Source organism: Streptomyces sp. NPDC002845 (assembly GCF_053591955.1).
Map to the genome: position 1 here is coordinate 1 of NZ_JBSFUU010000067.1, position 57,671 is coordinate 57,671.

Genomic DNA, 57,671 nt, shown 5'->3' on the forward strand with positions numbered 1-57,671 from the left:
CCCCGCCCCCGCCCCCCCCCCCCCCGCCCCCCGCCCGCCCCGCCGCCCCCCCCCCCCCCCCCCCGCCTGCGGGATCGGCCTGAACGGCCTCGTCCTCAAACGCCGGACGGGCTGAGGGTGCCCGGCCGGGGCTGCAAAGGCTCAGCTCAGGGGCGGAGGAGCTTGGCGCGGGTCGGAGGAACTCGGAGCGGGGCGGAGGAGCCTGGCGCACAGTCCGAGGAACTCGGAACGGGACGGAGGAACCTGGCGCACAGTCCGAGGAACTCGGAACGGGACGGAGGAACCTGGCGCACAGTCCAAGGAGCCTGAACACGGAGTCCAAGAAACTCGGTGCAGGACGGAGGAGCTTGGTGCGGGGCTGGTGTGGTGGGGTGCGGGCTGGTGGGTGCTGGTCCAGGCTGGAGCCGTGCCCCGTCAGGGGCGCGGGGAACTGCGCGACCAGCCACACACAACCCGCAGCCACCCAACAACCCACACCACCCACCCACCCGAACCGTTCCCACCCCACCCGCACACTGCCCCCAGCAGGGACCCGGGGGCGCAGCCCCCAGGGGCGGGGTCGAAGGGGCGGCAGCCCCTGGGGATGGGACGGGTAGGGGCGGCGGGGGCGAGGAAAAAACCGGGGGTGGACGGCGACGGCCCGGAACCCCGATCGCACGGGGGCCGGACCGCGGTGAACCGCCGCCGGTGGCTACACGCGCCCCGGGAAGAAAATCTTCAGCTCCCGCTCCGCGGACTCCTCGGAGTCGGACGCGTGGATGAGGTTCTCGCGGACGATGACACCGAAGTCCCCCCGGATGGACCCGGGCGCCGCGGCGATCGGGTCGGTCGGGCCAGCCAGCGCGCGGACGCCCTCGATCACCCGCTCACCCTCGACCACCATCACGACAACCGGTCCGGAGGACATGAACTCCACCAGCGGCTCGTAGAACGGCTTGCCCTTGTGCTCCCCGTAGTGCTGCTCCAGCGTCTCCTGATCCAGCCCCCGCAGCTCCAGCGCGGTGATCTGCCACCCGGCCTTGCGCTCGATACGGCTGATGATCTCGCCGGTCAGCCCACGACGTACAGCGTCGGGCTTGAGAAGGACGAGGGTGCGCTGGCTCACAGTCGGGCTCCTTCAATGTCACAGATGTGCGGAGCTCAGAGGCTACAGGGCCGCCCCGACGCAACGTCACGCAGCGTCAGGAAGCCCCACCGGGTCAGGAAGCCCCACCGGGTCACGAAGCTCCACCGAGCCAGGACTCCCCACCGGGTCACGAAGCCCCACCGAGCCAGGACTCCCCACCGGGTCAGGACGCCCCACCCGTCTCCGTCTGTCCGGCGGCGGACATCTCTCCCTGCGCCTCTCCCTGCGCCGCGAACCTCGCCTTCGCCTCGTCGATCTTCCGCCCGTAATGCACCGACGCCCACCACAGCACCGCGAAGACCGCCCCGAGGAAGAACATCGTCGGAACCACGAACCCGGACGCGATGAGGCCGATCTGCAGCACCCAGCCCAGCTGCACACCACCGGGCCGGGTGATCCCCCCGCACAGCAGCACGCACAGGGCCATGGCGACACCGCTGACCGTCCAGACCGTACCCATCGACAGGTCGGGGTCCTTCATGGCGACCAGACCGGCGAAGGCGATGACGAAGACCTCGCCGATCAGGGTCGAAGCACAGAGCGTACGCACGGGAACTCAGCCCCTCCCCAGGAGCAGTCGGGCCTCGCCAACGGTGATGACGGAACCGGTGACGAGGACGCCGCCGCCCGCGTACTCGCCCTCCTCCTCGGCGAGCGTGACCGCCGCCTCCAGGGCATCCGGCAGCCGCGGCTCGACCTGGACCCTGTCCTCGCCGAACACCTCGACGGCGACCGCGGCCAGCTCGTCCGCGTCCATGGCGCGATGGCTGGAGTTCTGGGTGACCACGACCTCCGCGAAGATCGGCTCGAAGGCCTCCAGCAGCCCCCGTACGTTCTTCTCGCTGCTCGCGCCCACGACCCCGATCAGCCGGCTGAAGTCGAAGACCTCGCTGACCGCCTCGGCCGTGGCCCGCGCGCCCGCCGGGTTGTGGGCGGCGTCCAGGACGACGGTCGGCGACCGCCGTACGACCTCCAGCCGGCCCGGCGAGGCCACCGACGCGAACGCCTTGCGGACGGTGTCGATGTCCAGCGGCTCGGGCCGCTGCGAGCCGACGCCGAAGAACGCTTCGACCGCCGCGAGCGCCACCGCCGCGTTGTGCGCCTGGTACGCGCCGTGCAGCGGCAGGAAGATCTCGCCGTACTCCCCGCCGAGCCCGCGCAGCGTCAGCAGCTGCCCGCCGACGGCGACCCGGCGCGCGACGACCCCGAATTCGAGGCCCTCACGGGCCACCGTGGCGTCCACCTCGACGGCCTTCTTCAGCAGCACCTGCGCCGCGTCGACCGGCTGCTGCGCCATGATCACGGTCGCGTCCTGCTTGACGATGCCCGCCTTCTCACCGGCGATCTCACCGGGCGTGGCACCGAGCCGGTCGGTGTGGTCGAGGTCGATGGGCGTCACGACGGCCACATCGGCGTCGATCACGTTGGTGGCGTCCCAGCTGCCGCCCATGCCCACCTCGACGACGGCCACATCGACCGGCGCGTCCGCGAAGGCCGCGTACGCCATGCCGGTGAGCACCTCGAAGAAGGAGAGCCGGAAATCCTGCTGCGCGTCCACCATCTCGACGTACGGCTTGATGTCGTTGTACGTCTCGATGAACCGCTCGGCGGAGACCGGTCCCCCGTCCAGGCTGATGCGCTCGGTGATCGACTGGACGTGCGGGGACGTGTACCGGCCCGTGCGCAGCTCGAAAGCGCCGAGCAGCGCCTCGATCATGCGGGCCGTCGACGTCTTGCCGTTCGTCCCGGTGATGTGGATCGAGGGGTACGACCGCTGCGGCTCGCCCAGTACGTCCATCAGCGCGGCGATCCGCGTGACGGAGGGCTCCAGCTTGGTCTCGCCCCAGCGGGTGGCCAGCTCCGCCTCGACCTCGCGGAGCGCCTTGTCGACCTCCGGGTCGGCCGGACGCGCGGGCACGTCGGCCTGCGGCGGCCCGCCCTGCGTCCGCAGGGTACGGCTGCCGGCCTCGATCACCGCGAGATCGGGGTCCCGGTCCGTCTCCGCCGCGACGATCTCCTCGAAGGAGTCCATCGGGTCACTCGGTTCGGGCTGCTCGCTGCTGTCGTGCGGGGGGAGCTCACTCACGGGGACAGTCTACGGACGACGACCGACAGCGGCTCCAGGCGGCTGCCCGGCATGCCGAAGACCCCCGGTGCCTTGGCGACTCCGGGGGCCACGTACGAGAAATCCGCGTACGAGAAACGGGCTCACGCCTGCGGCAACCGCTCCAGCTGTGCCTGGATCCGCGTGATGTCCTCGTCCGCCTTGGCGAGCCGCGTGCGGATCTTCTCCACGACCTGCTCCGGAGCCTTCGCCAGGAACGCCTCGTTGCCCAGCTTGGCCTCGGCCTGCTGGCGCTCCTTCTGCGCGGCGGCCAGGTCCTTGGCGAGCCGCTTGCGCTCGGCGGCGACGTCGATCGTGCCGGACAGGTCCAGCGCGACCGTGGCACCCGCGACCGGCAGGGTGGCCGTGGCGGTGAAGCCGTCGCCCTCCGGCTGGAGGCGGAGCAGCTGGCGGATGGCGGCCCCGTGGGGCGCCAGCGCCGTACCGTCCAGGGCCAAGCGGGCCGGAACCCGCTGGCCCGGCTGCAGTCCCTGGTCGGCGCGGAAACGGCGGACCTCGGTGATCACCGACTGGAGGGTCTCGATCTCCTTCTCGGCGGCCATGTCACGGAAGCCGCCCGGTGCGTCAGCACCAGGAACGAACACAGCCTTCGGCCAGTCCGCGATCACGACCGACTCGCCGCCCGTCAGCGTGGTCCACAGGGTCTCCGTCACGAACGGGACCACCGGGTGCAGCAGCCGCAGCGTGACGTCCAGGACCTCGCCCAGGACCCGCTTGCTGACCTCGGCCGCCTCGCCGCCCGCGTTGAACGTCGTCTTGGACAGTTCGACGTACCAGTCGAAGACCTCGTCCCAGGCGAAGTGGTAGAGCGCCTCGCTGAGCTTGGCGAACTGGAAGTCCTCGTAGTACGCGTCGACCTGGGCGACCGTCTCGTTCAGCCGGGAGAGGATCCAGCGGTCGGTCGCCGACAGCTTCGAGGCCTCGGGCAGCGGGCCCTCGACCGTGGCGCCGTTCATCAGCGCGAAGCGCGTGGCGTTCCAGATCTTGTTGGCGAAGTTGCGGGACGCCTGGACCCAGTCCTCGCCGATCGGGACGTCCGTGCCGGGGTTGGCGCCGCGGGCGAGGGTGAAGCGCAGCGCGTCGGAGCCGTACTTGTCCATCCAGTCGAGCGGGTCGACGACATTGCCGAAGGACTTCGACATCTTCTTGCCGCGCTCGTCGCGGACCAGACCGGTCAGGGCGATGGTCTTGAAGGGAACCTCGCCGTCCATCGCGTACAGGCCGAACATCATCATCCGGGCGACCCAGAAGAAGATGATGTCGTGGCCGGTGAGCAGGACGTCGGTCGAGTAGAACTTCGCGAGGTCCGGCGTCTCCTCCGGCCAGCCCAGCGTGGAGAACGGCCACAGGCCGGAGGAGAACCAGGTGTCCAGGACGTCGGTCTCCTGGGTCCAGCCCTCGCCGGTCGGCGGTTCCTCGTCGGGGCCGACGCAGACGACCTCGCCGTCCGGGCCGTACCAGACGGGGATGCGGTGGCCCCACCACAGCTGGCGTGAGATGCACCAGTCGTGCATGTTGTCGACCCAGTCGAAGTACCGCTTCGACATGTCCTCGGGGTGGATCTGCACCCGGCCGTCGCGGACGGCGTCACCGGCGGCCTGCGCCAGCGGGCCGACCTTGACCCACCACTGCATGGACAGGCGCGGCTCGACGGTGGTCTTGCAGCGCGAGCAGTGGCCGACGGAGTGGAGGTACGGGCGCTTCTCGGAGACGATCCGGCCCTGCGAGCGCAGCGCGGCGACGATGGAGGAGCGCGCCTCGAAACGGTCCAGGCCCTGGAAGGGGCCGTGCGCGGTGATGACCGCCCGCTCGTCCATGACCGTGATCGACTCCAGGCCGTGGCGCTGGCCGATCGCGAAGTCGTTCGGATCGTGGGCCGGGGTGACCTTGACGGCACCCGTGCCGAACTCGGGGTCGACATGGCTGTCGGCGACGACGGGGATGGCACGGTCGGTGAGCGGCAGCTTGATCCGCTTGCCGATCAGGTGCCGGTAGCGCTCGTCGTCGGGGTGAACGGCGACGGCCGTGTCACCGAGCATGGTCTCGGCCCGGGTGGTCGCGACGACGACCGTCTCGTCGCCCTCGCCGTACTTGATGGAGACGAGCTCGCCGTCGTCCTCCTGGTACTCGACCTCGATGTCCGAGATGGCGGTGAGGCAGCGCGGGCACCAGTTGATGATCCGCTCGGCGCGGTAGATCAGCTCGTCCTCGTACAGCCGCTTGAAGATGGTGAGGACGGCCTTGGACAGACCCTCGTCCATGGTGAACCGCTCGCGGTCCCAGTCGACGCCGTCGCCGAGGCGGCGCATCTGGCCGAGGATCCTGCCGCCGTACTCCTCCTTCCACTGCCAGACGCGCTCGACGAACGCCTCACGCCCCAGGTCCTGGCGGGACTTGGCCTCTTCGGCGAGTTGCTGCTCGACCTTGTTCTGCGTGGCGATACCGGCATGGTCCATACCCGGCAGCCACAGCGACTCGTAACCCTGCATGCGCTTGCGGCGCGTGAGGGCGTCCATCAGCGTGTGCTGGAAGGCGTGGCCCAGGTGCAGGCTGCCGGTGACGTTCGGCGGCGGGATGACGATCGTGTACGGAGGCTTCTCGCTCTTCGCGTCGGCGGCGAAGTAACCCCGTTCTACCCAGCGCTCGTACAGCTTCCCCTCTACCTCGGCCGGCGCGTACTGGGTCGGCAGTTCGGTGGTGGGCGCTGTGGGCTGCTGCTGAGCGTTCTCGGTCACGGGGTCAGTTTAGAGGTGTCACGGGTGCGCCCCGAAACTCGATTCTTTCGTAACGGTGCACCCCCTGATGCGCCCCGCACGCCGGGCCTGGGACAGGATGTCAGGAACACATAAGCATCTGGAGGGGAACCCAGAAATGAGCTACAACCAGCCGGGCCCGTACGGCGGGCAGCCCCAGCAGCCCGGACCGTATGGCCAGCAGGGCCCTTACGGCCAGCAGCCGCAGGCTCCGCAGCCCGGCTACGGCCAGCCGCCGCAGGCCCCCCAGCCCGGCTACGGCTACCCCCAGCAGGCTCCGCCCGCCCAACCGGGTTACGGCTACCCGCAGCAGCCCCCGCAGGGTGCCCCGCCCCAGCAGCCGGGCCCTTACGGCCAGCAGCCGCCGTACGGTCAGCAGCCGCCGCCCTACGGCCAGGACCCGTACGGGATGCCGCAGCCGCCGGCTCCCGGTGGCGGCAAGAAGAAGACGGGGATCATCATCGGCGCCGTCGCCGTCGTGGCCGCGATCGGCGTGGGCGTGTACTTCGTGATCGGCGGGGGCGGCGGCGCGGGCGGCATCGAGGACGACGGCGCGCACAAGCTGTCGACGCCGGCGACGGTACTCACCGAGTACAAGCGGGTCACCGATGACGGCGCGAACGCCGGTGACGACTCGGTGGCGGAGCTGGAGAAGAGCGGTGTCGAGGACGGCGAGACCGCGATCGGCGTCTACTCGACGGCCGACCTCAGCGGCTACGACCCCGCCGACCCGAGCACGGCGCCCGACCCGGCCGAGATCGCGACCGCCAAGAGCGTCACGTTCGCCGGTGTCTACGGGAAGATCTCCGACCCGGAGGCGGCCCTGGACACGTTCTTCGCCAACTTCAAGAAGTCGACCGAGGACGGTTCCTCCAGCAGCACCACCGGCGTCGACACCGAGCTGATCGGCGAGCCCGAGGAGGCCGACCTCGACGGCGCGGTCATGAAGTGCCAGGCGGCCAAGGGCACGAACCCGGTGACCAAGCAGGAGAAGACCGACTGGTTCTGCGCGTGGGCCGACTACAGCACCCTCTCCATGGTGTCGCCGGGCAACGCCCTGACGGGCATCAGCAAGGACGTCGCGATCGACATCACCACGAAGCTCCGTGCGGAAGTCCGCGTCAAGGCCTGACATCGAGGCCTGACACCCGCTCAACCGCGCAGGGGCTCCGGTCGGTCGACCGGAGCCCCTGCTGCGTATGTCTCGGTTGTCTCGGTGCGGTGCCTACGCCGTCTTCTGCTCCCCCGGGCCACGGCCCCGCGCGTCCCGCGGGATGAGCGTCGGGTTCACGTTCGAGTGGACGACGTCCGCCGTGATGACGACGCGGGCCACGTCCTTGCGGGACGGGATCTCGTACATCACACCCTGGAGGACCTCTTCCATGATGGCGCGCAGGCCCCGGGCACCGGTCTGGCGCAGGATCGCCTGGTCGGCGATGGCTTCGAGGGCCTCACGCTCGAAGTCCAGCTCCACGCCGTCGAGTTCGAAGAGGCGCTGGTACTGCTTCACGAGCGCGTTGCGCGGCTCGATCAGGATCTGGAGGAGGGCCTCGCGGTCCAGGTTGTGGACGGACGTGATCACCGGCAGACGGCCGATGAACTCCGGGATCATGCCGAACTTGACCAGGTCCTCGGGCATGACGTCCTCGAACCGGTCCTTGGCCTCCAGCTCGCGCTTGGAGTGGATCGTCGCGCCGAAGCCGATGCCCTTCGCGCCGGCCCGGGACTCGATGATCTTCTCCAGGCCCGCGAAGGCGCCGCCCACGATGAACAGGACGTTCGTCGTGTCGATCTGGATGAACTCCTGGTGCGGGTGCTTGCGTCCGCCCTGGGGCGGTACGGAGGCGGTCGTACCCTCCAGGATCTTCAACAGCGCCTGCTGTACGCCCTCGCCGCTCACGTCACGCGTGATGGACGGGTTCTCGCTCTTGCGGGCCACCTTGTCGATCTCGTCGATGTAGATGATCCCGGTCTCGGCCTTCTTGACGTCGTAGTCGGCGGCCTGGATGAGCTTCAGCAGGATGTTCTCGACGTCCTCGCCGACGTACCCCGCCTCCGTCAGCGCCGTCGCGTCGGCGATGGCGAACGGGACGTTCAGCATGCGCGCGAGGGTCTGGGCGAGGAGCGTCTTGCCCGAGCCCGTGGGGCCGAGCAGGAGGATGTTGGACTTCGCCAACTCGATGGCGTCGTCGCGGCCTTGGGCTCCGCCGTTCTCACCGGCCTGGACCCGCTTGTAGTGGTTGTACACCGCGACCGAGAGGGCCTTCTTCGCCGACTCCTGGCCGACGACGTACCCCTCCAGGAACTCGTAGATCTCGCGGGGCTTGGGGAGCTCCTCCCACCTCACCTCGCTCGTCTCCGCGAGTTCTTCCTCGATGATCTCGTTGCAGAGATCGATGCACTCGTCGCAGATATACACACCGGGGCCTGCGATGAGCTTCTTGACCTGCTTCTGGCTCTTGCCGCAGAACGAGCACTTGAGCAGATCGCCGCCGTCACCGATGCGTGCCACGGTGTGCTTCCCCTTCGCCTGGGAGACGCCTGGATCCAGCGGCTCCTGGTGCTGCCTTATGTCCGACGGTACCTTGCCGAGCCCCCGGTTCGGGCCCCCCTTGGCACGGTTCACTTTGACGTGGACCGTGCCAAACCGTGCCAAGGGGCGGCAGATGATACTCCCCCAAGCTCTCGACTTCGCTCAAGCAGGGGGTACCCCTACCCCGTCTCAGCTGACGGAGGCGTTGTTCATCTTGCGGGTGGAGATGATCTGATCGATCAGGCCGTACGCCAGCGCGTCCTCGGCCGTGAGGATCTTGTCGCGCTCGATGTCCTCGCGGATCTTCTCGATCGGCGTGGTGGAGTGCTTGGCCAGCATCTCCTCCAGCTGCGAGCGCATCCGGAGGATTTCGTTGGCGGCGATCTCCAGGTCGGAGACCTGGCCGCGGCCGGTCTCGCTGTACGGCTGGTGGATCAGCACACGGGCGTTCGGCAGGGCCATGCGCTTGCCGGGCGTGCCGGCGGCCAGCAGGATCGCGGCGGCGGAGGCCGCCTGGCCCATGCAGACCGTCTGGACGTCCGGCTTCACGAACTGCATCGTGTCGTAGATGGCCGTGAGCGCGGTGAAGGAGCCGCCGGGGCTGTTGATGTAGACCGAGATGTCACGATCGGGGTCCATCGACTCCAGGCACAGCAGCTGCGCCATGACGTCGTTGGCGGAGGCGTCGTCGATCTGCACACCGAGGAAGATCACGCGCTCCTCGAAGAGCTTCGCGTACGGGTCGTACTCACGGACGCCCTGCGAGGTGCGCTCGACGAAGCGCGGGATGACGTAACGGGACTCTGCCATGGGGCCGGTGTATTCGGCGTGCGTACGCTCGTAGAGGCCGCTGCCGGGGAAGTCGTTCACGATGTCTCCTGAAAAGGGCTGAGGCGGGGGCTGGGGGCTTGCGGGGCGCGGGCCGGACCCGGAAGGCAGGGCGGGAGCCTGCGTGGCTCCTCACGGCTCCTCGTGGCGTCTCGCGGCTCCTCGCGGCTTCTGGCGCCTTCGGAAGTCGGCAACCGCGTGCGCCCCGTGCGCGGGTCCTGGAGCCTGGTACGCCCTTACGAGCCCGCGCCGGTGCCGCCGCCGCCCGGCATTCCGGCGGCCGTGGGCATCACGTCGTCGAGGAGGCCGTACTCCTTGGCCTCGTAGGCGTCGAACCAGCGGTCACGGTCCGAGTCGCGGGTGATCTGCTCGATCGACTGGCCGGTGTGCAGCGACGTGAGCTCGGCCATGCGCCTCTTGGTGTGCAGCAGCCGCTCGGCGTGGATCTTGATGTCCGAGGCCGAGCCGGCCAGGCCGGCGGAGGGCTGGTGGATCAGGATCTCGGCGTTCGGCAGCGCGAAGCGCTTGCCCGGCGTGCCGGCGCTGAGCAGGAACTGGCCCATCGAGGCCGCGAGGCCCATGGCAATGGTCACCACGTCGTTCTTGATGTACTGCATGGTGTCGTAGATCGCCATGCCGGCCGTGATCGAACCGCCGGGGCTGTTGATGTAGAGGTAGATGTCCTTGTCCGGGTCCGCGGCAAGGAGCAGCAGCTGTGCGGTGATCTTGTTCGCGATGTCGTCGTCGACCGGCTGGCCGAGGAAGATGATCCGCTCGTTGAGCAGCCGGTTGTAGACCTGGTCGCCGAGGCCACCACCGATGGAAGGCTCGCCGGCGGCGGAGGGCATCAGATTCGTCACGTATCCACCTGCTCGTCTTACGACGGCGCCGGGCCGTCTGCACGTGTTCTGCTGGGGCCTGGGCTCCATTGCCCGCCCTTTCCGGGGCGGCTCCGGGGACTCCCCTGCCCTCGTATTCATGGACCCTAACGCGCAGGCAGGCGGGTGCCATCCCGGTTCCCGGACTGTTCGCTGTCAGCGCATGCGCTCCGCTGGGTGCGGGTGGGCTGTGCTGGGCCCCGGATGCCTTGTGGCCCTGGGACGCCCGACCGTCAGGGGGCTCCGCCCGGGGCCTCTGCTGGGGGCTGGGGGTGGGTGGGAGTTCGGGTGAGTGGGGTGGTTCGAGTGAGTGGAGTGGTTCGAGTGAGTGGGTGATGGGAGGGGGTGGGTGGTGTCGGTTGTGGGGTGGGTGCGGGTTGTGTGTGGCTGGTCGCGCAGTTCCCCGCGCCCCTGACGGGGCGCGGCTCCAGCCCGGAGTAGCACGATGGGCCCGCGCCAACCCCACGGGCCCATGCCAACCCCACGGGCCCGCGCCTCCCACCTCACCGGCCAGCGCCAAGTTCCTCCAGCTCCGCGCTGAGCCTTTGCAACCCCGGCCAGGCACCATCAGCCCGTCCGGCGCTTGAGGACGAGGCCGCAAGGCCGATCCACCACCCACCGGCCCGCACCATCCCAACCCACCCGCAGACAACCCACCCACCCCGGGGGGCCAGGGGGCGCAGCCCCCCGGGGCCGGGGTCGAAGGGGCGGAGCCCCTGGGGGATGGGACGGGTAGGGGCGGCGGGGGCGAGGATCCTGGGGTCAGGGCCCGCACACCGGTCAGGCTCAGGGCACGCCTACGCCGACGGGCCCCGGGACGCATGTGCGTCCCGGGGCCCGTCGTACAGCTACAGCTGCTCAACCGCCGGAGGCTTACGCCTCGGGCTTCTCCTCGGTGGACTCCGCGGCCTCGGCAGCGGCCTCAGCCGCAGGCTCGGCTTCGGTCTCCGTGGAGGCCTCAGCCGACTCCGTCTCGTCCTCGTCGTCGAGGTCGATGACCTCACCGTTGGTGTCCGTGACCGTGGCGGCCTCGACGACGACGGCCAGGGCCTTGCCCCGGGCGACCTCGCCGACCAGGAGGGGAACCTGGTTGTTCTGGACGACGCTCTGGGCGAACTGGTCGGGAGACATGCCCGAGGAGGCGGCACGGCGCATCAGGTGCTCCGTCAGCTCCTCCTGGTTGACGTTGAGCTTCTCCTCGGAGACAAGCTCGTCGAGGACGAACTGGGTCTTGATGCCCTTGATCGCGGCCTCACGCGTCTCGGTCTCGAACTCCTCCTCGGTCTTGCCCTGGATCTCCAGGTACTTCGCGAGGTCGAGGCCCATCTGACCGAGCTGGTGGTGCTCCAGGTTGTGCTTGCGGGTGTTGATCTCGTCCTCAAGGAGCTTCTCGGGGACGGGCACCTCGACGAGCTCCAGCAGCTTCTCCAGGACGCGCTCCTGGGCCTGCGTGGCCTGGTCGTACTGCTTCATGTTCTCGAGGCGCTTACGGCTGTCCGCCCTGAGCTCCTCAAGCGTGTCGAACTCGGAGGCGAGCTGCGCGAACTCGTCGTCCAGCTCCGGCAGTTCACGCGCGGCGACCTGGGTGACCTTGACGGCGACCTCGGCCTCCTTGCCGGCCGCCGAGCCGCCCTTGAGCTCGGAGGTGAAGGTGGCCTCGCCACCGGCCTCCAGGCCCTTCACGGCGTCGTCGATGCCGTCGAGGAGCTCACCCGAGCCGATGGTGTAGGAGACGCCGCTCGCGACGCCGTCCTCCAGCACCTCGCCGTCGACCTTGGCCTCCAGGTCGATGGTGACGACGTCGCCGTCCTCGGCGGCGCGCTCCACGGGGGACGTCGAGGCGAAGCGCTCACGGAGCTCGTCGACGGCCTTGTCGATGTCCTCGTCGGTGACCTCGACGGCGTCGACCTCGACCTCGATGCCGGAGTAGTCCGGGATCTCGATGGTCGGGCGGACGTCGACCTCGGCGGTGAAGTTCAGCGTCTCGCCGTCCTTCAGCTCCGTGATGTCGACGTCGGGCTGGCCGAGGACGCTGATCTCGGCCTCGTTCACCGCATCGGTGTAGAACTTCGGAAGCGCGTCGTTGACGGCCTCCTCCAGCACGGCGCCACGACCGAAGCGCTGGTCGATGATCCGGGCCGGGATCTTGCCCTTGCGGAAGCCCTTCACCGTGACCTGCTGGTTGATCTTCTTGTACGCCGCGTCGAGGCTGTCCTTGAGCTCCTCGAAGGGCACCTCGACAGTGAGCCGAACCCGAGTCGGGTTCAGGGTCTCCACGGCGCTCTTCACGGTTCGGTCTCCTTGTGGCTGACTTCTTGGGGGTTCTGCTGTGCACCACCGCCGGTTCGAAAAGCGACCCGTCGGAGCTTCAGCGGATTCGCGGCCCTTGAGAGACGTAACAGTGCAGACACACGGGCGCGCAACTTGCATAGTAACCGCAGGCGGTACACGCCCCAAAAAGCGATCTTGGGACGCCGGGCCTTCCCCGGCGGGTTCCGGCTGGTGGTCGGGGTGGCGGGATTTGAACCCACGGCCTTCCGCTCCCAAAGCGGACGCGCTACCAAGCTGCGCCACACCCCGTCTGGTGCGACACGTAGGGTACATGCCCGCAGGCAGTGCGGCTGCCGCATTTCCCGAGCGCCGTCCCGGCCTCCCGCCACGACCGGCAATGGGGTGTGCGGCGAGGGCGTACGACCCGCTACGATGCCTTCTGTGCCGCGGTCGGCTGACCTGCGGCGCGCGCTGTGCGGGCGTAGCTCAATGGTAGAGCCCTAGTCTTCCAAACTAGCTACGCGGGTTCGATTCCCGTCGCCCGCTCCATACGGCCTCCGGCCCGGTTCCTCGGAATCGGGCCGGAGGTTTTTGTGTGGTCAAGGGGCGTCGTGGTCAAGGGGCATCGCTCAACAGGGTGGTCACGTCGACCGCGTACACCGAGTGGACGCCGTACGGGACGTACAGGGCGTCACCGACGAGGGTGAAGGGGGCGCCGCCGATGTCATAGTCGGCCTCGCCGGCGTCGTCGCGGCCCGGCAAGGCTCCCGTGACCTTGCCGGTGCGGCGGTCGAGTGCGGCGAGGCGGCCGCTGTAGGACGCCAGGTAGACGTGGGTGGCGGAGACCAGGGGCGGGCCGGGCTCCTCGACGGTGGAGTTGCCCTCCCAGAGTTCCTCACCGGTCTCGTGCGGATCCGGCGCGACCGCTGTGTCGCCGCTGCCTGTGCCGGTCGCCCAATGGACTCGCCCCGTGTCCGGGTCGATGGCCTGGACCGTGTACCGGTACACGGTGGCACCCGCGTTCTCGGGGCCCTGCTCCGTGATGTCGTCGGCATAGACGAACGCCCTGCCGTCGCGGGTGCCGATGATCGTGCCCTCGCCGAGCCCGAAGGAGCCCGGCGTGGGGTCGACGTGCCGGGACCAGGCCCCCGAGCCGTCGGCGAGGGCGAAGCGTGCGGCCATGAGGTCGTTGCCGGCGCACAGCAGGGACGTACCGGCGGCGGCGCAGCGGCTGAACGAGCCGCCGCCGGCTCCGGGACGCTTCGCCTTCTCGCGCCAAGCCTCGAAGCCCTCCGGGAGGTCACGCGCGGCTGAAGAGTCCTCGTCGGAGATGGCGGCGGCGGTGGCCGTGACTGCGGCGAGCAGAGCGGTGACGGCCGCTCCTGCGATCAGGAGCCGTCGTCGACGGCGGCGGGGGCGCACTCCGTCATCGCCGTCGACGGCGATGTCCGGCTCAGCGGGGGGACCGGCGGGGCGCGGGGCAGGGGGCGTGCCGTTCCGCAGCAGGGTCAGGAGTTCGTCCGGGGTCGGGCGGGACTTGCGGGGCTTGGCCAGGCAGAGCGTGACGAACGGCAGCAACTCGTCGGGTACGCCGTCGAGTCCGGGGTCGCCGTCGACGACGCGGAGTGCCGTCTGGTACGGGCTGGGGGCGTCAAAGGGGCCGCGTCCGGTGGCGGCGTACGCGACGACCGCGCCGAGGGAGAAGATGTCCGAGGCCGGGCCCACGTCCTGCGGGGCCGAGAACTGCTCGGGTGACATGAAGGGCGGGGTGCCCTCCCCCCACTCTCGACTTCGCAGCGGGCGGTACCGCCATCCCGTCCGGTCTGGGTGAGCGCGTCGGCGCTCGCGAACTCGGTGGCCCGGGAGACGCCGAAGTCGATGACGCGGGGCCCGTCCTCGGCAAGCATCACATTGGCCGATTTCAGGTCCCGGTGGACGACTCAGCGCGGTGGATGTCACGGAGAGCTCGACTGGCCCTTGCGCGGGCCCTCACAGCCGGAGAGCCCGCGGCAGGGTCGGCGTTAGGTCCTCGCCGGGTATTTGCAGCTCTCTCCTGCATGAACGCGGGAGACTCTCATCCTGGATCGCTCCGGCGAGTCGGACGGCACTCAGGTCCGCCTGACGACTGCTCTGCCAGCAACCGGGACGGGTCGGAGATCCGTCCAGGACCGCCCGGCAACGTGACTGTCGTCACCAGGCACTGAAAATGCCAGCAATCGGCTGCGCAGCCACACGCCCGTCGAGCGCACGTTCCCTCAAAGGGGTGATGCTCCAAACGAACCCTGGCGGCTCCTCCGGCGAGTCCAGGTCGTGCAGCGCCATGCCGGTACGTTCCTCTGTCCTCTGTCCTCTTGTGCGGGGCGAGCCGGACGGGTACGCCCGGATGTCACACCAACCGGTTCCCGCCGAAACCGACTGGACCGGCCAGACCTGCCAGACCGGCTAGAACTGGATGGAGTTGATGGTCTCCGCTATCGAGTTGAGGAATCTCTGGATGTCGTCGGCCATTCCCGTCGAAGCGAGGAAGAAGCCGAAGAGGACAGCGACGACCGCGGGGCCCGCCTTGAGGTTCCCCCCTCGTAGCAACACCACGAGGATGATCGCCAACAGCAGCACCACTGACAGCGAAATGGCCACAACTGATCACACCCTACGGTCGGTCCACTCTCCCGGCCCGGAGGTGCCGACCCCGCACACCCCCGCCAGAACCATCGTGCCACCAACCCGGCCCCTGTATGCGGCGGGTGACGCAACGTTGGCCGAACCACACGCGGGACCTGCGCGTCCGCAACCACCGCGATCATCTCCCGTACAGCAATTCGAAGGGTCACTCTCGCCGGAATTTCGCCGCACTCATTTCGATGCGCACACATCCCGTTCGCAAGTAATTCGAATTGTCGGCACAAGCACATCGGGGCAGCGGAAGGGGGCATTCCACGGACATTCCAACGGGAGTCACCCGCAGGCGTTATGCACCATTTAGTCGGGATGAAGGGGGACAGAAGTGGGCGTATGAGTTGTGCCTGTGACGGGCCGGGGCAGCGTACGGGCACCCTATGCATGCCGTTGCGAGCCGACGCGGGCCATGCCGTTCCGTGGTCGTCAAGTGCTCAAATCCCGTGCACTCGTGGGCATCAATAGAACATTCACGAGGAGCGTTTTACGGAATCCTGCGGGCGACGCTAGGGTGCCTCAGATGTTCACCGCTGCCACGTCCCCCGCACACGCGGCGCGTGCTCGGATCGTTCCGCCGAGTCACTGGTGGGAGGGTCTGTGACGAACTCGCTGCGACCGCGCGTCCCCGGTCAGGGTGGGCCACGGGCCGCCTCTCGACCGCCAAGTCCGGCTTCCGGCGCGGTCACTGCCTCTGGTGAGGCCACTGCTTCCGGTGCGGCCACTGATTCCGGTTCGGCCACTGATTCCGGTTCGGCCACTGATTCTTGTACGGCCGCCGCTTCTGGTGCGGCCGCTGCTTCTGGTGCGGCCGTCAGACAGCGTGACGCGTTCTTCGACAACGCCAAGTACCTGGCCGTCGTACTCGTCGGGATGGGCCACGTCTGGGAGCCGCTGACCGATCACAGCCGGGCCGCCGAGGCGCTCTACATGTTCGTCTACGCGTTCCACATGCCGGCGTTCATCCTCATCTCCGGCTATTTCTCCCGCAGTTTCGACATGCGCCCCGACCGGCTCAAGCGGCTGATCACCGGCGTCGCCGTCCCGTACGTGCTCTTCGAGACCGCGTACTCCCTCTTCAAGCGCTACGGCGACCACGACCCCAGCCATGAGATCAGCCTGCTCGACCCCTGGTACCTCACCTGGTTCCTGATCGCGCTGTTCGTGTGGCGGATGACGACCCCGTTGTGGAAGATCGTGCGCCGGCCGGTGCCGGTCGCGCTCTGCATCGCCGTACTCGCCTCCGTCTCGCCCGACATCGGTGACGACCTGGACCTGCAACGAGTGCTGCAGTTCCTGCCGTTCTTCGTTGTGGGGCTGTTCATGAAGCCCGAGCACTTCCAGTTGATGCGGCGTCGTGAGGTGCGGATTCTGTCCGTGCCGGTTGTGGTGGGGGCGCTGGCGGTGGCGTACTGGGCGGCGCCGTGGATGAACTCGGCGTGGTTCTACCACCGGGACAGTGCCACGGAGTTGGGGGCGCCGTGGTGGGCCGGGGTCGTGATGACGCTCGCGTTGTTCGGCTGCTCGATGGTCCTCACCGTGTGCTTCTTCTCCTGGGTGCCGCGTCGGACGATGTGGTTCACCGTGTTGGGGGCCGGGACGCTGTACGGGTATCTGCTGCACGGGTTTCTGATTCAGGGGGCGCGGTTCTGGGGGTGGTACGACGAGAACGCGTGGGTGTACCGGCCGGCTGGTGAGATCTTTGTCACCCTGCTTGCGGTCGTCGGTATGACGGTGTTGTGCGCGGTGCCGGTGCGGTGGGTGTTCCGGTTTGCGGTGGAGCCTCGGGTGGAGTGGGCGTTTCGAGTTCGGCAGGATGCGGTGGGGGTGGCTCGGGGGCGGGGCGGGTCGTCGGGCTGAGGGGGCGCGTCTGGGGGGGGCGGGGCGTCTGTGCGTGTCATACGCGTGTTTGTTCTCGCCCCCGCCGCCCCTACCCGTCCCATCCCCAGGGGCTCCGCCCCTTCGACCCCGTTGGGGCTTCGCCCCCGGAATCCCGGTAGGGGGTGGGTTGTGCGGATTGTTGGGGGGCTGCGGGTTGTTTGTGGCTTGTCGCGCCCACGCGGCGGAGCCGCATATCGATACAGCCCCGCGCCCCTCCCCGTGGGCGTCAGCGGAGTGTTGTGAGGCCCTCTCGGCAGATCAGGAGGAGGGCTCGGTCGTCGTTGACGTCTTTGGCTACTGCCTCGATGAGGTGCCAGGCGGCGCCGTGGAAGCCGCCGGGGACGTAGCGGTCGGCTTCGCCGGTCAAGCGGTCTATGCCTTCCACGATGTCGCGGTCGGACGTCTCGACGAGGCCGTCCGTGAAGAGCATCAGGACGTCTCCCGGGCGCAAGGAACCCTTGACGGGGTCGAACTGGGCGCCGTCGTAGACACCGAGGAGTGGGCCCTCGGCGGCCTTCTCCTCCCAGCGGCCGCTGCCGGCGCTGAGTTGGAGGCCCGGAGGGTGACCGGCGGAGAAGAGTTCGTAGTCGCCGGAGTCGAGATCCAGGACGAGGTGGATCGAGGTGGCGAAGCCCTCGTCCCAGTCCTGACGGAGCAAGTAGCCGTTCGCGGCGGGCAGGAACGCGTGCGGCGGGAGGGAGCCGAGGAGGCCGCCGAAGGCGCCGGAGAGCAGCAGCGCCCGCGAGCCCGCGTCCATGCCCTTGCCCGAGACGTCCGTGAGGACGACCTCCAGCGTGCGCCCGCCGTTCGTACGGGCCGCCACGACGAAGTCGCCCGAAAAGGACTGCCCGCCGGCCGGCCGCAGCGCCATCTCCCGGTGCCAACCCATCGGCAATTGCGGCAACTTGCTCTGCACCCGGATGCGTTCACGCAGGTCGAAGAGCATCGTGCCGCCCTTTCGCCAGGGAACGCCCACACGGTTGCGGAACTGGGCGAGCAGCAGACCGAAGAAACCGCAGGCCGCCACGACGAGGACTGTGCCCGGCGTCACCCGGGACGAGCCCTCCGTGTACGGGCCCAGCTGCACGGACTCGATGATCAGCGCGGTCGCCGCGGCCGCGTACAGCCCGAGCAGGCTGGCCGGGCGCAGGAGCAGCCCGCCCGCGACGATCGGCAGGACCAGCGCGGCGGGCGCCACCCACACCGAGTTGATCAACGTGAACGAGGCGATCAGCGGGATCGTCAGCAGCAGACCGACCAGCGCGATCCAGTCGGAGCCGTCGCCCCGGAAGTAGTCGACCGCGGATTTACGCAGGCCGGTGCGGACCCGGTGAACCAACTTCTTCAACCGGGCCGTGAACGTCTCGGCCGCCGCGCGCCGCTCTCGTCCTGCTGCCATTGTTCGGGACCTTATCCATCGGACCAGCTCCTGTGCACGGGAGGTCCCACTTGTCCCCCTTCCGAGGGCCGGTTCACGACGAATCTCACACAGATCTCACACCGAGGGGCAGGATTCGGCCCTTCTGATGTCGACCCAGCGGAAACAGTCGATTCGGTTGATATGAGGGTGAATCGCGATCAACTCGGCGGAAAATCGTTCGCCCGTGCAGAATCGCCCTGCTAGGCATGGCGTATGGCGATTGACTTGCGGGTGCTGCGGCAGGCCGACTGGGACGTCTGGTACGACAACCTCATCCGCGCCTTCGGCGGGGTGCCGGAGTCGGCTGAGGAGCGTGAGCTGTGGGACTCGCTCACGGAGTGCGACCGGTCGATCGGCGCGTGGGACGGCGGCCAATGCGTGGGTACGGCCGGGGCGTTCACCTTCCGGCTCACGGTGCCCGGCGGCGCCTCGGTCCCGGCCGCGGGCGTCACGATGGTGAGCGTCGCGGCCACGCACCGGCGGCGCGGGGTGCTGCGGTCCATGATGCGGCGGCAGTTGGACGATGTCCGTTCCTGGGGCGAGCCCCTCGCCGTACTGACCGCGTCGGAACCCGAGATCTACGGCCGGTTCGGCTACGGCGCCGCCACCCACCAGATCAGCGTCGACGTCGACACCGCCCGCGTACGCCTGTCCGTACCGCCCGGCACCGACGACGTACGCCTGCGGTACGCGGCGCCGGCCGACGTGCTCGACGCGTGCGAGGCGGTGTACGCGCGGCTGGTCCCCCAGCGGCCGGGCATGCTGGCCCGGCGGCCCGGCTGGGAGCGGGTGGCGCTGCTCGACCCGGAGAGCGAGCGGGACGGGGCCTCGCCGTTGCAGTGCGTCGTCGCCGAGCGCGGCGACGAGGTGGTGGGGTATGCCCGGTTCCGCATCAAGCCCGACTGGGACCACACCGGGGCCAGGAGCACGGTCCAGTTGTCGCGGCTCGACGCCCTCGATCCGGCGGCGCACGCGGCGCTGTGGCGGTTCCTCTTCGACCTCGATCTGACCTCCGGGATCCACGCGAGCGCGCGGCCCGTGGACGAGCCGTGGCTGCACATGGTGTCCGACATCCGGCGGTGCGGGGTGCGGGTGCGGGACGGGCTGTACGTACGGCTCGTCGACGTGGGCGCGGCGCTGGAGGCGCGGACGTATCAGGCGCCGGTGGACGTCGTGTTGGAGGTCGAGGACGCGTTCTGTCCCTGGAACGAGGCGCGTCTGCGGCTCAGTGGTGACGCGAAGGGGGCGACCTGTGAGCGGACGGGTGACGCCGCCGATCTCGTCCTGTCCGTACGGGAGTTGGGGGCGGCGTATCTGGGTGGGGTGAGTCTGGCTTCGCTCGCGGCGGCGGGGCTGGTGCGGGAGGTGCGGCAGGGGGCGCTGGCCGAGGCGTCTGTCGCGTTTTCGTCGGCGGTGGCACCGTGGCTGCCGCATGGGTTCTGAGGCGTTCGGGCTGGGTCGGGCTGGGTCGGGCTGCGGGTGGTTTCGGGCTGCTCGGGTAGGCGTTCGGGCTGCGGGAGGTTTCGGGCTGCTCGGGTAGGCGTTCGGGCTGCGGGGGGTGTTCGGGCGCTTGGGCCGGTGGTCGGGCTTCGGGTGTTTCAGAGCTGTTGGCAGATCGGGCACCAGAAGAGGTTGCGGGCGGCGAGGTCGGCGGTGCGGATCTCGTCGCCGCAGATGTGGCAGGGGAGGGTGGCCCTGCGGTAGACGTACACCTCGCCGCCGTGGTCGTCGACGCGAGGTGGGCGGCCCATGGCCTCGGGGGTGTGTTCCGGGCGGACGGTGTCGATGCGGTTGTTGCGTACGCCCTCACGCATCAGCTCGACGAGGTCGGCCCACATCGCCTCCCACTCGCGGGAGTTGATGTCCTTGCCCGGGCGGTAGGGGTCGATGTGGTGGCGGAAGAGGACTTCCGCGCGGTAGACGTTGCCGACGCCCGCGATGACCTTCTGATCCATGAGGAGGGCGGCGATCGTCGTACGGCTGCGGGAGATGCGGCGGTACGCCTGGGCCGGGTCGGCGTCGGGGCGGAGGGGGTCCGGGCCCAGGCGGTCGTGTATGGCCTGCTTCTCGGGGGTGGTGATCAGGGCGCAGGTTGTGGGGCCGCGGAGGTCCACGTACGAGGTGTCGTTGGCGAGGCGGAGGCGGACCGTGTCTGTGGGTGGGGGTGCGGGGGTCTGGCCGAAGTTCACCTTGCCGAAGAGGCCGAGGTGGATGTGGATCCACTCCTCTGTGGCGAAGCGGAGGAACAGGTGCTTGCCGTGGGCTTCCGCCGTGGTGAGTTCCGTGCCGTCCAGGAGGGCGGCGGCGTCCGTGAACTTGCCCTGCGGGCTGGTGACGCGCGCCTTCCGGCCGCCGAAGTGACCGAGGTAGTCCTCGGCCAGGCGGTGGATGGTGTGCCCTTCTGGCATGGGGGTCTCCGGTGTGGGGTGGGGTGGGGTGGGTGCGGCTGGGGGGGTGGGTGCGGCTGGGGGGTGGGTGCGGCTGGGGGGTGGGTGCGGGTGCGTGGATTCTCTCGCCCCCGCCGCCCCTACCCGTCCCATCCCCCAGGGGCTCCGCCCCTTCGACCCCGGCCCCTGGGGGCTGCGCCCCCTGGCCCCCCGGGGTGGGTGGGTTGTCTGCGGGTGGGTGGAGGTTGCTGTGGGTCGGCCTGAACGGCCTCGTCCTCAAACGCCGGACGGGCTGGAGGGGGCCGGGGTGGCTTGGGAGTGTGCTCCTGGGTGGGTGGTGAATCGGCCTTGCGGCCTCGTCCTCAAACGCCGGACAGGCTGAGGGGTGCCGGCCGTGGCTGGATAGGCTCGGCGCGGAGTCGGGGCTTGGCCCGGGATTGGAGAGGCTTGGGGCGAGGTTGGAGAGGCTGGCGCGGGACTGGAGAAGCTGGCGCGGGACTGGAGAAGCTGGCGGGGCTGGAGAGCCTGGCTCGGGCTGATGAGTGCTGGCCCGAGCTGATGAGTGCTGGCCCGGGCTGGAGCCGCGCCCCGTCAGGGGCGCGGGGCTGTATCGATATGCGGCTCCGCCGCGTGGGCGCGACCAGCCACACACAACCCGCAGACACCCCACAACCCACACCACCCACCCCAGGCCAACACCCACGCACCCGCACACCGCCCACCCACTCCAGCCACAGCGGGGGCCGGGGGCGCAGCCCCGGAGGCGAGGGCGAAGGGGCGGCAGCCACGTACGTCATCGACCGGACCCTCGCGCGCACCAGGCGCAGCCCCGGAGGCGGGGGCGAAGGGGCGGCAGCCCCTGGAGGATGGGACGGGTAGGGGCGGCGGGGGCGGAAAAATCCGTTACTGCTACGGGTGGTGTGCCGGAATCGGCGGCAGGTCGCCCGTCGTCTCGTACGCCGACAGCATGTCGATGCGGCGGATGTGACGGGCATCGCCGGAGAACGGCGTGTTGAGGAAGGTCTCGACGAACTTGGTCGCTTCCTCGGTGGTGTGCATACGAGCCCCCACCGCGATCACGTTCGCGTCATTGTGCTCCCGCCCGAGCGACGCAGTCTCCACGCTCCAGGCAAGCGCGGCCCGAACCCCCTCGACCTTGTTCGCGGCGATCTGCTCCCCGTTCCCGGACCCGCCGATGACGACGCCGAGGGCACCGGGCTCGGCGGCCGTACGCTCCGCGGCGCGCAGGCAGAACGGCGGGTAGTCGTCCTGGGCGTCGTAGATGTGGGGTCCGCAGTCGACCGGCTCGTGGCCGGCGGCCTTGAGCCACTCGACGAGGTGATTCTTCAGTTCGTAACCGGCGTGATCGGAGCCGAGGTAGACGCGCATGGCACGAGTGTGACACGCCTGTTTCGCCACGGCCTCTCCGGGTGTCATCCACGAAAACCGCGAGCAATGCCATGCGGACGAAGGAAAAGCTCCGCCGGCGACACAGGTTCCAAGGTTCAAGGACCTCTGCGCCTCACAGTGGCGTAAAGCCCTCCCTGACCTTCTCGTACGCCGGAAGCGAGCGTTCCTCCGTGTCCGGGGGGTACCAGGTACTGATCTCGTACGACATGCCGCCCGCACGGAAGCCGAGCAGCCGGACGTGCCAGAGGCTGCCCTTGGCGGTGACCGTGTACTCCCAGACGACCGCGGGCCAGTCACGGAACCTGGTTTCCTCCAGACGGATCCTGGAGTAGTTCAGGCCCTTGCTTGTGTCCTGCTCCTCCTCGCCCTGCCACTGCGCCAGCAGGTCGCCGCGGGCCGGGGACGCATTGGCCAGGATCTCCTGGCCCGTGTCCGGCGAGGTGTAGTGCACCTCGGCACCACTGTGCGCCACCCGCTTCCAGCCCTTGGGCGGCACCCACGCATACAGCCCGGCCTCCTCCACGGCTCCCGGCGGGAGGCTGGGCGGGCGTGCGGTGCCGGCGACGGTGGGGGACGGACTGGCCTTCGTGCCGGCCGAGCCCGATGGGGAGGACAGCGGAGAAGACGACGGGGACGACGACGGGGACTTGGGCGCGGCCCGGTCCTTGTCGTCGTCCGGTGATCCGCCGGTCGCCGACATGACGAGCGCCGCTACCGCTCCGGCCGCGGCCACTCCGGCGACCGCGGCGAAGCCCATACGGCGCCGGCTGCGCCGCGTACCGGCCGGGGAGGACGGTACGGCGGGACCGAGCAGTTCCCCCGGCGGCATGGGCGCGGGCCGGTGCCGCGTGGGCAGCCCGCTCTCCCCGGCCGCCGGCTGCGGCTGCGGCTGCGGCTGCGGCTGCGGCTGCGGCTGCGGCTGCGGTGGCTGACCGCCGTACGCGGGTTCCGGGTGCTCCACCTGGGGGCCGGGGGCGGGAAAGCCCCTGCCGAGTCCCAACGTCGCGCCTGAGGAGGGGAGTTCGGGGGTGCCCTCGGGGGTGGATTCGGAGGAGGCGTTCTCGGCGTGGGCGGTTGCCGGGCGCTGGGTGGCGGGGAGTTCCTGACCTTGGGGGGCTTCGGCGGCTTCGGCGGCTTCGGCGGCTTCAACGGCTTCGGCGGCGGGCACGGCCGCACGGTTGAGAATCCGGGTGGGTGACCAGTCGGGTTGCGATGCCTCGGGGGCGGCGGACGGCGGCTGCTCGGGTTCGCCCCCTTCAACACCTTCGCCCCCTTCGCCCCCTTCGGATCCATCGGGCTCGTCGGCGTCCGGTATCTCGACCTCCCCGGCCCCCGCAGGCTCGGCAGAATCCCCACCCCCCTCCGCGACCGACCCCAGCGCCTCCGCCAGCTCCTCCAGTCCGGGCCGTACCGAAGGCTCCTTCTCCAGCAGTGCTGCCAGTACGGCCTCCAACTCCCCTGCCCTGGAGGGCAGTTCCGGCTCCTCGTACAGCACGGCGTGCAGCGTGGCCAGGGTCGTGGTGCGGGAGAAGGGGGAGTGGCCGCCGAGGGCCGCGCAGAGGGTGGCGCCGAGGGACCAGAGGTCGGAGGGCGGGCCCTGGGGGCGGCCGGAGACGCGTTCGGGGGCCATGTAGTCGGGGGAGCCGACGAGTATGCCGGCCATGGTCAGGGCCTCGGCGTCCTGGATGGCGGCGATGCCGAAGTCGGTGAGGACGACCCGGTGGTGGCCGGCGCGCTCGACGAGGACGTTGGCCGGCTTGATGTCGCGGTGCAGGACTCCCCCGGCGTGCACCTGGCCGAGCGCGGCCACCAGCTCCAGGCCGATGCGGGCGGCCTCGCGGACGTCGAGCGGGCCGTCCTCGGCGACGAGGTGTTCCAGGGAGCGGCCGTCGACCAGCTCCATGACGATCCACAGCCGTTCGCCCTCGTCCACGACGTCGTAGATGCGCACGACGCCCGGATGGTCGATCCGGGCGGTGGCCCGGGCCTCTCGCAGGGTCCGCTCCCGGCGGGTGCGGGTGTCCTCGGGGTCGAGGCCGTCGATCCGCATTTCCTTGACGGCAACGAGCCGGTCGAGCATTTCGTCGGCGGCCCGCCAGACCCGGCCCATTCCCCCTTGGCCAATGCTTTCGACCAACCGATAACGGCCCGTCACCAGTAATCCCGGAACGCCGCCCCTCGTGATTCCCGGCACCTCCGAGCCCCCTTTCCGCCCTTCAACCCTTCAGCCCTTCCGCACCACCCGTCACAACCCGCTACAGGTGAACCGCGAAGTAGCGTATTCGTCACAACTTCGTGTCGCACCAGCATAGTGCGGAGAAATCTTGTGGTACCTCTTCAAGGACTGCGAATTCAGGGCGCAGCCGTGGGGGCACAAGGGGGATGGAACATGAGTTTGAACAAGAGTTCTCGTCGCGCCGTGAGCGTCGCGGGATTGCTGCTCACCGCATCCTTCTCGGCGGTGATGATCTTCTCCGTCACCGCCGGAGCGGACGACGAGGGGCCGATGAGCGAGAAGGGGGGAAAGGGCATTGACGAAGCACCGGCAGGCATCGAACTGACGACCCTGCTGCCCGAGAAGATCTCGGTCGACAACAGCACCCAGGAAACGGCGATTACTGCCACGGTGAAGAATGGAGGACCCAACGACAGCGGTGAATTCCGACTGCTTGTGATCGGTTTTGAGGGACTCACGGTCAAGGGCGTCGAAGGTTGTTCAGAAATCGCCGAGGGCGATCTGCCCGAAGGTTCGAACAGTGGTTTCTCCTGCCCCATCGACAATCTCGCGGCCGGCGAGTCCAAATCGTACGACGTCGACGCGACCTTCGACGTGAAGCAGAAGGGGCTGATCTGCCTCCCCGTCCAGAACACGGACGGCTCGAAGACGTACTGGCAGCAGGGTCCGGTCCCGTTCGGCTCGAACAACCCCTCGCCGAACGCCCCGACGACCCCGCTGCTCCTCGGCACCGACAACTCCCCAGTCACCCCGGGCGGCGACAGTCCGGAAGGTCCGGAAGGTCCGGAAGAACTGCCCAAGACCGGTCCCGCCGACCGGGTCCTGCCCCTCGGCGCGGCCGGTGCGGCGCTCATCTCGGCGGGCGCGGCGGGCATGTGGTGGTCGTCCCACCGCCGGATCCGGCAGTCCTGACGGCGATCGATTTGACGGATTGACCGAGCGCTTGACCGAGTGCTTGATCGATCGATTGACCGATCGATTGACCGTACGGCGTCTCCGCGGGCCCGAACTCACCGCGGAGGCACCGTCACGTTCCCCCCTCGGACGACTGCGGGCGTGCCGTGCCCGCGACCGTCGGCGGCGGCTGGCCCGTCGTCGGCCGGCGCTCCTCCGGCAGCCGGGTCTCGCCGCCCGGATCGATCGCGGTGACGATCATGACGGCGGCCACTGCGGCCGTCACGATCAGTACGAGGGCAACGAGGAGCCTCGGTCGCCAGTCGGGCGGCGGCTGTTCCGCCGGGTCGGGGGCCAGTGCCACCGGGGTCAGGTACGCCACGATCTCGTCGAGGCCCGGCCGCGCCGCCGGGTCCTTGGCCAGCATCCGCCGCAGCAGCGGGGTCAACGGGCAGGTATCGCCGGGCAGTTCGGGCTCGTCGTACACAATCGCGAGGAGTGTCTCGGCGGTGGAGCCACGGGCGAACGGGGAGCGGCCGGTCAGGGCCGTGCAGAGGGTGGCGCCGAGGGCCCACAGGTCGGCGGCGGGTCCGGTGGGGTGGCTGGTGGCGCGCTCGGGCGGGATGTACTCCGGGGAGCCGATGAGGACGCCGGCGGCGGTCAGGGGGCGGGCGTCCTGGAGGGCGGCGATCCCGAAGTCGGTGAGCACGACCCGGCCGCCCGGGCCGAGGAGTACGTTGCCGGGCTTGATGTCGCGGTGCAGGACCCCGGCCGCGTGCACCCGACGCAGCGCCTCGGCGAGCGCGACCCCGACGCGCGCCGTCTCGCGTACGCCGAGCGGACCGTCCTCGTGGACGACCTTCTCCAGGGAGGGGGCGTCGACGAGTTCCATGACGATCCAGAGCCGGCCGGCCTCCTCGGCGACGTCGTAGACCCGTACGACATTGGGGTGGTCGATGCGCGCGCTGGCCCGCGCCTCGCGCAGCGCGCGTTCACGCCGGGTCTGCGGGTCCTCTTCCTCGGCGGGGCCGTCGAGCCACAGTTCCTTGACCGCGACGGGCCGGTCCAGGATCTCGTCGGTCGCGCGCCAGACCCGTCCCATGCCGCCCTGCCCGACAGGTTCCGCAAGGCGGTAGCGGCTCGCGATCCGCATCCGCGAACACCTCCAACCTCCTTCCATGACAACACAGTTCGCCCCGGTTTGAGAGAGGGGTGTCCGCGTGGCAAAACCGCTGGAGGGAGGCCGGAGAGAGAGCGGAGGGAGAGCGGAGGGAGATCGAAGGGAGAACGGAGGGAGATCGAATGAAGGCTCGGGAACCGCAGCCTCAGCGCTTGAGCAGCTTCCACGCGGTCGGCAGCGCGCCCATCGCCAGCGCGGCCTTGAGGGCGTCGCCGATCAGGAACGGAGTGAGGCCGGCCGCGATGGCGGCGGTCAGGGACAGGTCGGCGGCAAGGGCCAGGTAGGGCACGCCGATCGCGTAGATGATCACCTCGCCGACGAGCATCGTGCCCGCCATGCGCGGCACCGAGCGGTCGCCGCCGCGCCGGGCGAGGGCGCCGACGACGGTCGCGGCGAGGAGGAGGCCGATGATGTAGCCGAAGGACGGGGCGGCGTAGCCCGAGCTGCCGCCGGCGAACCACGGCACCCCGGCCATACCGGCGAGCGCGTACAGGGCGAGGGAGAGGAAGCCGCGTCCGGCGCCGAGGGCGGTGCCGACGAGCAGGGCCGCGAAGGTCTGCCCGGTCACCGGCACCGGGGAGCCCGGTACGGGCACGGCGAGCTGGGCGGCCAGGCCGGTGAGCGCGGCGCCGCCGGCCACGAGGGCGATGTCCCGCACGCGGGAGGCGGGAAGCAGGTCGGCGAGGACCTGGCCGGTGCGGGCGGGGACGGCAACGGTGCTCATGGGGACTCCGCGGGAGGGCAGCTGGGCGGTTCGGGACACGGTGACGCTATACCGGCGCCCATGAGCCGATCACCATCAGCGCTCGACAAAGGGTGGAGCGCGCGCTTGGTGTGCTCCATACAAAGGTCCCCGGATACACCTGGGGCGGCGTGACCCTTGTCACTTGGGGTGGGTCCGTTTTGCACACAAGGGTGAGGTGGACAGAGACTGTGGGATCTCGCCAAACCGCGAGCCTGCCCAATCTCAAGTACAGCCTGCCCAATCTCAAGTACAAGCAATGGACACCCCGCGCTCATGTCTCGGACCTCGCTCGACACCACCCCCGTCGAGGAACCCCCCGCCACCCCTGCCCTGTCCCACGGCCTCAAGCAGCGCCACCTGTCGATGATCGCCCTCGGCGGCGTGATCGGCGCGGGCCTGTTCGTCGGTTCCGGGGCGGGCATCGCCGCGGCCGGGCCGTCGATCGTCCTCGCGTACGCCGCCTCCGGTCTCCTCGTCATGCTGGTGATGCGGATGCTCGGCGAGATGTCGGCCGCGTATCCCTCGTCGGGCTCGTTCTCGGCGCACGCCGAGCGGGCGCTCGGGCCGTGGGCGGGCTTCACGGCGGGCTGGTCCTTCTGGGTGCTGCTCTGCACGGCCGTGGGCCTGGAGGGCATCGGCGCCGCGAAGATCGTGACCGGCTGGCTGCCGGGGACGCCGGAGTGGGCCTGGGTGGCCCTCTTCATGGTGGCGTTCCTCGCCACGAACCTGGCCGCGGTGAAGAACTTCGGTGAGTTCGAGTTCTGGTTCGCGGCACTGAAGGTGGGCGCGATCACCCTCTTCCTGGCGCTGGGCGTGCTGGCCATCGCCGGGGTACTGCCCAGCACCGACGCACCCGGCCTGACGAACCTCACCGGCGAGGGCGGCTTCCTCCCGAACGGCACCGAGGGCCTGGTCATCGGCCTGCTCGCGTCGATTTTCGCGTACGGCGGCCTGGAGACCGTGACCATCGCGGCGGCCGAGTCGGAGAACCCGGTACGGGGCGTGGCGAGCGCGGTACGTACGGCGATGTGGCGCATCGCGCTCTTCTACATCGGCTCCATGGCGGTCATCGTCACCCTCGTCCCGTGGGACTCGAAGGCCGTCGTCGAGAAGGGCCCGTACGTCGCCGCCCTGGAGCACCTGGGCATCCCCGGCGCCGGACAGCTGATGAACGTGGTCGTCCTGGTCGCCCTGCTCTCCGCGATGAACGCCAACATCTACGGCTCCTCGCGCATCGCGTACTCGCTGGTGGAGCGGGGCCAGGGCCCGAAGGCCGTCGGGCGCGTGTCGGGCGGGGTGCCGAGGATCGCGGTCCTGGCGTCCTGCGTCTTCGGTTTCGTGTGCGTGGCGCTCAGCTACTGGCGCCCCGATGACGTCTTCCCCTGGCTGCTCAACGTGATCGGCGCGGTGATCCTCGTCGTCTGGATCTTCATCGCCGTCTCGCAGCTGCTCCTCCGTCGTCGGCTGGAGCGCGAGGCCCCCGAGAAGCTCGTCGTGCGCATGTGGGCGTTCCCCGTGCTGACGTGGGTGGCGCTGGCGGGGATGGTCGCGGTGTTCGTGCTGATGGCCCGGGAGCCGGACACGCGGGTGCAGTTGTACTCGACGGGCGGGATGACAGTGGTCCTGGCAGCGGTCGGGTACGCGTGGCAGCGGGCGCGCGCACGCCACTGACGTCGCCGGTCACAGGGCCCTCGCACGGAGGACGGACGGTTTCGTGCGAGGGCCCTTTTGCGTGTCCGAGCACGCGTACCTCATCCTCTTGCTGCTAGCCTGCACTTGCAAGCTCTTTGCAATAAGAGGTCGGAGGGGACCCTTCATGCCCGTCTACACACTCCCTGAACTGCCGTACGACTACTCCGCGCCAACTCACCCTTCAGAGTGACCACACCCCGTTCCGACCCACGCCATGCACCAGGCCCGTAGCGTTCGACACGGAGGGTCAATGACCCGCCCGGCGGCCGGGAGGGTCGTCGCCGGACGGACCTGAGCGCCGTCAGACTCCCCGGAGCGATCCAGGGGAGAGCCTCCGGCCGATGGCGGGAGAGAACTCCAACTCCAGTACCGGAACCAACTACTGGATGACCGGAAACGGTGGCGACGAGCCGGAGCGCCGAGCGACTTCGGCTCCTTCGTCCTGCGACCGCGCACTCCACGATCAGTCGGGACTCGGGTGAGGCCTCCTCGGCGGGCGAACCACTTGGCTTGCGCCCCGCCGTCCAGGATGTCCGCTCCTCCAACACATGTCGGTCGACGGCAGCCCTGAATCACGCGTTCGACGTCCTGAGCACGCCCCACTCGGCGAAAACCAGAAGGTCGACTTCATCGAGGCCATGTGGCAGGTCGTCAACTGGCAGGACGTGGCCCGGCGTTACGCGGCCGCCAGGTCCCGCACGGATGTGTTGCTGCTGGCCCCCTGAGGGACGAACAAGGCGTCCTGCTCGTGATCGTCTTCTCACCGTTCACCGGGCAGGCGGTTGAAAGGAAGACCCCCGCGAGGACGTGACTCGCGGGGGTCTTCCGGCATGAGGGACAGCAGTCGCGCGGGGGTGGTGTTGGAGCGTTCCGGCATGCGCGTGGCGCGTGGTGCCTTCCGGTGCGGCGGACTCCGGGTGAAAGTGACGGGATGCCGACGCCCAAGCTGCTGTCCTGCCAGACCTGCCGGACCACCGAGGTCCACACCCCGCTGACCCCGACGCAGAAGGTCTGGCTGCGCGGAGAGACCGGGGAGAAGTACGTCGAGCAGTACTTCATGTGCGCCAAGGACCGCCCCGACGGCACCCCTTGCCGCAACCTCCGCACCTACCTGACCGAGAAGCGGTTCAGGAGGCCGTTGCGGATGCCGGACGAGGTCGACTGAGGCGGCGGCGAGCGGGCCGGTGCGGCATCCCGGCCGCCCCACCCGCACACGCCCTACAGGTTGCTGAAGTCCGGCCCCAGCGTCCTCGTCCTCTTGATCTCGTAGAAGCCCGGAACAGAAGCCACCAGCAAGGTCCCGTCCCAGAGCTTCGCCGCCTCCTCGCCCTTGGGGGCGGGGGTGACGACGGGGCCGAAGAAGGCGATCTGGTTGCCGTCGGCGCCGGGGACGGCGATGACGGGGGTGCCGACGTCCTGGCCGACCTTGTCGATGCCCTCCTTGTGGGAGGCGCGCAGCTGGGGCTCGTAGGGGGTGCCGTCCCAGTGGTCCATGAGGGAGTCGGGGAGGCCGACCTCCTTGACGGCGGCGGCGACGACCTCCTTCTCGATGCCCTCGCCCTGGTTGTGGACGCGCGTGCCGATCGCGGTGTAGAGGTCGCCGAGCACCTCGGCCCCGTGCTCCTCCTGGGCGGCGATGACGACCCGGACCGGCCCCCACGCCTTGGTCTCAAGCAGCTCTCGGTACTCCTCGGGGAGCTCGTCGATCTTGTCCTCGTTGAGGACCGCGAGGCTCATCAGGTGCCAGCGCACCTCGATGTCGCGGACCTTCTCCACCTCCAGGACCCACCGGGAGGTCATCCAGGCCCAGGGGCACAGCGGGTCGAACCAGAAGTCGACGGGGGTCTTGGCGGAGGTCTGCTCGGACATGCTTCTCCTTGGATCTTGAATATTGAACCTTGAAATACAGCCTTTCCGGCGGCAACAACAGCACCGACCCACTCCATTCCCGACTCCCGTGCGTCAGGGGTGCATGGCAGGATCGGCCCTGTTCACGCCCGTACAGGACACCCCGTACAGGGCGTCCACACGCAAAACCCCCATACGACACCAGAGGGAGCGCCGCCCGTGCCCGGTGAGAATCTGTCCCGAGACGAGGCCCAGGAGCGGGCCGCACTGCTGTCCGTCGACGGGTACGAGGTCTCCCTCGACCTGCGCTCCGCCGTCGGCGACTCCGGCGGCGAGCCGCGCACCTTCCGCTCGGTGACCACGATCCGCTTCCGCTGCGCCGACCCGGGCGCCACGAGCTTCGCCGACCTGGTCGCGCCGGGCGTCACCGCGGTCAGCCTCAACGGCAAGGACCTCGACCCCAGCGAGGTCTTCGACGGGTCGCGCGTCCTGCTGGAGGACCTCGCCGCCGACAACGAACTGATCGTCGACGCCCGGTGCGCCTACTCCCGCACCGGCGAGGGCATGCACCGCTTCGTCGACCCCGAGGACGGCGAGGTCTACCTCTACACGCAGTACGAGCCGGCCGACTCCCGCCGCGTCTTCGCGGGCTTCGAGCAGCCGGACCTCAAGGCCCCCTTCCGCTTCGAGGTCCGGGCTCCGGAGGGGTGGGTCGTGTGGAGCAACGGGGCCGGTGAACTCACCGACGGGGTCTGGCGGTTCGCGGAAACGAAGCCGATCTCGACGTACATCACAGCGGTGGCGGCGGGCCCGTACCACTACGTCACGGACACGTACGAGCGGGTCTTCGAGGACGGTACGAAGCTGGAGATCCCCCTCGGCGCCATGTGCCGCAAGGGTCTCGCGCCGTACTTCGACGCCGACGACGTCTTCCTCGTCACCAAGCAGGGCCTGGACTTCTTCCACGACCACTTCGACTACCCGTACCCGTTCGGGAAGTACGACCAGGCGTTCGTGCCCGAGTACAACCTCGGCGCGATGGAGAACCCGGGGCTCGTCACGTTCCGCGAGGAGTTCATCTTCCGGGGCAAGGTGACGCAGGCGTCGTACGAACGGCGGGCGAACGTCATCCTGCACGAGATGGCGCACATGTGGTTCGGCGACCTGGTGACCATGGTGTGGTGGGACGACCTGTGGCTCAAGGAGTCCTTCGCCGACTTCATGGGCTCCTTCTCCCTCGTCGGGGCGACCCGTTTCACCAACGGCTGGATCACCTTCGCCAACAACCGCAAGGCATGGGCGTACCGCGCCGACCAGCTGCCCTCCACGCACCCCGTCACGGCCGACATCCGCGACCTGGAGGACGCCAAGCTCAACTTCGACGGGATCACGTACGCCAAGGGGGCGTCCGTGCTCAAGCAGTTGGTGGCGTACGTCGGTCAGGACGCCTTCCTGGAGGGCGCGCGCCGCTACTTCAAGCGCAACGCGTACGGCAATACGCGCCTCGGCGACCTGCTGTCGGCGCTGGAGGAGACCTCGGGGCGCGACCTTGCGGCCTGGTCGCGGGCCTGGCTGCAGACCGCCGGGGTCAACTCCCTCACCCCGCAGGTGCTGTTGAGCCCGGAGGGCCGCGTCGACGAGCTGGCCGTCCTCCAGGTGGCTCCCGAGTCCCACCCCGAACTGCGGCCGCACCGCGTGGCGATCGGGCTGTACCGGCGTGCGGACGGGGGCGCGCTGGAGCGTTACGCGGGCGCCGAGGTGGACATCGACGGCCCGCGGACGATCGTCGCCGAGCTGGCCGGTGCCGAGGCCCCCGAGCTGGTGCTCGTCAACGACGAGGACCTGACGTACTGCAAGATCCGTTTCGACGAGGGCTCGCTGGCGACGCTGCGCGAACACCTGGGGGACATCTCGGACCCCCTCGCGCGGGCGCTGTGCTGGTCGGCCCTGTGGAACCTGACCCGGGACGCACTGCTGCCGGCCCGCGACTTCGTCGACCTGGTGCTGCGCTTCGCCGGGCGCGAGTCCGACATCGGGGTCCTGCAGATGCTGCACGCGTGGGTGAACTCGGCGCTCACGTACTACGCGGCGCCCAAGTGGCGGCCGACGGGCGAACGGCTCCTCGCGGAGGGCGCGTTGAAGGAGTTCCGCCTCGCCGAGCCCGGCAGCCAGCACCAGCTGACCTGGGCGCGCTTCTTCGCGGCGGTGGCGACCAGCGAGTCCGATCTCCTGCTGCTGCAGGGCCTGTTGGAGGGTACGGCGCGGATCGAGGGACTGGAGGTGGACCAGGAACTGCGCTGGGCGCTCCTGGAGCCGCTGACCGCGCACGGGGTGGCCGACGAGTCCGTCCTGGCCGCCGAGCTGGACCGCGACGACACGGCATCCGGCAAGCGCCACCAGGTCCGCTGCCTGGCCGCCCGCCCCTCCGCCGCGGTCAAGGCCCAGGCCTGGGCCCGGGTCGTGGAGTCCGACACCCTCTCCAACGCCCTCGTCGAGGCCACCATCTCGGGCTTCACCCAGTCGTCCCAGCGGGAGCTGACGGCGCCGTACGCCACCAAGTACTTCGAGGCGATCGAGCGGGTGTGGGCCGAGCGGTCCATCCAGATCGCGATGGATGTGGTGCGGGGACTGTTCCCCTCCCTCCAGGACTCACCGGAGACCCTGGCCGCGACGGACACCTGGCTCTCGGCCCACGAGTCGGCTCCGCCGGCGCTGCGGAGGCTGGTACTGGAGGCGCGGGACGACCTGGCGCGGGCGCTCAGGGGGCAGGAGTGTGACGCGGCGGCGGGGTGAGCCGGAGGAGAAGGGCGCCGGCGCCCTTCTCCTCTTCGCTCCTCTTCGACGGCTCCACCGGTACCGTCATCGGCCGTTACGAAATACCGGTATTCAGAGCCGTAACCCTCCCCCACCCCCATCCGGACCAGCCACTATCGGCACTCGAACACCCGTACTTTAGGGCGGGATTGTCCGGATTTGCCGACGGGCGTGTAACAGCGGTTAAAGAGCGGATCGGACGCGGGAATTGGCGGGTCATGAACCACAACTCCCCGCTCTCCCCCCACCCCCTCCGCCGCGTCTCCGACGCCCACCGCCGCGTGCTGACGGCGGCGCAGCTGCGCGCACACGGCGTGGCCCCCGCCGAGACGAACGAGCAGTGCCGCCCCGGTGGCCCCTGGCAGCAGATCCTGCCCGGCGTGTACCTGCTCCACCCGGGCCCGCCCACCTCCGAGGAACGCCTCCACGCGGTGCTGTCGTACGCGGCCCGGCTCCGCGAGCCGAGCGGCGGGGTGCCGGTGCAGCCGGACGCCGACGCGCCGGACGCCCCGTGCCGCTACTCGGACGCGGTGATCACGGGCCTGGCCGCCCTGACCCTGCACGGCTTCTCGTCGACTCCCCCGATCCCCTCCCTGGACACGATCGACGTCCTGGTCCCGCGCCTGCGCCGCCTGCGCTCGACGGGCTGCGCCCGCATCGTCCGTACGACGTCCCTCCCGGCACCGACGCACATCACCGGCCTGCCCGTCGCCCCGGTCCCGAGGGCCCTGGCGGACGCCGTGGCCGAGCTGACCGACGCCGGCTCTGTACGCCGTCTGCTGACGGAGGCGGTACGCGGCGGCCACACCGAACCGGCGGCGGTCGTACGGGAGTTGACGCAGGCCCGCCTCCTGAGCCGCCCGCATGTCGTGGACGCCGTGGACTCCCTGATCGCGGAGGGCCGGGCGATCGCCGAGGACCACCTGTACCGCATGGTCAGCGAGTACGGCCTCCCCGACCCGGTGTGGAACGTGGACCTCCGCATCCCCGGCGGCCCGCACCTCGGAGGCCTCGACGCCTACTGGCCCGAGCAGGCGGTGGCCCTGGAGCTGGACACCCGCGCCCCGCGCCAGGACGACGACGCCCTCTGGTCCGAGTACGCCCGCAAGCGCGAGCACCTGGAGCGGCTCGGCATCACGGTCGTCCACATCACCCCGAAGAAGCTCCGCGAGTCCCTGGAACAGCAGGCAACGGTCGTCCGTACGGCGCTGATGGCTGCGGCCGACCGCGAGCCGGCCGCGTATGTCGTGGTGCTGCCCCGGTAGTGACGGACCGGGAATAGGCATCAGGAGGGGAGAGGAGGGGCCGCCGGGCCTTGCACCGGGCGGCCCCTCCTCGTGCGGTCGGCCAGCCTGAGCACCCGATCCTGCACGGACCTGTACGGACGGACAGGCCGGCTGCCCGACCGTCAACGGTGACGTGACCGTCGGGTCCGCCCGCTTCAGTGAGACGACCGAGCGGGGCAAGGCCAGGCAATTGGCACCTTTGGCTCACTGCCAGGCCTCCTGACCAGGGCCCCTCCCCGCCACAGGTGATCCAAACCTTCCAATTGATGACCCTGACCGCCCCGACCGCCCCGACCGCCCCGACAGGCCTCGGGTCACACCCCTCACCCCGCCACCCACTCACCGCAAGCCGCCGAACCGGCCCGGCACACTCGCCGAACCGGCTACGCCCCACCCCACCGGCCGCACGCCGCCAAACCCACCCGGCGTGCAGGCGAAGTGCGATCGCGTCCCCGCCCCCCACTCCCCCGCAGGCGCTGAGCCGACCCGACGCACGCCGAACGCCTGCCGCGCCCTCACCGACGACTCCCCCGCAGCCGCTGAGCCCACCCGGCGTGCAGGCGAGACGCAACCGCGTCCGTCAACCCCGGCCCGCGACGCAGCCCACCCGCCCCGCAAGCCAACCTGGGCCCCCGCTCCTCCCCCGGCCGCCCGCTCGCTTCCAACCCGTGCTGGAGCGGTCCGGGTCAAGGGTGGCCCGGAGGGCCATCGGCGCAGCCGACGCGGAACGCAGCGCAGCGGAGTGCAGCGGAGTGCAGCGGAGTGCAGCGGAGTGCAGCGGAGTGCAGCGGAGTGCAGCGGAGTGCAGCGCCCTTGAGGCGGACCGCGGAAGCACGACACTGGCCAAGAAGCGGGCGGACCCGACGGTCACGTCATGGCTGACGGTTGGGCAGGAGACTCAGGTCGCGTGAGGCGGGCGCGGACCGTCTTGCCGACGTCCGCGCGCAGGAACCAGTCGAGCTCGGCGGCGATCCCGGAGACGACGAGGAGACCCCGGCCGTCCTCAGCACCAGGCTCGGCGGCGACCTCCGGGAACACCCGCAACGGGTCGGACACGTCGATGAGCAGCCCGCCGTCCTCCAACTCGGCCAGCCGCAGCCAGAGTTCGTGTCCGGTCACCTTGGCGTGCCGTACGGCGTTGGCGACCAGCTCGGAGGTGACCAGTACGGCGTCGTCGATGTCTCCGGTCCACATCCACATGGTGAGCCGGCGGCGGACGTGGAGGCGGGCGAGGCGGACGCTGCGGAGGGTCATGGGGTAGCCCATGGACCAGTCGTGGGTGAGGAGGGCGGGGGGCATTGGGGGGTCCCTTCAGTTGGGTGATGTCCAACTAGGGTGTTCAGCCTGCTGGAGGCCCACAATCGAACATGCCCTGAATATTCAGTCTCGGCAAAAGTGGACTATGCCCGAATCTGCACAATTGGCTGCACGCAGAGAACACGGGGTGCCACACTCGGCGCAGAACGACCAGCAACACGTACTGCGGCACAAAGGTGGTGCACATGGCAGCGAAGCGCGGGCGCACGGCACAGCGACTCGAACTCGGCTTGCAACTACGTCAGTTGCGCGAGAACTGCGACGCGGGTGACCGGGGAGTCGGGCTCACCCGCAAGCAGGCGGTCCAGGGACTGCGTATCTCGGAGGCATCTCTGCAGCGGATCGAGACGGGGTCCCTGAACTTCCGTTACGTGGGTGACCTCCGGAGACTGCTGGCCAAGTACGGCATCACCGACGAGGACGTCATCGAGTCGCTGATCAACCTCAACCGGGAGTCCAACCAGCAGGATTGGCTGACCCAGTACCGAGGGCTCATGCCTGCGGGGATGCCCGGCTTCGTCGGGCTGGAGCCGGAAGCCCAGTCCATGAAGGCGTACCACCCGACGCTGGTGTACGGCCTGCTTCAGACCAAGCGCTACGCGCGAGCCGTGCACGAGGTGCAGAAGCCGATCGAGGAGTACACGACGGAGTTCATCCGAAGTAACGTGGAGCTGCGGATGAAGCGCCAGGAGATTCTCACCCGGGACAGCCCCGTCAAGCTGCACGTCATCCTGGGGGAGGCAGCCCTGCGGTATCCGATCGGGGGCACCGATGTCATGCGCGAGCAGTTCGCGCGGATCGAGGAGTTGTCGGGGTGGGACCACGTCACCGTCCAGGTGCTGCCGTTCCGCCCGAGCTACCGCTCCATCAACGACTTCGCGATCCTCGACTTCGGCAACGAGCTGCCGCCCCGTGTCCAGGCAGACAGCGGCTGGGGATCGGTCTCCACCTCGGACAAGCCCCGTGAGGTCGACCGGTTCACCCGCCGGTTCGACGCCATGACAGCATCGGCACTGCCTCCCGAGGACACCCCCGACTTCCTGCACCGACTAGAACGAGAGCTGTAGACCATGCACCCGCGCCTCACCGCTCCTGAACTCGCCCCTGAGCACGCCTGGTTCAAGTCGTCCTACAGCGACGCGGGCCAGAACTGCGTAGAGGTCACCCGCGCGGCCCCGGGAGGGATCGGCATCCGCGACTCCAAGACCCCCACCGGCCCCGCCCTCCTCGTACCCCCCACGGCGTGGTCGGCCTTCCTCACCCACGTACGAGACTGAGCCCGCCCAGCGTCGTGAACGACGCCGTTGGCGAGGGAATGTGACACTCTCCGCCCAAGTGTCACATTCCCTCAGCAGACGAGCTCCGCTCGGTCAGGACGCGGAAACGGCTTCCTCCCGGAGCTTGGCCAGTACGGACAGCCTGTCCTCGGCGTGGATCCTCTGTGTCGTGGTCCGGTCCGGGTAACAGCGGGTGAACATCGAGGTGAAGTGGCTGCCGTAGTGGAGGGATTCACTGTCGTCCGTGCTGCCGAGCGGACGGGCCACGGCCTGGAAGCTTGGCTCGTGGAAGTACGCGAAGGCGTACCGTTCCCTGTCGGCGAGCTTCACCTTGTGCGGTGTGGAGAGCAGTTCCCCGTCGGTGATGAGCTGGAAGATGTCGCCGGGGAACACGGTGAAGGTGTGCGGTACCGGCTCGACGTAGATCCACCTGTCGTCGTCCTCGTACACGCCCCCGGCGCTCTCTTCGGGCAGCCAGTTGCGGTTGCGGCGCTCGCCTTCGACGGGGGGCCGGATGTGCAGGGCCTGTCCGACCTCGTCCTGGGTGGCGATGACCAGCAGGCCGTAGTCGGTGTGGGCGCCGATGCCGCGGTCGCTGTCGGCCGACGCGGCAGGAAAGCGCAGTACCCGCATGTGGTGCCATCCGTCGTCGGTCAGACGGGTTAACGCGTCGATGTCCTGGCCGAGTCCGAGCGCGGTGAGCTGGAGGATCCGGTGTCCGACGTGGCCGGACTGCTCCATGTAGGCGTTGATGGCGTGCCGGTACTGCTGGTCGGGCCAGGGTACGGGGCCGTGGCAGGGCCAGTTTTCGCTGACCCGGGCGTCCTCAAGGGGGACATCCTTGGTGACGGTGAAGATCTCTGATCCGTCCTGGATGCCGTCGGTCACCTCTTCACCGGAGGCGACGTAGCCGCTGTAGGTGAGGTCGCTGATGTGCTTGGCCTTGTCAGCGAGAGGCTTGGAGAAGAATCTCTTGCTCGCCGCGTAGGCATTGGCGACCACGGTTTCCTGTGCGGGCTCGATGGCGACCTGATAAATGCCGTCCCGCTGCCAGGCTTCGATCATCTGCCGTCCGAGCTGGATGTCTTGAGGCGTTCCGGTGACGGCCTGTGGGATACGGAATGTTTCGAGGGTGGTCAACTGAACTCCGTTGCGGTCGTGCGAGGTCGCCCGACGATCTGGGGCGATGCCGGTCGCGTGGTCAGGTCGGTGAGGACGTAGACGTTCCGCTTCGTCCCGCGCCCCAGGTAAGCAACATCGCGAAGCAACCACCAGGGTCAAATGTCCCGGCAACAGAGGGCACAAGAAGGGAGAGGGGCCACCCGGCCTGCGGGCCACCCGACCCGCAGGCGCCTCCCCCTCCCCTCCTCTACCTCCTGGCTCTGCTATGTGCAGAACTCCGCTTCCACCACTGCCTCCGTGTCCCCCGACCAGTCCCCGTTGAAGTTGAACGACAGCGAGTGGCGGCCGTCGGGTGTCGTGACGGACTCCGAGATGGAGCCGTGGATGCCGCCGCCGTGGCCCCAGACCGTGGTCCCGCAGCTCAGCTTGCGCTCGATGAGGCCGAGGCCGTAACCCGCGCCCGGGAATGCGTCGACCTTGATGGTGGTCTTCATCTCGGAGAGCTGCTTCTCCGGCAAGAGCTTGCCCTTCAGCAGGGCCGTGTAGAAGCGGTTCAGGTCGGCCGGGTTGGAGATCATGTCGCCGGCCGCGTAGGCGAGGGACGGGTTCAGCTCCGTCACGTCGTACGTCGGGCCCGTGGTCGATTCCGCCAGCTTGCCGTAGGCGCGGCTGCTGGGCCGGGGGAGCTTCGGGTGGGTGCCGGGGACCGACGTGGCGTGGAGGCGCAGGGGGTCGATGATGCGGTGGCGGACCTCGTCGCCGTAGGCGTTGCCCGTCGCCTTCTCGATCACCATGCCCGCCAGGACGTAGTTCGTGTTCGAGTAGTTCCAGTCGGTGCCCGGGGTGAAGTCCGGCTCGTGGGCCATGGCGATCTTCACCAACTGCTCGGGCGTCAGCGTGTCGTAGCGGTGTTTGAAGAAGCCGTCCTTCAGGAAGTACGTGCGGCCGAACGTCTCGTCGCTCGTGTAGTCGAAGATTCCGCTGGTGTGGTTGAGGAGTTGACGGAGGGTGACCTTGCGGCCGTCGTGGCCGTTGCCGCGGACGACGCCCGGGAGCCACTTCTCCACCTTGTCGTCGAGCGAGAGCCGCCCCTCGGCCTCCAGCTGGAGCAGGACCGTCGCCACGAACGTCTTCGTGATGCTGCCGACGCGGTAGCGGTCGTGGGCGCTGCGCGGCTTGCCCGTCTTGAGGTTGCCCACGCCGGACGTGGCCTTCCAGATGCCGTGGGTGTCCTTCGCCTGGGCGGCGACGCCGGGGACGCCGTCCTTCACGGCGGCGTCCATGGCCTCCCGGGTCGCGCTGTGGTCGGACCCGGCTGCTCCTGGCTGTGCTGCCACCGCCGGAGCGGCCATGGCCGTTGCCGCCGCCAGAGCGATCGCCGCCACCAGGCCCGTACGCATGCGAACTGACATGTTTCCCCCTTCATGCGAAATCATGCGACTTCATGAACCTTCATGCACCTTCGTCCAGGGTGCGATCGGTTCGAAGGGAGGGACCTTGTGGGACTACGCCAGGGTTGCTCTTCTCTACGGCAGTTGAGCCCTTTTCAGCCCTTTCGGAGTACCAGCTCCGTGTTGCGGTCCCCCGCTTCGCCCGCCAGGGTGTCGCGGCGGCCGGGGGCGTTGAAGGAGACCTCGCGGTACAGGGCCGCCAGGCCCGTCTGGGACAGATCAGCGAAGTCCGTCGTGTGTGGGGCCGCCGACTCGATCAGGGTCGTGAAGAGGGAGATCGTGCCGTCCTTGTTGTCCACCAGCTCGATGACACGGGCGAGTTGGGGGAAGTCGATGTGCGAGGCCGTCGAGATCTCCCAGAAGGAGCCGCCGCTCGCGGAGGAGTGCGGGGTGATGCGGTTGCGGTGGCTGTGGCCGTTGACCCAGGCGAGAACGTTGCGGTGGCGGGCGAGGAGGGCGAGGACCTCGTCACCGCCGTGGCGGGACTCCTCCGGGCGGGACGGGTCGGGGTTCAGGTTGCGCATGGTGCGGCTGGTGTGGTGGCTGAAGACGATGGCGTACGAGGCCTTGTTCGCACTCAGCGTCCGGTCCAGCCACTTCAACTGCGCCGTGCCCAGCGAACCCTCGTAGTGCCCGCCCGGGTCCGTGGAGTCGAGGCTGATGCCGATCACGTCGTCGGCGATGCGGAAGGTGTAGTACTGGGTGCCCTCCTCCACGTTCGCCGCCGAGTAGCCGTGGCCCACCGGGCCGGGTCCCGTGTGCGCCGGGTCGAGGTGGGCCTTGAGGTACTCCAGAGGGGTGAAGGGGGCGCGGGCCTCGTCCGGGGTCACCGAACGCATCGCGCGGGCCTGGGACTTGAGCAGCGCCTTCCAGTCGGCGCCCTTGGGGTCGCCGCCCTCCCTGACGTTGTCCCAGATCGCCTTGCCGAGCTGTTGGTCCAGGGTCATCAGCTTGCGGCCGCCCACGGCGAACTCGGCGAAGTAGGAGTCGCCGGGGGCGTAGCAGCCGCCGGGGAGGGAGTCGTGGTTGCCGACCGTGCAGTACCAGGGGACGTTGAGGCCGGGGCTGTTCACCTCACGGATCGCGGCGGTCAGGTAGCCGTCGATGTGCGGGAAGCCAAGCTGCTTGTCGGCGTCGCGCAGGGTCTCCTCCGGCTGCCAGTACAACGGCAGGCCGCTGTTCTGGACGCCCTCGTAGGCGTGCGGGTCACCGGAGTTGGGGGTGATCCGGCCGCCGCTCATCACCTTCAGGAACCAGTCCAGCTCCGTCTTGGAGTTGTTGTCGGTGTTGTCGCCGGTCGTCATCACGAAGTGGAGCGGGGAGCCGGTGACGGGGGCTCCCCGCAGCGCGTTGACCCGTTCGACGAGCGAGACCGCGCCGGCCACCGACAGCGCCTCCTGCGGGCGCCAGGAGCTGGCGGTCTGGGCGCGCAAGTACTCGTACCGCAAGGGATGCTGGACGTCCACCACGTGCAGGTCGGTGAACTGCACGAAGGAGGCCAGCGCCGTACGGCGGTTCTCGCGGCCGGACTTGGGGTCCGCCAGGTCGCCGCGGACGACCCGGTTCCAGACGGGGCCGTCGCCGAGGCGCCGGTAGCCGCCGGTGCCACGGGGCGCCGCGACCGAGGCGAGCGTCGTGCCTCGGGTGTACGGGGTGAGCGGCGCGGCCGGGGCCTCGCGGGAGGTCAGGGAGACGGCGGACTCGTCCGAGGGCGCGGCGTGGGCGTCCGCGTCCGGGCGCAGGGCGAAGCCGACGCCCACCGAGAGGCCCACGGCGCCGGTGGCGGCGAGGAAGGCCCGGCGGTCCGGAGCGGTGACGGCGGCGGCAGCGGTTGCGGCGGTGGCGGCGGCGGCGGCGACAGAGCGTGTGCGCGACATGGCGCGATCTCCCCGAGTGCGAACGCATCAGCAGTGGTCGCGGGGGTCTGGCATACGGACACCCCGCTCGTACTGGATCGTTGGCAGCGGGGGTGACCTGGACGTTAACGCGGCGGCAACGGGCAGCGCCGATCACCGTACGTGGATCTTGGACCACCCTGCGCGTTCGCGAAGCCTTTCCGGATGGAAGGAGGGCGGTCACTCCCCGTTCATCCGACGGGGTATGGCACCCAACTCCTCCTGCTCCGTATCCACACCTACTCCGCGATATGCCCGGAGGACGGCCGCTCCCGCCACAGCGCCAGCCCCACGTCCACGAGCGGCACCCGGTCGAGCGACGGCACGGTGTCCAGCGGGTGCCAGGCCGCCATGTCCGTCGAGCCGTCCGTCTCGTGGCGCAGTTCGCCGCCGTTGATCCGGATCTCGTAGACGATCCGTACGCCGTGGAAGTCGGCGGTGCCGAGGCGGCGCGCGTAGTGGCGCTTGATGGAGTCGATGCCGAGGAGGGTCAGCGGCTCGACCTCGTATCCGGTCTCCTCGTCCACCTCGCGGACGACCGTGTCGTACGGATCCTCCCCGTGGTCCATGCCGCCGCCGGGCAGGGTCCACCGCTTGCTGCCGTCCCTGGCGACCCAGCGGGCCAGCAACAGGTGCTCGTCCCGTACGCAGACGCCGTACGCCGCCACCCTCAACTCCTCGCGCATGCGGAGACGTTACACAGACCTCCGACCTGCACACGGGGTGAATCGGTGATCAATGGGGCCGAAGCGGGAATCAGTTGGCCGACGTTGGGCAATATGCTCTGATATGGCACGCATTCAGGATCTGCCGTCGCCGCGTCGTCGTCGCCATGCCATCGCCACGCCATCGTCATGCCATCGCCACGTCGTCTTCACGATCCGTCGCCGCCATGTCGTCCCCCTGCCGCCGCCATCTCGTATGGCGGGATTTCCCTATGGTTGCCCTCTCGTCCCGGTCAACCCTCCCCAAACATCAGTCCCTTTGATAGAGCTAGCGATCAGCCGCGTTCTCACAGCGGACTCTTACTAACTACATACAAGGGATGTCGATGACCTCCACCCCCCAGCACACCCCGATCTCGGGTGCGAGACGCGTGGCCCGAGTTGCCGTGGCCGCGGGCCTTGTGGCCGCGCTCTGCGCGGCAGGGCCGATACCGGTGGCCTTCGCCGCGGACGGCTCGGCCCCCGCGACCCCGGCCGACGGCGGCGTCAAGTCCGCCCACGACAAGCTCGGTTCGGACGACGCCGGCCTGCTCGCCGAGGCCAAGGCCGACGGTGACAAGACCGTCACGATGATGATCGCCACCGCGCCGGGGCAGACCGAGAAGGTCGCCGAGCAGTTGGACACGGTCAACGGCGGACTGGTCGGCATGACCGACGACAAGCTCGGCTACGTCCGGGCCACCGTCCCGACCTCCCGGGCGGACAAGGCCCTCACGGCGGCGCAGAAGCTGTCCTCCGTCCATGCGATCGACCTCAAGCAGGAGATCAAGCTCGACGACCCGGTGCCGGACGGCACGGACGCCAAGGGCTCGGCGGGCACGGGAGCGGGCGGGGGCGCGGGATACGCGGCGCCCAACAGGAAGACGCCCGCCGCGAACCCGTACAACCCGTCCTTCGAGACCGGCGCGGTCTCCTTCGTGGAGGACCACCCGAAGTACGACGGCCGCGGCGTGACCATCGGCATCCTGGATTCCGGGATCGACCTCGCGCACCCCGCGCTGCAGAAGACCACCACCGGTGAGCGCAAGATCGTCGACTGGGTGACGGCCACCGACCCGGTGTCCGACCGGGACGGCACCTGGCTGCGGATGAGCGACGCGGCGACCGGCCCGGTGTTCACCGCCGCCGGCGAGACCTGGACGGCGCCCGCGGGCGAGTTCAAGTTCCGTACGTTCGCGGAGTCGGCGACCACCGGCGGCGACATGGCCGGTGACCTGAACCGGGACGGCGACACGACCGACGTGTGGGGCGTGCTGTACGACGCGGCCACCGGCACGGCCCGGGTCGACCTGAACGACAACAACGACTTCACCGACGACGAGGCGATGAAGCCGTACAAGGACGGCTTCCAGGTCGGCTACTTCGGCACCGACGACCCGGACACGGCGATCGCCGAGCGCATCCCCTTCGTGATCGAGGTCCGCGAGGACGTCACCTACAACGGGGCCGGTGACAAGGCGGACTACGTCAGCATCGGTGTCATCGAGGGCAGCCACGGCACGCACGTCGCCGGTATCACCGCCGCCAACAGCCTCTTCGGCGGCCGTATGAACGGCGCGGCGCCCGGCGCCAAGCTGGTCTCCTCGCGTGCCTGCACCTGGAGCGGCGGCTGCACCAACATCGCGCTCACCGAGGGCATGATCGACCTCGTCACCAAGCGCGGCGTCGACATCGTCAACATGTCGATCGGCGGTCTGCCCCCGCTGAACGACGGCAACAACGCCCGTGCCCAGCTCTACACGCGGCTCATCGACGAGTACGGCGTCCAGCTGGTGATCTCCGCGGGCAACGACGGCCCCGGCACCAACACCATCGGCGACCCCGGTCTCGCCGACAAGGTCCTCTCCGTCGGCGCCTCCGTCTCCAGGGAGACCTGGGCCGCCAACTACGGCTCGGTCGTGAAGAAGAAGTACGACCTGTTCCCCTTCTCCTCGCGCGGCCCGCGTGAGGACGGCGGCTTCGCCCCGACCATCACCGCTCCGGGCGCGGCCATCAACACCACCCAGACCTGGGCCCCCGGCGGCCCTGTCGCCGAAGCGGGTTACGACCTGCCGCCCGGCTACAGCATGCTCAACGGCACCTCGATGTCCTCCCCGCAGGCCGCGGGCGCGAGCGCGCTGCTGCTGTCCGCCGCCAAGCAGCGGAACATCGAGCTCTCCCCGCTCACCCTGCGCACCGCGCTGACCAGCACCGCGCGCAAGATCAAGGGCGTTCAGGCGCATGAGCAGGGCGCCGGTCTGATGCGTATCGTGCAGGCCTGGGACGCCATCAAGGACGGCGCCACCGCCCACGACTACACGGTGAAGGCCCCGGTCGACACCGCGATCGACCAGTTCCTGGCGACTCCGGGCTTCGGCACCGGCCTCTACGACCGCGAGGGCGGTCTCAAGGTCAAGCAGAAGAAGACGTACGAGGTGACCATCACCCGTACCTCCGGCCCCGACCGCCCGATCGAGCACGAGCTCGACTGGAAGTACAACGACCGCACCTTCCGCCTCCTCGGCGACGACGAGATCGACCTGCCGCTGAACAAGCCGGTCACCGTCAAGGTCCAGGCCAGGGCGAAGACCGCGGGCGTGCACAGCGCGATCCTGGAGCTCGACGACGAGGACACCGAGGGCGTGGACCGGCAGATCCTCGCCACGGTCGTCGTCTCGCACGAGCTGGCGAAGCCGTCGTACGCCTTCTCCGCCGACTCCTCCGTGCAGCGCAACAGCAGCAAGTCGTACTTCGTGACGGTGCCGGAGGGTGCGAAGACCCTGGAGGTCGCGCTCGGCGGGCTGAAGGAGCTGAGCCAGACGCGGTTCATCTCCGTCCACCCGTACGGCATCAATGTCGAGGACAACTCGACGATCTACTGCTACCCGCACTACTCGCGGCCCGACCTCCCCAACACCTGCCGTCCCGACCTGCGGACCTACACCGATCCGCTGCCGGGCGTCTGGGAGATCGAGGTCGAGTCGCGGCGCACCTCGCCCGACCTCCACAACCCCTACACCCTGGACGTGTCGGTCCTCGGCACCTCCTTCGACCCGGCGGTGACCACCGTCCCCGAGGCGACGATCGGCACCCCGGTCGCCGCCGAGTGGACCGTGACCAACGACTTCGCCGCGCTTGAGGGCAAGCTGGAGGGCGGCTCGCTGGGTTCGACCGTGCTGGACACGCCGGCCATCGGCCACCACGAGATCCAGACCAGGACCGTCGAGGTTCCGGCGGGCGTGGAGCGGCTGGACGTCTCCATCGGCGGGGTCTCCGACCCGGGTGCCGACCTCGACCTGTTCGTGGTCAAGGACGGCGTGACGGTCGGTCAGTCCGCGGACGGCGACTCGGAGGAGTCGGTCAGCCTGACCAAGCCCGCCGCCGGTACGTACACCGTCCGCATCGAGGGCTACGACGTCCCGGCCGGCTCGACGACGTACGACTACCAGGACGTCTACTTCGCCCCCGGCCTTGGCTCGGTGAACGTCGGCTCCGACACGACGGTCAGCCTCGCGAGCGGTGCCTCCGCGAAGGTCTCCGCCGAGGTCCTGGTCCAGGCGGCCGCTCCGGAGGGGCGGCAGTTCTTCGGCGAGGTCCGGCTGATCAACGCGCGCGGGACCGCGGCTGGGCTGGGGACGGTCGTGATCGAGAAGGTCACTGACTGACGGTGGTCGCCGGTTGACGGTCGTCGTTGCCCGACGGTCTTCGTTGCCTGACGGCCGTCACCGGCTGACCGTGATCCAGTGAAATGCCGTGCCGGTCCGGGTCCGTTGAGGCCCGGGCCGGCACGGCGGCGGACAAGGAGCGGGGACACCCCCGTGGCACCCGCCCCTTGTCCCGGCTGTCGGGCAAGGGACAGGTCCACCCCCGTGGGACCCGTCCCTTGCCGCGTTTCTCCCCCGCCAGGCGTTCCCTTCGGCTGCGCCAACCCACGTTCAGAGGTGGGCGGTTGAAGAGAACCGGAGGAAGCGGAACCCCCTGTTCGCTTCCCGGCGTCTTAGACATTAGGCCGCTGCGCGGCCCCCGAGCAGCCCTGTCGCCTGGCACCCGGTGGCCATGACCGGGTGTTGCCAGCGGGGCGCCCTGCGAGGGCCGCGTATTTCATCACGGGGCTCGAACGGATGATCGGGTACCGTCGGCCCACGTGACCTGACCTGATCCGACCTGACCGGTCACCGACCTCGCAGGGGGACCCATGCTGGAGACCATCGGTATCGACAAACCGACCCACGAGGTCTACCGGGCCCTGCTGCTGAACCCTTCCTGGACCCTGGAGGACATCGCCCGGGAGACCGGTCTCGTCACCGCCGAGGTCCGCGCGGCGCTCGACCGGCTCACCCAGCTGTCCCTGCTGCATGAGGCCGCCGACCACCAGTTCGTTCCCGTCAGCCCCGAAGTCGTCCTCTCTCCGCTGCTGTCGCGGAGGGAGGCCGAACTCGACGAGCAGCGGGCCCGCCTGTCCCGGGAACGCGCCGCGCTGGCCGCCCTCGCCTCCGAGTACGCCTCCCACTCCGCGCACCGCGCCGACAGCGGGGTGGAGCGGCTGGAAGGCGTCGACGCGGTCCGGGTCCGGCTGATGGAACTCGCTCACCGGGCCGGCGTCGAGGTGCGCACCTTCGTGCCCGGCGGGGCGCTCAGCGCGGCGGCGCTCGAAGCGGGGCGGCCGCTCGACGAGCAGAACCTCGCGCGCGGGGTCCGGATGCGGACCGTATACCTGGACAGCGTCCGCAACGACACCGCGACCGTCGAGTACGCCACGTGGCTCGCCTCCGTCGGCGGCGAGACGCGCACGGTCCCCACGCTGCCCATGCGCATGATCCTGTGCGACCACACGGCGGCCGTGATCCCCATCGACGCCGAGGACAGCCGGCAGGGGGCCCTGCTGATCCGCTACCCCAGCATGGTGCGGGCGCTGGAGGAGCTCTTCGACGTGGTGTGGGAGAGGGCGGTACCCCTCGGTACGGCACCGCAGGACGTCCCCGAGGACGCGCCCAGCGACCGTGAGGCGGCCCTGCTCAAGATGCTGGCGGCGGGCCTGACCGACGAGGGCATCGCCCGCAAGATGGGCGTCTCCCTGCGTACGGTCCGCCGCAACACGGCGGATCTGCAGAAACGTCTCGGTGTGCAGAGCCGGTTCCAGGCGGGAGCGGAGGCGGTGCGGCGGGGGTGGTTGTGACGGGGTGGCTGTGACGGGAGTGACTGGGGGGAGGTGAGGCGGGTGGCCGCTCCCTGCCATGACCGGGGGATGACACACGTCGGGCGGAGGGCCGGACCGGTCCCTTGCCTAGGGTCGGGCGGGTGTACGCAGTCAAGGTCGTCCTCCAGCCTTCGCCCGACGCCGTCTTCACCGACGGCCCCGGACCTCCACCGCTGCTCAACGCGCGGGAGGTGCCCCCAGCGGCCATGCCCAGTGACCGGCGGCTCGACGAGATCGCCCGGTACACCCGGATCGCCCCGCAGCCGGGCATCGCCCACGTCACTCTGGCCCGGTGGGGCGCACATCTGGTAGGCATGACCTTCGTCGAGGCCCCGAACCTGGACGAGGCCCTGCTGCGGGCCCAGTACGGCTGGGACCGGTGGCTGAGCCTGCCTGGCCTGCTGCCGGACTGGGTGCTCGGCGACTGCCGGGCCGACCCCTATCTGAGCGCCGGCGGGTATCTGAGCCTCCACGGGAGCGTCCGGCCGCCGTGCTAGAGCCACTCGGGCCGCTCCCGGGTCACCGGAGCCCAGGGCTGGCATGAGAGTGCCATGTCCGCCAGAGGCCACCGGGGATGTGCTGACAGGGGCCTGAACGACCCGCATGATCGTCATCGGCGCACGCTCCACGATCGGTAGACCAGTAGACCAGTTGCGCCAGGAACGAAGGATTGCAGAGGCACAGGATGAGACACATCACCGGGCGAGCCGTCAGGACCGCCATCGGCACCGTGGCAGCCCTCGCGACACTGGCACTGCCGCTGGTCCTCGGCACCGCCCACACCGCGCCCTCGGACGGCACGTCCTCCGTACGGGCCATTGAGCTGGATTCTCTCGACCCCACGTATCCCAACCCGGAGAAGCCCGGCGACGACACCGGCAGCTGGGTCTGGGACACGTGGGACTAGGAGGGTGCTGAAGATCTTGGCCGGATCAGCGAGCGGCGGCTGGTGCGTGCAGCTGCAAGGCGCCGGGATGCCCTCGTAGCGGAGCTACCAGGGCATTTCGGCAACGCGGCTGGGGGTCCCCCCACGCCCTTAAGGCAGTGGGGGAGCGCGTGCCAGGCGTCGGGAGCCCGGCCAAGATCTTCAGCGCCCTCCTAGGCCACCCGTAGGCGCGCCCGTACAGTTCGGACGGCGTACAGAGGCGCAGAGAGCACGGGGGGACAAGGAGATACGGGGGACACAGGGGACACGGGGAAGATGGGCGGGCGTCCGCGCGGGGCGCCCGCCCCTTTCGTGTGCCCGGGTGAGCTCTCGCCCCGCGCGGAGTGCCTTACTCACTCACGTGTCTGAACTCACTCGCATGTCCGGACTCACTCACATGTCTGATCGCTCGCCATCGGGAGCGCATCGAGGATCCCGGCTCGGTCATACTCGATCTGCTGCTCGTCGTTGGCCCACATGTCGGGCGTGGCCATGTCGGGAGGGAAGCCGAGCAGGGCGTGGTCGCCCTCGTGGAGGCGTGGGTCGGTGCTCCGGTCCATGACGAAGACGATCTCGTCCTCGCCCTTGTCCGGCTTGTAGTAGCGCTCCACATCGAGGGTGATCCGGTTCTGCTCCGTGTTGGGCACCGGTTCGACCTCCGCGACGGTGCCCTCGACGATGAGCCGGGCACAGGCGACGTACCCCGTCATGGAGCTCTTCGACGCGTCCTCGCGGTCTCCCTGCCGGCCGGAGGCTTCGTCCTGGGCGGCGCCGCTGTCGGCGGACATCGAGCCGCCTCCGCTCTGCGCCACGAGCCAGCCCATGCCGATGATCAACGTGGCCACGACGGCGGCGGCGAGCGTGCCGAAGCCGACGGCCGCGATTCCGGGGCCACGGCGTCGCTTGCGCTTGGGGGCACGGAGACGGATGGGCTCGGTGGACTCGGTGGACTCGGTGGACTCGGTGAGCTTCGGGGCGGGGGTTGGATCCGGGGCCTCGGCTTGAACAGGGTCCTCTGCCGCGGCGACGGTCTCCGCCGGGGTCGGCCCGTTCGCCAGTGTGTCCCCGAGCAGGGTCAACTGCTCGCGCAGCAGCGCCACGTCGGCGACCGCCGCGCGGTGCTCCGCCGCGAATCCGGCGTCGTCCAGGGCGCCCTCGGGCAGCGGTTCGTCCGTGATCGCGGCCATGAGCGCGTCGATGCCACCGCCGTGCCCGGCGCTGTCGTACCGGTCGGGCACGGCACCGTCGTACTGGGCGCCGTCGTACTCGCCGCCGCGCCGGCTGTTGTCCTGGGCGGCCACGTCACACCACCTCGTCCTCGTGCAGGCGGGCGCGCAGGGCGCGGACCGCCGAGTGGAGCCTGCTCTTGACCGTGCCCTCGGGTATGCCGAGTTCCTCGGCGATCCCGCGCACCGGCAGGTCGGCGTAGAAACGCAGCACGAGGACCTGGCGCTGGGCGTCGGGCAGTTCGTCCAGGCCACGGGTGACGGCCAGCGAGAGCACGCTGGAGTCCTCGCCGGAGGGGTGCTCCAACTGGCGCAGCGAGGCGAGCCGTTCGCCGAGCCGCTCCTGCCGGCGCTTGGCCCGGTGCCAGTCCATCGCCAGGTTGGAGGCGACGACCGCCGCCCACGCGGACACGTCCCGCGGCGCCTCGCGTCCGCTCGCCGCCCGCTCCAGGAGCCGCAGCCGGACCTGCTGCACCCCGTCCGGCAGGTCCGACTGCGGTACCCCGCCGAGCGCGAGCACCGCCCGCACCCGTCTCTCCTGGGCCGCGTCCAGCGGGTCGTCCACCCCCTCGTCCCGCCGGGCCTTTCTGCGCAGCACAGACACCCCTCCCCTCGCCGCGTTTCCTCTATGACGCCGGGGGCGGCCAAAACGTTCGGCTCGCGTCCGGCCTGTTCGGTTCGGCCCGTCTCCGCGCACCCGGCAGAAGACATACGTCAGAGGCGTACGTCACACCGCCGCGTGCGACCCGGGGCAGCGGGCAGGCACGGAACAGCACAGCTTGCGGCACGGGGCACCCGTGGGATGAATTCCTGCAGCTCAGCAGGGGTGGGCGCCGGACAACCGCGAGCGGTGCCGATGCCGAGGCGTCCCATTCCCCGGGCGGCCGTGGCAAACAATTGGACAGGCGGACCAGTGCGGACCGCATGATGGAAACACCTCGGCCATGCACAACACACGCACAACGCACAGTACGTACGCACACCACGTAGAGGGAGTCACCGTGAGGGTCGGAATCGTCGGAGCCACCGGTCAGGTCGGCACGGTCATGCGCAGGATCCTCGCGGAGCGCGACTTCCCGATGGACGAGCTGCGCCTGTTCGCCTCGGCCCGCTCGGCGGGGACGGTCCTCGACGGTGTGACGGTGGAGGACGCGGCCACGGCCGACTACTCGGGCCTCGACATCGTCCTCTTCTCCGCGGGCGGCGCGACGTCCACGGCGCTGGCCGAGAAGGCCGCCTCCCAGGGCGCGGTCGTCATCGACAACTCCTCCGCGTGGCGCCGTGACCCGGAGGTGCCCCTCGTGGTCTCCGAGGTGAACCCGCACGCCGTCGCCGACCGGCCCAAGGGCATCATCGCCAACCCGAACTGCACGACGATGGCCGCGATGCCGGTGCTGAAGCCGTTGCACGAGGAGGCGGGGCTGGAGGCGGTCGTCGTCGCGACGTACCAGGCGGTTTCCGGGTCCGGTCTCGCGGGCGTCGCCGAGCTGCACGGCCAGACGCAGAAGGTGGTGGCCGACGCGGACCGGCTGACCCATGACGGGGAGGCGCTCGACTTCCCCGAGCCGCAGGTCTACAAGCGGCCGATCGCCTTCAACGTGGTTCCGCTGGCGGGCTCGATCGTGGACGACGGTCTGAACGAGACCGACGAGGAGCAGAAGCTCCGCAACGAGTCCCGCAAGATCCTGGAGATCCCGGAGCTCCGGGTGTCCGGCACATGCGTCCGCGTCCCGGTTTTCTCCGGGCACTCCCTCCAGGTCAACGCCCGCTTTGCGCGTCCGCTGTCCGTGGAGCGCGCGACGGAGCTCCTCGCCGGGGCGCCCGGGGTCGCTCTCTCCGACATCCCGACCCCCCTCCAGGCCGCGGGCAAGGACCTCTCCTACGTCGGCCGCATCCGCCACGACGAGACCGTCGACCACGGCCTCGCCCTCTTCATCTCCAACGACAACCTCCGCAAGGGCGCGGCCCTCAACGCCGTCCAGATCGCGGAACTGGTAGCCGCGGAACTGAAGGGCTGAGCTTTCGGGGGCGTGTGCGGCGGGAGGTGGGGACGTGTTTCCTCGCCCCCGCCGCCCCTGCGCCCGCACCCCCGTTCACCGGCGAGAAAACGGACATCGCGTTCGGCATGGGTCCCGTGGAAGGATGGCGCAACCCACACATAACGAGGAGATGACCGCGTGCCTGGCACAAACCTGACTCGCGAAGAGGCGCAGCAGCGGGCGAAGCTGCTCACCGTTGACTCGTACGAGATCGATCTCGACCTCTCCGGCGCGCAGGAGGGCGGTACCTACCGGTCCGTGACCACGGTGCGCTTCGATGTCGCCGAAAACGGCGCGGAGTCCTTCATCGACCTGGTCGCCCCGACCGTCCACGAGGCCACCCTCAACGGCGACCCGCTCGACCCGGACACGGTCTTCCAGGACTCGCGGATCGCCTTGCCGGGACTTCTGGAGGGGCGGAACGTCCTGCGGGTCGTCGCGGACTGCGCGTACACGAACACCGGTGAGGGCCTCCACCGGTTCGTCGACCCCGTCGACCAGCAGGCGTATCTGTACACGCAGTTCGAGGTCCCGGACGCCCGCCGCGTGTTCGCGAGTTTCGAGCAGCCCGACCTGAAGGCCACGTTCCAGTTCACCGTGCGCGCGCCGGAGGGCTGGACCGTCATCTCCAACTCGCCCACGCCCGAGCCCAAGGACAACGTCTGGGAGTTCGAGCCGACGCCGAGGATCTCGACGTACATCACGGCGCTGATCGTCGGGCCGTACCACTCCGTCCACAGTGTGTACGAGAAGGACGGGCAGACCGTTCCGCTGGGCATCTACTGCCGGCCCTCCCTCGCCGAGTTCCTGGACTCGGACGCGATCTTCGAGGTCACGCGGCAGGGCTTCGACTGGTTCCAGGAGAAGTTCGACTACGCGTACCCGTTCAAGAAGTACGACCAGCTGTTCGTGCCGGAGTTCAACGCGGGCGCGATGGAGAACGCCGGTGCGGTGACGATCCGGGACCAGTACGTGTTCCGGTCGAAGGTGACGGACGCCGCGTACGAGACGCGGGCCTCCACGATCCTGCACGAGCTGGCCCACATGTGGTTCGGCGACCTGGTCACCATGGAGTGGTGGAACGACCTGTGGCTGAACGAGTCGTTCGCCACCTACGCCGAGGCCGCCTGCCAGGCCTACGCCCCGCAGTCGCGCTGGCCGCACTCCTGGACGACGTTCGCCAACCAGATGAAGACCTGGGCCTACCGCCAGGACCAGCTCCCCTCCACGCACCCGATCATGGCCGAGATCCGCGACCTGGACGACGTGCTCGTCAACTTCGACGGGATCACGTACGCCAAGGGCGCCTCCGTTCTCAAGCAGCTCGTCGCGTACGTCGGTATGGACGAGTTCTTCCGGGGCGTGCAGGCGTACTTCAAGCGCCACGCCTACGGCAACACCCGTCTCTCCGACCTCCTCGGCGCCCTGGAGGAGACCTCCGGGCGTGACCTGAAGACCTGGTCGAAGAAGTGGCTGGAGACGGCGGGCATCAACGTCCTGCGGCCCGAGATCGAGACCGACGCGAACGGTGTCATCACCTCCTTCGCCGTCCGGCAGGAGGCCCCCGCGCTGCCCATCGGCGCCAAGGGCGCTGTATCCGATGATGCGGCTCCGCCGCGTGGCACCCTCCGGCCGCACCGCATCGCCATCGGCCTGTACGACCTCGACGACGAGAGCGGCAAGCTGTTGCGCGACGGCGACAGCGGGCGGATCGAGCTCGATGTCGATGGTGAACTGACCGCCGTACCGCAGCTGGTGGGGCGTCGGCGCCCGGCCGTGGTCCTGCTCAACGACGACGACCTGTCGTACTCCAAGATCCGCCTCGACGAGCAGTCGCTCGCCTTCGTGACCGAGCACCTCGGCGACTTCGAGGCCTCCCTGCCGCGCGCCCTGTGCTGGGCCTCGGCCTGGGACATGACCCGGGACGCCGAACTCGCCACCCGCGACTATCTGTCCCTGGTGCTGTCGGGCATCGGCAAGGAGTCGGACATCGGTGTCGTGCAGTCGCTGCACCGTCAGGTGAAGCTGGCGATCGACCTGTACGCGGACCCGTCGGCGCGCGAGGCGCTGCTGACCCGCTGGACGGACGCCACGCTGGCGCATCTGCGGGCGGCGGAGCCTGCGTCGGACCACCAGCTCGCCTGGGCCCGCGCCTTCGCGGCGACCGCGCGTACGCCGGAGCAACTGGACCTGCTGGAGGCCCTGTTGGACGGTTCGCACACGGTGGAGGGGCTGGCCGTGGACACGGAGCTGCGCTGGGCGTTCGTCGAGCGGCTCGCGGCGGTGGGCCGGTTCGACGAGGCGGAGATCGCGGGCGAGTACGAGCGGGACAAGACGGCGGCCGGTGAGCGCCACGCGGCCACCGCCCGGGCGGCCCGCCCCCTCCCGGAGGCCAAGGAGGAGGCCTGGGCCTCGGTCATCGAGTCCGACAAGCTCCCCAACGCCATTCAGGAGGCCGTCATCAGCGGCTTCGTCCAGACCGACCAGCGCGAGCTGCTGGCGTCGTACACGGAGAAGTACTTCGCGGTGGTCAAGGACATCTGGGAGTCCCGCTCCCACGAGATGGCCCAGCAGATCGCCGTCGGCCTGTACCCGTCGCTCCAGGTCTCCCAGCAGACCCTGGACCGCACGGACGCCTGGCTCCTGTCCGCCGAGCCCAACGCGGCCCTGCGCCGCCTCGTCTCGGAGTCACGGTCGGGCGTGGAGCGCGCGCTGAAGGCCCAGGCGGCGGACGCGGCGGCCGCGTAGCCCATGGGTGCGGGGGCGGTCACCCGCCCCCGCACACCCTGCGGGCCAGGTCGACCATGGTGCGCACATGCAGTCCGGTCTGCGCGGCCACGGGCACCCATCTCAGGTCGTACGACTTGTCGAGCTCCTGGCACCACTCGCGCACCAGGTCTCCGAGGACGTCGGCGGTCCCGGGGTCCGTGCACGCGAGGGACCGGCGCATCATGGCCGCCACGCGCAGCGGGATGCGGCGGGCGGCGAGGCCGAGGGTGACGAAGTGGCCCCGGGAGCCGGCGAGTTCCTCCGTGGCCCAGGTTTCGACGAGTGACGGTGCCACGTCGACGAGTTCGCGGGCGGCGTCGCGCAGGGGCAGCATGCCGTCGGGGACGGCGTCGTACGCGTCCCGCCGCCCGTCGAGTACGGCCGTGAGCTCCTGGGTGCGGCCCAGCAGCAGTTCGCCCAGCCGGGCGATCTCGCGCTCCGGTTCGGGGGCGGGCCTCGGGTCGCTCACCGCGGGGGTGCTCCAGGCGGGCGCCTCGACGAGGGCTGTGAGGGTGCCGTACCGCCCCGGGTTGGAAACAGTTCCCGGATGTGCAGGCCAGTGTCGGCCATTTCGGGCGGGGCGGCTGAGTGGCGTGGTCGGTAGCGGATGATCCAGTCGGCGATCATCTTCGGCCCTTTCCTGTGCAGGGGGATCGGTTGTTCGCCAGTCGCTGTCGTGTGCTTACCCGGGGTGTGGGGGCGGGGGTTAGCTTCGGCCTGTCGGGATCACCACGGGCGAGCGGGGGCGCACGGCGATGGGCAGGCGGGGGCGGGGTGCCAAGGGGCGGGAGCCGCGCCCTCATCGTGCGCTGTCCGATCCGTTCGTGGTCGCCCCGCCGGGCGGATGCCGCATCCGCACCCGGCTGCGCCTCTCGCCCGCCGACGCGGTCGTACTGCGGGCCGTCGGCGAGCACCTGGGCGCGCTGGCCGGGGCCGATCTCGCGGCGCGGGTGCGGATCGGGAACGTGCCCGCCGCGCACAATCAGCGGGCCGGGCGGAAGAAGGCGCTCACCGCCCGGTCCTCCTCCCGCTGGGCGGGGTCGGTCACCCGTACCAGCGAGGACCAGTACCAGCTCGCCCGGCGGGCGCTGAACGCCCGTATCGGCTCACTGCGCCAGGCGATCGCCACGATCACCTCCCGCCTCGCCGTCACCCCCGGCAGCCGGGAGCGGCGAGGGCGCCGGTGGGTGCGTGGGTACGCCGACGGCGCCGAGCGGCGGGCCAAGCAGCAGCGGCTGCAGATCCTGCACGGTGAGCTGCGCCGGGCGGTACGGGAGCGGGAGGGCGGCCGGGTACGGGTCACCCGGGGCGGACGCCGGCTGCTCAACACCCGCCACCACCTCTACGACAACGCCACCGCACCGAAGCCGCTGACCGCAGCCAACTGGCAGGCCCAACTGGAGGGGTGGGGCACCGTCTGGTCGGCGCGGCGGATGTTCCTGACCGCGGACGGGGAGGCGGGCGCGCCGTTCGGGAACTACACCCTCGGCATCGACCCCGCCGACGGCACGATCGCGATGGTGCTGCCCGAGCCGCTGCGCGTCCAGCACGCCAACGCCCCGCGAGGCCGGTACGTCCTGGACGCGGCGGCCGTCTTCGCCCACCGGGGCGGGCAGTGGGCGGACCGGATCGCCGCGGGCGCCTCGGTCCGCTACGACATCACCTGCGACCCGGCCCGCGGACGCTGGTATCTGGATGCCTCCTGGTCCACCACAGCCAGGGGCCACAAGCTCCCCGTGCCCGCCCTGGAGACGCTGCGGCGGCATCCGGTGCTCGCGGTGGACGTCAACGCCGACCACCTCGCCGCCTGGATCATCGACCCGCACGGCAGCCCCGTCGGCGCCCCCCACACGATCCCCCTCCGGCTGTCCGGGCTGCCCGCCGCCACCCGGGACGCACGGCTGCGCGCAGCAATCTCCCGGCTCCTGCATCTGGCGCAGCGGCATGAGTGCGCGGCGCTGGTGATCGAGAACCTGGACTTCGCCGACGCCCGGGCCACCGGGTGGGAGAAGCTGGGCCGGGACAGGCGAGGCGAAGCCTTCCGGCGCCTGGTGGCGGCCATCCCGGCGGGCAGGTTCCGTGACCGCCTGGCCGGGATGGCCCACCACGCCGGACTGTCCGTGACGGCGTATTCGAGCAGGTGGGGTGCCCAGCACTGGCTGAACCCCCTCAAAGAACAGCAGGCTTCTGCCGGCTCGGCCACCACCATCACGGGGCATCATGCCGCCGCGGTGGTCGTCGGCAGACGCGGTCTGGGCTGTACGGCCCGGCGCAGGAAAGACGGACCCCGCCAAACCCCTGCCACCACCGCCACCCGGCGTGCTGAGGCAGCGGCCGTGCGACCGGAGGATCGCACCGGGACAACCGCCCCCACACCGCCGAGTCACCGCAGCACAGGCCGTACGGAGCGGACAGCTCCGGCACGGACCTCGCGCAGCACCCCCCGGGTGCGTCAGACACGAGCGCGCCCACCCGGAAAGCACCCGCCCCACGGCCCCACCACCGTTCGGGGGCCCAGCACCCACGACCAGCAACTCACGCTGCTCGCAATGCCCGAAACGGCCGACACCGGCCAATCAACCTAGGAACGGTCGCGTTCGCTTCCGGTGCGGCCGCAGTCGCAGTCGCAGTCGCAGTCGCAGTCGCCGGACAGTACGAGGACGCCAGGTGGGTCCGGGTGCCAGTCGGGGCCGTCGCAGGGGTGGTCGTCGAGGAGGATGCGCAGCCGTGCCGCCGTCTCCCGGAAGGCGTGGGCGGCGCCGGGCACCT

Annotated in this window: 43 protein-coding genes, 2 tRNA genes and 1 pseudogene (1 of these 46 running past the window's edge); 19 read left to right on the forward strand and 27 right to left on the reverse strand. The window is 69.8% G+C overall.

The window, feature by feature from the left end; all coding sequences use genetic code 11:
- Positions 1–691 precede the first annotated feature (691 nt).
- From ndk to ACWD3C_RS35440, 4 genes are all read right to left on the reverse strand, one after another.
- Positions 692–1,105 (reverse strand): nucleoside-diphosphate kinase, encoded by a 414-nt coding sequence (gene ndk / locus ACWD3C_RS35425; protein ID WP_451150476.1) that lies wholly within the window; start codon positions 1,103–1,105, stop codon positions 692–694.
- 184 nt (positions 1,106–1,289) lie between these two features.
- Positions 1,290–1,676, reverse strand: a complete 387-nt coding sequence (locus ACWD3C_RS35430) for a DUF4233 domain-containing protein (RefSeq protein ID WP_451150478.1) — start codon at positions 1,674–1,676, stop codon at positions 1,290–1,292.
- Positions 1,677–1,682: 6 nt separating this feature from the next.
- Positions 1,683–3,158 carry a bifunctional tetrahydrofolate synthase/dihydrofolate synthase gene (gene folC, locus ACWD3C_RS35435; RefSeq protein ID WP_451150557.1) on the reverse strand — a complete coding sequence of 492 codons (1,476 nt, stop codon included), beginning with the start codon at positions 3,156–3,158 and terminating at the stop codon, positions 1,683–1,685.
- Between the two features lie 176 nt (positions 3,159–3,334).
- Entirely contained in the window at positions 3,335–5,986 is a 2,652-nt protein-coding gene (locus ACWD3C_RS35440; RefSeq protein ID WP_451150480.1) for a valine--tRNA ligase, read from the reverse strand.
- Between the two features lie 136 nt (positions 5,987–6,122).
- Here ACWD3C_RS35440 and ACWD3C_RS35445 point away from each other — a divergent pair, with 136 nt between their 5' ends.
- Positions 6,123–7,136, forward strand: a complete 1,014-nt coding sequence (locus ACWD3C_RS35445) for a hypothetical protein (RefSeq protein WP_451150482.1) — start codon at positions 6,123–6,125, stop codon at positions 7,134–7,136.
- A gap of 93 nt (positions 7,137–7,229) precedes the next feature.
- Here ACWD3C_RS35445 and clpX read toward each other — a convergent pair whose 3' ends face one another.
- From clpX to ACWD3C_RS35470, 5 genes are all read right to left on the reverse strand, one after another.
- On the reverse strand, positions 7,230–8,516 hold the full coding sequence (gene clpX, locus ACWD3C_RS35450; RefSeq protein WP_451150484.1) for an ATP-dependent Clp protease ATP-binding subunit ClpX: 1,287 nt from the start codon (positions 8,514–8,516) through the stop codon (positions 7,230–7,232).
- 210 nt (positions 8,517–8,726) lie between these two features.
- On the reverse strand, positions 8,727–9,407 hold the full coding sequence (locus ACWD3C_RS35455) for an ATP-dependent Clp protease proteolytic subunit (protein WP_451150486.1): 681 nt from the start codon (positions 9,405–9,407) through the stop codon (positions 8,727–8,729).
- 194 nt (positions 9,408–9,601) lie between these two features.
- Positions 9,602–10,213, reverse strand: a complete 612-nt coding sequence (locus ACWD3C_RS35460) for an ATP-dependent Clp protease proteolytic subunit (RefSeq protein ID WP_451150559.1) — start codon at positions 10,211–10,213, stop codon at positions 9,602–9,604.
- Positions 10,214–11,116: 903 nt separating this feature from the next.
- On the reverse strand, positions 11,117–12,532 hold the full coding sequence (gene tig / locus ACWD3C_RS35465) for a trigger factor (protein WP_451150488.1): 1,416 nt from the start codon (positions 12,530–12,532) through the stop codon (positions 11,117–11,119).
- Positions 12,533–12,746: 214 nt separating this feature from the next.
- Positions 12,747–12,823, reverse strand: a tRNA-Pro gene (locus ACWD3C_RS35470).
- Positions 12,824–12,989: 166 nt separating this feature from the next.
- Between ACWD3C_RS35470 and ACWD3C_RS35475 the strand changes: the two genes are divergently transcribed.
- Positions 12,990–13,063: transfer RNA gene (locus tag ACWD3C_RS35475), tRNA-Gly, on the forward strand.
- A 66-nt stretch (positions 13,064–13,129) separates the two neighbouring features.
- Here the strand turns inward: ACWD3C_RS35475 and ACWD3C_RS35480 are convergent.
- Together ACWD3C_RS35480 and ACWD3C_RS35485 are read right to left on the reverse strand one after the other, a co-directional pair.
- Positions 13,130–14,272 carry an outer membrane protein assembly factor BamB family protein gene (locus ACWD3C_RS35480; protein ID WP_451150490.1) on the reverse strand — a complete coding sequence of 381 codons (1,143 nt, stop codon included), beginning with the start codon at positions 14,270–14,272 and terminating at the stop codon, positions 13,130–13,132.
- A 684-nt stretch (positions 14,273–14,956) separates the two neighbouring features.
- A complete protein-coding gene (locus ACWD3C_RS35485) occupies positions 14,957–15,151 on the reverse strand; it encodes a hypothetical protein (protein WP_451150492.1) in 195 nt (64 codons plus the stop codon).
- Between the two features lie 636 nt (positions 15,152–15,787).
- On the opposite strand from ACWD3C_RS35485, the gene ACWD3C_RS35490 reads away from it, so the two are divergent.
- Positions 15,788–17,047, forward strand: a complete 1,260-nt coding sequence (locus tag ACWD3C_RS35490; protein WP_451150494.1) for an acyltransferase family protein — start codon at positions 15,788–15,790, stop codon at positions 17,045–17,047.
- A 247-nt stretch (positions 17,048–17,294) separates the two neighbouring features.
- Here the strand turns inward: ACWD3C_RS35490 and ACWD3C_RS35495 are convergent, their stop codons facing one another.
- A complete protein-coding gene (locus tag ACWD3C_RS35495) occupies positions 17,295–18,467 on the reverse strand; it encodes a PP2C family protein-serine/threonine phosphatase (protein WP_451150496.1) in 1,173 nt (390 codons plus the stop codon).
- 234 nt (positions 18,468–18,701) lie between these two features.
- Here ACWD3C_RS35495 and ACWD3C_RS35500 point away from each other — a divergent pair, with 234 nt between their 5' ends.
- Complete coding sequence (locus tag ACWD3C_RS35500) at positions 18,702–19,931, forward strand: GNAT family N-acetyltransferase (RefSeq protein WP_451150498.1); 1,230 nt, start codon at positions 18,702–18,704, stop codon at positions 19,929–19,931.
- A gap of 155 nt (positions 19,932–20,086) precedes the next feature.
- Here ACWD3C_RS35500 and ACWD3C_RS35505 read toward each other — a convergent pair whose 3' ends face one another.
- The 3 genes from ACWD3C_RS35505 to ACWD3C_RS35515 form a co-directional block, all read right to left on the reverse strand.
- On the reverse strand, positions 20,087–20,896 hold the full coding sequence (locus ACWD3C_RS35505; protein WP_451150500.1) for an Fpg/Nei family DNA glycosylase: 810 nt from the start codon (positions 20,894–20,896) through the stop codon (positions 20,087–20,089).
- An 888-nt stretch (positions 20,897–21,784) separates the two neighbouring features.
- Complete coding sequence (locus tag ACWD3C_RS35510) at positions 21,785–22,264, reverse strand: ribose-5-phosphate isomerase (RefSeq protein WP_451150502.1); 480 nt, start codon at positions 22,262–22,264, stop codon at positions 21,785–21,787.
- Between the two features lie 133 nt (positions 22,265–22,397).
- On the reverse strand, positions 22,398–24,395 hold the full coding sequence (locus ACWD3C_RS35515; protein WP_451150504.1) for a protein kinase domain-containing protein: 1,998 nt from the start codon (positions 24,393–24,395) through the stop codon (positions 22,398–22,400).
- Positions 24,396–24,674: 279 nt separating this feature from the next.
- Here ACWD3C_RS35515 and ACWD3C_RS35520 point away from each other — a divergent pair, with 279 nt between their 5' ends.
- The gene (locus ACWD3C_RS35520) at positions 24,675–25,433 is read left to right on the forward strand and encodes a hypothetical protein (RefSeq protein ID WP_451150506.1); all 759 of its coding nucleotides are present in this window, start codon (positions 24,675–24,677) and stop codon (positions 25,431–25,433) included.
- Between the two features lie 115 nt (positions 25,434–25,548).
- Here ACWD3C_RS35520 and ACWD3C_RS35525 read toward each other — a convergent pair whose 3' ends face one another.
- Positions 25,549–26,568, reverse strand: coding sequence for a serine/threonine-protein kinase (locus tag ACWD3C_RS35525; protein ID WP_451150508.1), 1,020 nt, complete (start codon positions 26,566–26,568; stop codon positions 25,549–25,551).
- Positions 26,569–26,740: 172 nt separating this feature from the next.
- Positions 26,741–27,319 carry a biotin transporter BioY gene (locus ACWD3C_RS35530; protein ID WP_451150510.1) on the reverse strand — a complete coding sequence of 193 codons (579 nt, stop codon included), beginning with the start codon at positions 27,317–27,319 and terminating at the stop codon, positions 26,741–26,743.
- 294 nt (positions 27,320–27,613) lie between these two features.
- On the opposite strand from ACWD3C_RS35530, the gene ACWD3C_RS35535 reads away from it, so the two are divergent.
- From ACWD3C_RS35535 to ACWD3C_RS35545, 3 genes and pseudogenes are all read left to right on the forward strand, one after another.
- Positions 27,614–29,011, forward strand: a complete 1,398-nt coding sequence (locus ACWD3C_RS35535; RefSeq protein ID WP_451150512.1) for an amino acid permease — start codon at positions 27,614–27,616, stop codon at positions 29,009–29,011.
- 629 nt (positions 29,012–29,640) lie between these two features.
- Positions 29,641–29,757: pseudogene (locus ACWD3C_RS35540) on the forward strand (superoxide dismutase); the annotation flags it as partial.
- A 206-nt stretch (positions 29,758–29,963) separates the two neighbouring features.
- Positions 29,964–30,197, forward strand: coding sequence for a hypothetical protein (locus tag ACWD3C_RS35545; RefSeq protein WP_451150514.1), 234 nt, complete (start codon positions 29,964–29,966; stop codon positions 30,195–30,197).
- 53 nt (positions 30,198–30,250) lie between these two features.
- Here ACWD3C_RS35545 and ACWD3C_RS35550 read toward each other — a convergent pair whose 3' ends face one another.
- Positions 30,251–30,901, reverse strand: coding sequence for a mycothiol-dependent nitroreductase Rv2466c family protein (locus tag ACWD3C_RS35550; RefSeq protein ID WP_451150516.1), 651 nt, complete (start codon positions 30,899–30,901; stop codon positions 30,251–30,253).
- 198 nt (positions 30,902–31,099) lie between these two features.
- On the opposite strand from ACWD3C_RS35550, the gene pepN (ACWD3C_RS35555) reads away from it, so the two are divergent.
- Both pepN (ACWD3C_RS35555) and ACWD3C_RS35560 read left to right on the forward strand, forming a co-directional pair.
- Positions 31,100–33,673 (forward strand): aminopeptidase N, encoded by a 2,574-nt coding sequence (gene pepN / locus ACWD3C_RS35555; protein ID WP_451150518.1) that lies wholly within the window; start codon positions 31,100–31,102, stop codon positions 33,671–33,673.
- 239 nt (positions 33,674–33,912) lie between these two features.
- Positions 33,913–34,959 (forward strand): hypothetical protein, encoded by a 1,047-nt coding sequence (locus ACWD3C_RS35560; protein ID WP_451150520.1) that lies wholly within the window; start codon positions 33,913–33,915, stop codon positions 34,957–34,959.
- A gap of 888 nt (positions 34,960–35,847) precedes the next feature.
- On the opposite strand, the gene ACWD3C_RS35565 is transcribed toward ACWD3C_RS35560, so the two are convergent.
- Positions 35,848–36,279, reverse strand: coding sequence for an ATP-binding protein (locus ACWD3C_RS35565; RefSeq protein ID WP_451150522.1), 432 nt, complete (start codon positions 36,277–36,279; stop codon positions 35,848–35,850).
- Between the two features lie 203 nt (positions 36,280–36,482).
- Between ACWD3C_RS35565 and ACWD3C_RS35570 the strand changes: the two genes are divergently transcribed.
- Positions 36,483–37,364: a helix-turn-helix domain-containing protein gene (locus ACWD3C_RS35570; protein WP_451150524.1), complete on the forward strand. Its 882-nt coding sequence runs from the start codon at positions 36,483–36,485 to the stop codon at positions 37,362–37,364.
- 3 nt (positions 37,365–37,367) lie between these two features.
- Positions 37,368–37,574, forward strand: coding sequence for a DUF397 domain-containing protein (locus tag ACWD3C_RS35575; RefSeq protein ID WP_451150526.1), 207 nt, complete (start codon positions 37,368–37,370; stop codon positions 37,572–37,574).
- Between the two features lie 93 nt (positions 37,575–37,667).
- Here ACWD3C_RS35575 and ACWD3C_RS35580 read toward each other — a convergent pair whose 3' ends face one another.
- The 4 genes from ACWD3C_RS35580 to ACWD3C_RS35595 all read right to left on the reverse strand — a co-directional run bounded on the left by ACWD3C_RS35580 (position 37,668) and on the right by ACWD3C_RS35595 (position 42,728).
- Positions 37,668–38,714: a 2-oxoglutarate and iron-dependent oxygenase domain-containing protein gene (locus tag ACWD3C_RS35580; RefSeq protein ID WP_451150528.1), complete on the reverse strand. Its 1,047-nt coding sequence runs from the start codon at positions 38,712–38,714 to the stop codon at positions 37,668–37,670.
- 245 nt (positions 38,715–38,959) lie between these two features.
- Positions 38,960–40,108: a serine hydrolase domain-containing protein gene (locus ACWD3C_RS35585; protein ID WP_451150530.1), complete on the reverse strand. Its 1,149-nt coding sequence runs from the start codon at positions 40,106–40,108 to the stop codon at positions 38,960–38,962.
- A gap of 134 nt (positions 40,109–40,242) precedes the next feature.
- Entirely contained in the window at positions 40,243–42,024 is a 1,782-nt protein-coding gene (locus tag ACWD3C_RS35590; protein ID WP_451150532.1) for a TIGR03767 family metallophosphoesterase, read from the reverse strand.
- A 257-nt stretch (positions 42,025–42,281) separates the two neighbouring features.
- Positions 42,282–42,728: an NUDIX hydrolase gene (locus ACWD3C_RS35595; protein WP_451150534.1), complete on the reverse strand. Its 447-nt coding sequence runs from the start codon at positions 42,726–42,728 to the stop codon at positions 42,282–42,284.
- 365 nt (positions 42,729–43,093) lie between these two features.
- On the opposite strand from ACWD3C_RS35595, the gene ACWD3C_RS35600 reads away from it, so the two are divergent.
- From ACWD3C_RS35600 to ACWD3C_RS35615, 4 genes are all read left to right on the forward strand, one after another.
- A complete protein-coding gene (locus tag ACWD3C_RS35600; protein ID WP_451150536.1) occupies positions 43,094–46,411 on the forward strand; it encodes a S8 family serine peptidase in 3,318 nt (1,105 codons plus the stop codon).
- 530 nt (positions 46,412–46,941) lie between these two features.
- On the forward strand, positions 46,942–47,922 hold the full coding sequence (locus ACWD3C_RS35605) for a LuxR C-terminal-related transcriptional regulator (protein ID WP_451150538.1): 981 nt from the start codon (positions 46,942–46,944) through the stop codon (positions 47,920–47,922).
- Between the two features lie 122 nt (positions 47,923–48,044).
- Positions 48,045–48,440 carry a hypothetical protein gene (locus ACWD3C_RS35610; protein ID WP_451150539.1) on the forward strand — a complete coding sequence of 132 codons (396 nt, stop codon included), beginning with the start codon at positions 48,045–48,047 and terminating at the stop codon, positions 48,438–48,440.
- Positions 48,441–48,628: 188 nt separating this feature from the next.
- Positions 48,629–48,850 carry a hypothetical protein gene (locus ACWD3C_RS35615; RefSeq protein ID WP_451150541.1) on the forward strand — a complete coding sequence of 74 codons (222 nt, stop codon included), beginning with the start codon at positions 48,629–48,631 and terminating at the stop codon, positions 48,848–48,850.
- A 407-nt stretch (positions 48,851–49,257) separates the two neighbouring features.
- Here the strand turns inward: ACWD3C_RS35615 and ACWD3C_RS35620 are convergent, their stop codons facing one another.
- Both ACWD3C_RS35620 and ACWD3C_RS35625 read right to left on the reverse strand, forming a co-directional pair.
- Complete coding sequence (locus ACWD3C_RS35620; protein ID WP_451150543.1) at positions 49,258–50,169, reverse strand: hypothetical protein; 912 nt, start codon at positions 50,167–50,169, stop codon at positions 49,258–49,260.
- 1 nt (position 50,170) lies between these two features.
- The gene (locus tag ACWD3C_RS35625) at positions 50,171–50,698 is read right to left on the reverse strand and encodes an RNA polymerase sigma factor (protein ID WP_451150545.1); all 528 of its coding nucleotides are present in this window, start codon (positions 50,696–50,698) and stop codon (positions 50,171–50,173) included.
- A 397-nt stretch (positions 50,699–51,095) separates the two neighbouring features.
- Here ACWD3C_RS35625 and ACWD3C_RS35630 point away from each other — a divergent pair, with 397 nt between their 5' ends.
- Both ACWD3C_RS35630 and pepN (ACWD3C_RS35635) read left to right on the forward strand, forming a co-directional pair.
- On the forward strand, positions 51,096–52,112 hold the full coding sequence (locus ACWD3C_RS35630) for an aspartate-semialdehyde dehydrogenase (RefSeq protein ID WP_451150547.1): 1,017 nt from the start codon (positions 51,096–51,098) through the stop codon (positions 52,110–52,112).
- Positions 52,113–52,271: 159 nt separating this feature from the next.
- A complete protein-coding gene (pepN, locus tag ACWD3C_RS35635; RefSeq protein ID WP_451150549.1) occupies positions 52,272–54,881 on the forward strand; it encodes an aminopeptidase N in 2,610 nt (869 codons plus the stop codon).
- A gap of 19 nt (positions 54,882–54,900) precedes the next feature.
- On the opposite strand, the gene ACWD3C_RS35640 is transcribed toward pepN (ACWD3C_RS35635), so the two are convergent.
- On the reverse strand, positions 54,901–55,371 hold the full coding sequence (locus ACWD3C_RS35640) for a hypothetical protein (protein ID WP_451150551.1): 471 nt from the start codon (positions 55,369–55,371) through the stop codon (positions 54,901–54,903).
- 355 nt (positions 55,372–55,726) lie between these two features.
- On the opposite strand from ACWD3C_RS35640, the gene ACWD3C_RS35645 reads away from it, so the two are divergent.
- The gene (locus ACWD3C_RS35645) at positions 55,727–57,487 is read left to right on the forward strand and encodes a hypothetical protein (RefSeq protein ID WP_451150553.1); all 1,761 of its coding nucleotides are present in this window, start codon (positions 55,727–55,729) and stop codon (positions 57,485–57,487) included.
- Here ACWD3C_RS35645 and ACWD3C_RS35650 read toward each other — a convergent pair.
- On the reverse strand, positions 57,484–57,671 hold the 3' portion of the coding sequence (locus ACWD3C_RS35650; protein ID WP_451150555.1) for a hypothetical protein. The gene runs 13 nt beyond the window's last position; 188 of the gene's 201 nt are visible here — the last part of the coding sequence; the start codon falls outside the window, past its right edge; its stop codon occupies positions 57,484–57,486. The two genes, ACWD3C_RS35645 and ACWD3C_RS35650, sit on opposite strands and share 4 nt — an antisense overlap.

Bases quoted from the DNA above. Each gene is read 5' to 3' on its own strand.
- folC (WP_451150557.1), bottom strand. From the start codon at position 3,158: ATGGACTCCTTCGAGGAGATCGTCGCGGCGGAGACGGACCGGGACCCC.
- ACWD3C_RS35445 (WP_451150482.1), top strand. From the start codon at position 6,123: ATGAGCTACAACCAGCCGGGCCCGTACGGCGGGCAGCCCCAGCAGCCC.
- ACWD3C_RS35460 (WP_451150559.1), bottom strand. From the start codon at position 10,213: ATGCCCTCCGCCGCCGGCGAGCCTTCCATCGGTGGTGGCCTCGGCGAC.
- ACWD3C_RS35480 (WP_451150490.1), bottom strand. From the start codon at position 14,272: ATGTCACCCGAGCAGTTCTCGGCCCCGCAGGACGTGGGCCCGGCCTCG.
- ACWD3C_RS35495 (WP_451150496.1), bottom strand. From the start codon at position 18,467: ATGGCAGCAGGACGAGAGCGGCGCGCGGCGGCCGAGACGTTCACGGCC.
- ACWD3C_RS35500 (WP_451150498.1), top strand. From the start codon at position 18,702: ATGGCGATTGACTTGCGGGTGCTGCGGCAGGCCGACTGGGACGTCTGG.
- ACWD3C_RS35505 (WP_451150500.1), bottom strand. From the start codon at position 20,896: ATGCCAGAAGGGCACACCATCCACCGCCTGGCCGAGGACTACCTCGGT.
- ACWD3C_RS35510 (WP_451150502.1), bottom strand. From the start codon at position 22,264: ATGCGCGTCTACCTCGGCTCCGATCACGCCGGTTACGAACTGAAGAAT.
- ACWD3C_RS35515 (WP_451150504.1), bottom strand. From the start codon at position 24,395: ATGGGCCGGGTCTGGCGGGCCGCCGACGAAATGCTCGACCGGCTCGTT.
- ACWD3C_RS35520 (WP_451150506.1), top strand. From the start codon at position 24,675: ATGAGTTTGAACAAGAGTTCTCGTCGCGCCGTGAGCGTCGCGGGATTG.
- ACWD3C_RS35525 (WP_451150508.1), bottom strand. From the start codon at position 26,568: ATGCGGATCGCGAGCCGCTACCGCCTTGCGGAACCTGTCGGGCAGGGC.
- ACWD3C_RS35530 (WP_451150510.1), bottom strand. From the start codon at position 27,319: ATGAGCACCGTTGCCGTCCCCGCCCGCACCGGCCAGGTCCTCGCCGAC.
- ACWD3C_RS35535 (WP_451150512.1), top strand. From the start codon at position 27,614: ATGTCTCGGACCTCGCTCGACACCACCCCCGTCGAGGAACCCCCCGCC.
- ACWD3C_RS35545 (WP_451150514.1), top strand. From the start codon at position 29,964: ATGCCGACGCCCAAGCTGCTGTCCTGCCAGACCTGCCGGACCACCGAG.
- ACWD3C_RS35550 (WP_451150516.1), bottom strand. From the start codon at position 30,901: ATGTCCGAGCAGACCTCCGCCAAGACCCCCGTCGACTTCTGGTTCGAC.
- ACWD3C_RS35560 (WP_451150520.1), top strand. From the start codon at position 33,913: ATGAACCACAACTCCCCGCTCTCCCCCCACCCCCTCCGCCGCGTCTCC.
- ACWD3C_RS35565 (WP_451150522.1), bottom strand. From the start codon at position 36,279: ATGCCCCCCGCCCTCCTCACCCACGACTGGTCCATGGGCTACCCCATG.
- ACWD3C_RS35570 (WP_451150524.1), top strand. From the start codon at position 36,483: ATGGCAGCGAAGCGCGGGCGCACGGCACAGCGACTCGAACTCGGCTTG.
- ACWD3C_RS35575 (WP_451150526.1), top strand. From the start codon at position 37,368: ATGCACCCGCGCCTCACCGCTCCTGAACTCGCCCCTGAGCACGCCTGG.
- ACWD3C_RS35585 (WP_451150530.1), bottom strand. From the start codon at position 40,108: ATGTCAGTTCGCATGCGTACGGGCCTGGTGGCGGCGATCGCTCTGGCG.
- ACWD3C_RS35590 (WP_451150532.1), bottom strand. From the start codon at position 42,024: ATGTCGCGCACACGCTCTGTCGCCGCCGCCGCCGCCACCGCCGCAACC.
- ACWD3C_RS35595 (WP_451150534.1), bottom strand. From the start codon at position 42,728: ATGCGCGAGGAGTTGAGGGTGGCGGCGTACGGCGTCTGCGTACGGGAC.
- ACWD3C_RS35600 (WP_451150536.1), top strand. From the start codon at position 43,094: ATGACCTCCACCCCCCAGCACACCCCGATCTCGGGTGCGAGACGCGTG.
- ACWD3C_RS35605 (WP_451150538.1), top strand. From the start codon at position 46,942: ATGCTGGAGACCATCGGTATCGACAAACCGACCCACGAGGTCTACCGG.
- ACWD3C_RS35615 (WP_451150541.1), top strand. From the start codon at position 48,629: ATGAGACACATCACCGGGCGAGCCGTCAGGACCGCCATCGGCACCGTG.